The organism is Paraburkholderia sp. XV (assembly GCF_020177535.1).
In the GTDB taxonomy this organism is placed as follows: Bacteria; Pseudomonadota; Gammaproteobacteria; order Burkholderiales; family Burkholderiaceae; genus Paraburkholderia; species Paraburkholderia caribensis.
Genome location: NZ_JAGUUD010000060.1, coordinates 1 through 51,838 on the forward strand (window position 1 = coordinate 1; position 51,838 = coordinate 51,838).

Here is a 51,838-nt window from a genome sequence, read left to right on the forward strand (position 1 = left end):
CTTTGCGGCGGCAAAGAAAAGTAGGTGCCGCCCCGCACAGGGGCGACGCGTGAAGTGAGCTAACGCATCGCGGATGCCAGCGCAAAGCCCAACAACCCAAAACCCAACAACCCAAAACCCAACAACCCAAAACCCAACAACCCAAAACCGCACGTCTCACTCACGATGATGTCATGCATCATCAATCATCATTTTACTTGATCGATCGCCGCTCCTATCGTTGAGGAACACAGAAGAGCGTGTCGGGTAGCCCCCGAAATGCGCCCACTTCGAAACGAAATACAGGAGACATCGTGGTCCAAACGACTGCACTTCACAACGTCCGGTTGTCGCCGGCTTTCGTACGACTCGTCGCGCGGCGGCGCAGGCTCGTCGTATTGCTCACGCTCGGCACGTTGCTGCCTTACTACGCATTCGTGCTGACAGCAGGCTTCGCGCCGCAAGTGCTTGCGTTGAAGCTGTTCCCCGGCAGTGTCATGACGATCGGCTGGCCGTTGGGCGTCGCGCTGATCGTCGGCACGTGGATACTGACGGGCATCTATATTCACCGCGCAAACGGCGAGTTCGACGAGTTGACCGCTCAGGTCCTCGCGGGAGACGCGCAATGAAACGATGCGTCGAACTCATCGGCGGCGTGCTGGCCGCCTTCATCGCCTGCGACGCAATGGCCGCAGCGGAGGTGCTCGAAAAAGCACAGAAGCAGCCGCTCAACACGACGGCCATCGTCATGTTCCTCGCGTTCGTCGTCGCGACGCTCGGCATCACGTATTGGGCGGCGTCGAAGACCCGGTCGATGAAGGACTTCTACAACGCCGGCGGCGGCATTTCCGGTTTTCAGAACGGTCTCGCGCTGGCGGGCGACTATATGTCGGCGGCGGCGCTGCTCGGCGTGACGAGCATGATCTTCTTCAACGGCTACGACGGCATGCTCTACGCGGTGAGCTTCTTCGTCGCGTGGCCGTTGCTGATGTTCCTGTTTGCCGAGCGCATCAGAAATCTGGGGCAGGTCACGATCGCCGACATTGCATCGTTCAGACTCGACCAGCAAAGAATACGCACGCTGATGGCATTCGGCTCGCTGACGGTGGTGTGCTTCTATCTCGTCGTGCAGATGGTGGGCGCGGGCCAACTGATCCAGTTGCTGTTCGGGCTTCAATACAACTATGCCGTCGTCGTGGTCGGCGCGTTGATGGCGGTGTACGTGACCTTCGGCGGCATGGTTGCGACAACCTGGGTGCAGATCATCAAGGCCGTACTCATGCTGTTCGGCGCGACCCTGCTTGCGGTTCTCGCGTTGAGCAAGTTCGGTTTCTCGATCGACGACATGTTCGCGCAGGCGATCGCCACACATAAGAGCGGCGCCGGCATCATGCTGCCGAGCAAGCTCGTCGCCGATCCGTTTGCGATGCTGTCGCTGTCGGTGGGACTGGTGTTCGGCACGTCGGGCTTGCCGCATATCCTGATGCGCTTCTTCACGGTGCCGGATGCCAAGGCGGCGCGCAAGTCCGTGTTCGTCGCGACGGGCTTTATCGGGTACTTCTTTCTGATCGTCATGGTGCTCGGCACGGCCGCGATCGTGATCGTCGGCCGCAATCCGGCGTTCTACGAGGGCGGCGTGCCCGGCGGCAAGCTGATCGGCGGCGGCAACATGCCCGTCATGCATCTGGCGAAGGCAATGGGCGGCGATCTCGTGCTGGGCTTCCTGTCCGCCGTCGCCTTTGCAACCATCCTCGCTGTCGTGGCGGGACTCACGATGGCCGGCACATCGGCCATCTCGCACGATCTGTACGCGATGGTCATCAAGCGCAATCGCGCCGACCACGCGAAGGAAAAGCGTGTGTCGAGAATCGCGTCGATTGCGATCGCGGGCGTGGCCATCGTGCTCGGCATCGTGTTCAAGGATCAGAACGTCGCGTTCCTCGTGGCGCTGACCTTCAGCGTGGCCGCGTCGGTCAATTTTCCGATCCTCACGCTCGCGATCTACTGGAAAGGCCTGACGACACGCGGCGCGCTGATGGGCGGCATTGCAGGGCTCGTCAGCGCAGTGGGTCTGGTCGTGCTGTCGCCCGCTGTGTGGGTCAAGGTGCTCGGACACGCGACGCCCGTCTTCCCATACGACTACCCCGCGATCATTTCGATGTCGATCGCTTTCTTCTTCACCTGGATCGGATCGGTCACCGATCAGGGCGCGAGAGCGGCAAACGAACGCGAGCAATTCGACGAGCAGTTCGTCCGCGCCCAGACGGGCATCGGTTCGTCGCGCGCCGCCAGTCACTAGTGAACGCTGCAATCGATAGGGAACAAAAAATGTCGAACTCGCCTACGTCATCCACACACGATGCTCAAGTGCTCAGCACGCATGTACACGGCCGCTTTCAGTGGCGCGATACGGGCTTGGGCTTTTCGCCCGTCACGATCGCGCTGCACTGGATCGTCGCGGCGCTGGTGCTCGCGATCATCGGCATCGAGATTGCGCTTGTCGCGGCGCCGAATGCCGAGCTAGCGAGGGTTCTGAATCTGCTCGGCGCGATTCTGTTTCCGGTCTCGGTCTATCGGTTCTGGGCGCGCCTGACGTCGTGGCATCCGCTGCCGCTCGGCACGCCGAATCCGGTCGAGGTGATCGTGAGCCGGTCGGTTGCGACTGCGCTGGCGCTGGCGATGGTGCTGCTCCCCGTCGCCGCGTGGCTGGCTAAATCGGCGGCTGGCCAGCTGGTCGAATTGCCCGGCGGATGGATCATTCCATCGCCGATGCAGCCGAATCCGCAGGCCGCGCAGGTCTTCGAGGTGCTCTTCAGGATCGGCGCAACGCCGTTCGTGCTGGGCCTGGCGCTGCATATCTTCGGTGCCTGCAAGAATCATTTCGTGTTGAAGAACGATGCGTTGAAACGCATGCTTGGCAAACGCGTGGAGCTTTGAATCATGAGCACAACAGGTTTTGAGTTGGGTGGAAACGCCGTCACGAAGCTCTGTGGCGTCAGATATCCGATCTTCCTCGCCGGCATGGCCGCGATCTCCGGTCCGAAGCTCGTTGCCGCCGTCGCCAATGCGGGCGGGATGGGAACGGTGGGCGGTTTGCGTCTGCCGCCGCTCGCGCTGCGGCGATGGATCCGTGAAACGAAAGAACTGACTGACAAGCCGTTCGGCGTCAATCTCGTCCCTTCGTTCGGCGGCCCAGATGTATTCGAGGCGCAGTTTCAGGTCGTGTTGCAGGAAAAGCCCAAAATGCTGTCGCTGTTCTATGCGGAGAACTATCCGCATATGATCTCGCGCGCAAAGGACGCGGGAATGGTGGTGATGGTGCAGGTCGGTTCCGTGGAGCTCGCGCGCAAGGCTATCGCGCAGGGCGCCGATATCATCACTGCGCAGGGCAGCGAAAGCGGCGGGCATCTGAACCGCGGCACGATTGGATTGCTTTCGCTGCTGCCGTCGCTCATCGCTGCGGCGGGCGGGCGTCCTGTGCTCGCGGCAGGCGGGATCACGAATCGCGACGACGTCCGCACGGTGATGAACATGGGCGCGGGCGGCGTGCTCTGCGGCACGGCTTTCGTTGCGTGTGACGAGTCGAATGCTCATCCGCTTTACAAGCAGAAGATCGTCGATGCGACGGTCGATGACACCGAATACCGCACCGGCTATTCGTTCGGCTGGAAATACGGCACGCCGCACCGGGTCATTCCGAATCGCGACAAGTGGAACCTGTTGCGGCATATCGGCGGCGGCGCGCGGGCGATCGACAAACCGAGAATGGCGCAGAAGCTGTCGTTGTATGCGGGGCAGGGCGTCGGGAAGATCGACCGCGTGATGTCGGCGGCGGCGCGCGTGGAGGAGCTCGTGATGGGGCTCGCTGACGAGGGCGAGCGGGATGCGGCTGAACCGTTCGAGGGGGCCCGGTTGCGCTATGCGTAGGGTGCGGTGATTCGACGGCCGGGCATCGAGGCCGGCTGGTCGGCTCGTCGTGCGCGGGAAGCGATTCAGCGAGGTTCCTTGGCTAGCGGCTGCGAAATCGTGTCACTCCGGAACCCGTTCCCCCAAAAAAAAGCGCCGCGGGCATTCAGCCCGCGGCGCCATTGCGTGGTGCTACGACGAGAACGACACGCCGTAGCCCGACAGCACGCTTACATCTCCACGGTGTCGGCCACTTGCTTGAAGTCCTCGATCTGGTCGAAGTTCATGTACTGATAGATCTTGTCGCCATTGGCGTTGAGCACGCCCATGTCGGCCATGTACTCTTCCTTGGTCGGGATCTTGCCCAGACGCGAGCAGATCGCCGCCAGTTCCGCCGAGCCAAGGTACACGTTCGTGTTCTTGCCCAGGCGGTTCGGGAAGTTACGGGTCGAGGTCGACATGACCGTCGCGCCTTCACGCACTTGTGCCTGGTTGCCCATGCACAGCGAGCAGCCCGGCATTTCGGTACGCGCGCCAGCCGTGCCGAACACGCCGTAGTGGCCTTCTTCCGTCAGCTGCTTCTGGTCCATCTTGGTCGGCGGCGCGACCCACAGCTTGACGGGGATGTCGCGCTTGCCTTCCAGCAGCTTCGACGCGGCACGGAAGTGGCCGATGTTGGTCATGCACGAGCCGATGAACACTTCGTCGATCTTGGCGCCGGCCACGTCCGACAGCGTCTTCACGTCGTCCGGATCGTTCGGGCAGGCCACGATCGGCTCGTGGATGTCGGTCAGATCGATTTCGATGACGGCTGCATACTCAGCGTCGGCATCCGGCGACAGCAGTTGCGGGTCGGCCAGCCATTGCTCCATCGCCTTGATACGGCGCTGCAGGCTGCGCGGGTCCTGATAGCCTTCGGCGATCATCCACTTCAGCAGCGTGATGTTGCTGTTGAGGTATTCGATGATCGGTTCCTTGTTCAGACGCACCGAGCAACCGGCGGCCGAGCGCTCGGCGGAGGCATCCGACAATTCGAACGCTTGCTCGACCTTCAGATCGGGCAGGCCTTCGATTTCGAGAATGCGGCCCGAGAAGATGTTCTTCTTGCCTTGCTTGGCGACCGTCAGCATGCCTTGCTTGATGGCGTAGAGCGGAATGGCGTTGACGAGATCGCGCAAGGTCACGCCCGGCTGCATCTTGCCCTTGAAGCGGACCAGCACCGATTCCGGCATGTCCAGCGGCATCGTGCCCGTAGCGGCGGCGAACGCGACCAGGCCAGAACCGGCCGGGAAGCTGATGCCGATCGGGAAGCGGGTGTGCGAGTCGCCGCCCGTGCCGACCGTGTCGGGCAGCAGCATGCGGTTCAGCCACGAGTGGATCACGCCGTCGCCCGGGCGCAGCGCGATGCCGCCACGGTTGCTGATGAAGTTCGGCAGCGTCTGGTGGGTCTTCACGTCGACCGGCTTCGGATAAGCGGCCGTATGGCAGAACGACTGCATGACGAGATCAGCCGAGAAGCCCAGGCACGCCAGGTCCTTCAGCTCGTCGCGCGTCATCGGGCCGGTGGTGTCCTGCGAGCCGACCGAAGTCATGCGCGGTTCGCAGTACGCGCCCGGGCGAACGCCCTGGCCTTCCGGCAGGCCGCAGGCGCGGCCAACCATCTTCTGCGCCAGCGAAAAGCCCTTGCCGCTGTCGGCCGGCTGCTGCGGCAGGCGGAACAGCGTGGACGGAGCCAGACCCAGCGCTTCACGCGCCTTGGCGGTCAAACCGCGACCGATGATCAGCGGAATGCGGCCGCCGGCGCGCACTTCGTCGAACAGCACGTCTGACTTGACCTGAAACTCGGCGATCACTTCGCCGTTCTTCAGCGCCTTGCCTTCGTACGGGCGCAGTTCGACCACGTCGCCCATTTCCATCTTCGACACGTCGAGTTCGATGGGCAGCGCGCCGGCATCTTCCATCGTGTTGTAGAAGATCGGGGCGATCTTGCTGCCCAGGCACACGCCGCCGAAACGCTTGTTCGGGATGAAGGGGATGTCTTCGCCCGTGAACCACAGCACCGAGTTGGTGGCCGACTTGCGCGAGGAGCCTGTACCGACCACGTCGCCCACGTACGCGACCAGGTGGCCCTTTTCCTTCAGCGACTCGATGAACTTGACGGGACCACGCTTGCCGTCCTCTTCCGGCGTGATGCCGGGGCGGGCGTTCTTCAGCATTGCCAGCGCGTGCAGCGGGATGTCCGGGCGGGTGGTGGCGTCCGGGGCCGGCGACAGGTCGTCGGTGTTGGTTTCGCCCGTCACCTTGAACACGGTGATGGTCAGGCTTTGCGGCACTTCCGGACGGCTGGTGAACCATTCGGCGTCGGCCCAGCTTTGCATCACGGCGCGGGCGTTGGCGTTGCCCTTGTCCGCCAGTTCCTTGACGTCGTGGAACTGGTCGAACATCAGCAGGGTTTTCTTCAGCGCTTCAGCGGCGACGGTGCCGACTTCGGCGTCGGACAGCAGTTCGATCAGCGGCTGGATGTTGTAGCCGCCCAGCATCGTGCCGAGCAGCTCGGCGGCGCGCGCGCGCGAGATCAGCGCGCAGGCGGTCTCGCCTTTGGCCACGGCGGCCAGGAAGCCCGCCTTCACGCGCGCGGCTTCGTCCACGCCGGCGGGCACGCGGTTGGTGATCAGATCGAGCAGAGTCTGCTCTTCGCCAGCGGGCGGGTTGGTCAGCAGTTCCACCAGCTCGGCGGTCTGCTGAGCCGTCAGCGGCAGGGGAGGAATGCCGAGCGCGGCGCGCGCGGCTACATGAGCACGAAAGTTTTCAAGCATGGGAGACCTGCTGGTATTGCGTTTCAGGGGAGGACTTTTCAGGCACGTCGAAACTGCTTCGGGCACTGCTTTATTCGCGATTTTAATTGCAATACCCTATGCGGTCAAATGTCTTATGTCTTATATAAGAGTTGGAGGCGGAGACGGTGAGCGCGATTGCAGGGAACGGGGGCGCGAGAAAATCGCCTGGCGGCGAGATTACCTCTGACAGGCCGGTGAAATGCGCATCGCCCGACAGGCTCCGTGTGATCTCGATGGATGGCTTTTTTCGGCGCGGTGATTCAGCCGTCGCGTCGGACAGGTGAGGAATCGCGGGCCTGTTGGGTGATCGTTAGGTCCGGGCCTGTTTTTTGCTCACATAGTCACGTTCAGTCGTCCGCATCGCGTCGAATTCGCGCGATCCTGGTTGTTTTCGCAGATTGCCGGCATGGTCCGGCAGAAGGCGGTGTCGAATGTTGCGGTCAGGAAAAGACCATGGATGCGCGGGATGGCGCGGCGAAATGGCCCTGCGAATCCGTGACTTCGATTGGTCCAGGACGTCGCTCGGCCTCATCGACGATTGGTCATCGAGTCTGCGAGCGGCTGTTCAGTTAGTGCTCGCGTCTCCCGTACCGCTCGTGATGTTGTGGGGGCACGCTGGACATATGGTCTACAACGACGCCTATGCGGTTTTCGCGGGCGGCCGCCATCCGTTTCTGCTCGGGTCTCCCGTCGAGGAGGGCTGGCCAGAGATTGCCGATTTCAATCGCAACGTCGTCGACACTTGCCTCGCGGGCGGCACGTTGTCCTACAAGGACAAGGAACTCGTTCTGTTCCGCAACGGCGCCGCCGAAGACGTCTGGATGGATCTTTACTACAGCCCCGTGGTCGAGGATGACGGCGCGCCCGCTGGCGTCATCGCCGTCGTCATCGAGACATCCGAGCGCGTCATCGCCGAGCGGCGGCAACAGGAAGCTGAAGCTGCGCTGCTCAAGCTGACGCGCAACCTGGAGCAACGGGTGGCGGATGCGGTGACGGCCCGGGTGGAACTCGAAGAGCAACTTCGGCAGTCACAGAAAATGGAGGCGATCGGCGCACTGACAGGGGGTGTCGCGCACGATTTCAACAACGTCTTGCAAGCCATTTCGGGCAATCTGCAAGTGCTCGCGCTGCAGGAAAAGGGTAACGAAAATGTCCAGAAACGCGTCACCGCTGCGGCATCCGCCGTGGAGCGCGGCGGGAAACTGTCATCCCAACTGCTTGCTTTCGCTCGCCGCCAGCCCTTGTCGCCCACCGTCATCAATCCAGGCCGCATTTTCGATACGCTCGGCGACCTGCTCCAACGGGCTTTGGGCGAAAGCATTTCTGTTCAGATGTCGCTGTCGGCCCATCCATGGTTCATACAGGCCGACCGGAACCAGCTGGAAAATGCGGTGCTCAATCTGGCCATCAATGCGCGCGACGCGCTGGACGGAGAGGGCCAGATTAGCGTGATCGGAGAAAACGTGGTGTTGACCGCGAGCGACGTGACCGGTGCCGAGATCGCGGCAGGAGAGTATCTGCGCATTACGGTTCGGGACGAGGGGGTAGGAATGTCACCCGAGGTTCTCGAACGTGCGTGTGAGCCGTTCTTCACCACCAAAGGGGAGGGCCAGGGAACCGGCCTGGGTTTGAGCATGGTGTTCGGCTTTGTGCGGCAAAGCGGCGGCCATCTGACCATCCTCAGCGAAGTCGGTCGAGGCACGTCCGTACAGATGCATTTTCCTCGGAGTGCCGTGGCAGAGGGCACGCTATCGGAATTCAGCCTTGCCTCGCATGTCGGTGGCAACGAGATCATTCTGGTGGTGGAAGACGACGCCAGCGTTCGGGCGACCTCTGCGGAACTGCTGCGGGAACTGGGCTATGAAGTCGTCGAGGCCGTCAACGGGGACGCGGCATTGGCGCTGTTGCAAAGCGGCGTCAAGGTCGACCTGGTGCTGACGGATGTCGTGATGCCGGGCGCGGTGAAGAGCGCGGACCTCGCCGCCTGGGCGCGCAGCAGAACGCCGCCCGTTCCTGTGCTTTTTACCTCTGGCCATACGCGCGACATCATCTCGAAAAATAATATTCTCGCGCCCGACGTCAAGCTCCTGCGCAAGCCATATCTTCCCGAAACGCTGTCCCGGATGGTGCGCGCCGTGCTCGCGGAATCGACGCGGCCGGGCTAGCGTCGAACGGCGGTGCACGCTCGGGAAGCAGTCGATGCCCGCGTCCCGATACGGCTTAAGGCGATTCGTTCATGCAGGCATCCACACGCGTCCGTCGCTTCGAAGCGCCGTCATCCAGCTTGCCCGCGATGTACTTCGCGACGCGCCAGCCGAACACGATGGCCGGTCCCAACGTCGTGCCGGGCCCGGGATACGTGCCGCGAAATATCGAAGCCAGATCGTTGCCGCACGCGAAGAGTCCCGGTATCACGTTGCCGTTCACATCGAGCAGTTCGCCGTTCGCATTTCCGCTCAGACCCGCGCTGCACGCGAGGTCGGCTGGCCACACGGTCACGGCGTAGTACGGGCCTTTGCCCAACGCACGGATGCACGGATTGGGCTTCTGCGCGGCGTCGCCGTTGAAGCGGCTCATCGGGCTGGAGCCGCGGCCGAAGGCGGGGTCGCTGCCCGATGCGGCATCGCGATTGTAGGTTTCGACAGTGCGCGCGAGCCCTGTCGCATCCACGTGCAGCTTCGCCGCCAGTGCGGCCAGCGTGTCGCCTTTGACCAGATACCCGGCGCGCTCGAATTCGGCAATGCGCGCGCGGCTTCGCCCCGGCATCAGCAGGCCCAGACCATAGTCGCGGATAAAGTCTGCGTCGACGATCAGATGCGCCGGTACGCTCGGGCCATGGCCGTCGTCGCGCAGCATGCCCATCACGAAGTCGTGATAGGAGCCGGATTCGTTGACGAACCGCTCGCCCCGGCTATTCACGGCAATGAGTCCCGGCTTCGCGCGATCGAGGATGATATGCGGCCACACGCTATCGCCGCCGCCGGACGAACGGCGGATCGAGCAGGGCATCCAGAGGCCCGGGCTGTCGCCGCCGTTTTCGAGTCGCGCATCGACGGCGAGCGCGCTGCCCACGCCGTCGCCCGTGTGAGTGTCGGGAGCCAGCGACAGCCGTTCTGCGGCAGCCGGAAACAACTGTTTGCGCAGCGCCGGATGCCGCGCGACGCCGCCCGTGGCGAGCACGACACCGCGACGCGCGCCGATGCGCCGTTGTTCGCCGTCGCGCGAACCGATCACGGCGCCCGTCACGCGGCCTTGCTCGCGAACCAGTTCGACGAGCGGCGTTTCGAAGCGTATTGCCACGCCGCGCTTGCGCAAGCTGTAGAAGAGCCGGGCGGCGAGCGCGTTGCCCATGACGAGTTGCGTGCCGCGCGCAAAACGCATGCGGTCGACGACATAACGGCCGACCACTTCGACGGTGCGCCTGAAATTGCCGAACGATCCGAACGGACTGAGCAGCGCGCCGAGGTCGCTGCGATTGACCATCATCCCGCCCAGGCCCATGAATTCCTTGCGCGGCGGGCGCACGCGCGAGAAGTCCTTGTCCAGCACGCGGGCATCGAAAGGCAGGGGCGCGAGCGCGCGGCCGCCGAATGCCGCGCCGGGCCCCGTCACATAGTCGGGATGCGCGGCCGCCGCGACGAATTTGACGTCGCTGATGCGCTGCAATTCGTCGATGGCCAGCGGGCCGCTTTGCAGGAAGGCCTCGCGTGCTTCGTCGCCGCCGCGCTCGCCGACCACCGATTGCAAGAACCGGCGCGCGTCGTCGACGCTGTCGGGCACGCCCGCATCGACGCTCAATTGCGTGCCGGGCACCCACGTCGTGCCGCCCGACGTCGATGTGATGCCGCCGACGGCCTCCGTCTTTTCGCACAGGAGAACGTCGAGGCCCTCGTGATGCGCGATCAACGCAGCCGTCATGCCCGCCGCGCCCGCGCCGAACACGAGCACATCGACTTCTTCGTCCCATTGGATGCTGCTGCCTGAATTCATGTTCACTGTCTCCTCTGATGCCTTGCTGCCGTTTCCGTGCTTGCTGGATGGTGTTTGAAGCGGACGTCAGTAAGTCGCGCGTCCGCCGGACAGATCGAAGGCGGCGCCCGTCGAAAACGAGCATTCATCCGATGCCAGCCACGCGGCCAGGCTTGCGACTTCGTCGGCCGTGCCGGCGCGTTGCATCGGAATCTTCGCGAGACTTGCGGCGAGCGCGTCGGGGGTCATCTGCTGCAGCAAGGGTGTCTCGATCACGGCAGGCGCGATGCAGTTCACGCGCACCGGCGTCAGCGCCAGTTCCTTGCCCATCGACTTCGTGAACGCAATCACGCCCGCTTTGGCCGCCGAATACGCGGACATCGACGGATTGCCTTCCTTGCCCGCAATCGACGCGAGATTGACGATGCGGCCAAAGCCCGCGTCGAGCATGGGTTGGACGGCGGCGCGCGAGCACAGGAACACGCTGCGGAGATTGACGTCGATACAGCGCTGCCATGCGTCCAGCGCGCTGTCGGCGACGGTCGAGATCGGGCCCGTCGTGCCCGCGCCATTGATCAGCACATGCAGCGCGCCGAAGCGTTCGAGAGTGGTGTGGAGCGCGGCGGCGACGGAGGCTTCGTTTGTCACGTCCACATGCACGCCGATGGCTGCGCCGTTCGTGCCGCTGTTTTCGTCAGCGCACAGCGTGTCGGCGGCTTCGCGCGCCGCACGCGCATCGAGGTCCCACAGCGCGACGCGCATGCCGTCGCGTTGCAGCCGCGCCGCAATTGCCCGGCCGATCCCGCCCGCGCCGCCCGTGACGACGGCGACTCGCTGCGCCGCGCTCATGCCGCTCATGCTTTTGCGTCGAGCAGAAACTCGACCATGCGATCGCATACGCGCGCGAACATCTGCGTGCCTGTCACGGTCTTGCAGCCTCGCGCCCGTGCCGCTTCGATGAACGGCGTGAGCGGCGGCTTCGTGACGACGTCGCCGACAAACGTGGAGGCAGGCAGGCGCGACACGTCGATAGGCAGCGGATCGTCGGCGCGCATGCCCATCGGCGACGCGTTGACGACCACGTCGAACGATCCGGCTTCGACATCGGCCGCCGCCACGTGCACGGCGCCGCGTTGCATCGCGGCGAGCCGTGTGACGAGCGAAGCCGTGCGCGCCGTATCGTTGTCGCGCACGCCGAGGGCGGCGACGCCCGCGCTGACGAGCGCTTGACCGATGGCCGAGCCCGCGCCGCCCGCGCCGATCAGCAGCGCGCGTTTGCCGCGCAGATCGCAGCCCGCATCTTCGAGCGCGGCGACGAAGCCCGTGCCGTCGAACATACCGCCATGCCAGCCGCCATCGGCCGTGCGCCGCAGCGTGTTCACCGCGCCGAGAAACGCGGCCTCATCGGACAGACTCGAGCAGAAGCCGGCGGCGCTGAACTTGTGCGGCACGGTGATGATCACGCCATCGACATTGCGCATTGGCGAGACGCCGGCGAAGAATGCCGCGAGGTCGTCCGGCGCGACGTGCGCGGGGACCACCAGCGCGTCGCGTCCCGCTTCGCGCAATGCCGCCGTCACGCCTTTGGGCGAGCGCACCTGCGCAATGGGATCACCGACAATGAAATACACGCGCGTCGCGCCGCTGAGTCCCTCGTCGAGCGATACGGCGACGTTCGTTGCAGTCGTTTGGGTCATGCTGTTTTCACCTCCAGAGTAGAACGGGCATCGTCATGCACGATGCCGAGCAGTTTGGCCTGAGTCGCGCTGTCCTGCGCGAGCGCGTCAGCCGTGTTTTCGTACGCGACGCGGCCGTTGACGAGCACATACACGCGGTCGGCGATCGGCAACACCATATCGGCCTGATGTTCGACGATAACGACACTTGCACGCTCGCGCAGCTTGACGACGGCATCGAGCACTTCCTGCACGACGGCAGGCGCAAGACCTTCGAACGGCTCATCGAGCAGGATCGCTTTGGCGGGCGCCATCAACGCGCGCGCGATGGCCACCATCTGCCGTTCGCCGCCCGACAGATGTTCGGCGCGTACGTCCTTGCGGTTCGCGAGCCGCGGAAAAAGCGCGTAAATCTCGTCGACGCTCGCGCCGCCCTTGCGTGCGGCGAGCCGCAAGTTTTCGTAGACGGTCAGATTCGGAAACAGGCGGCGGCCTTCGGGGACCATCGCGAGACCGAGCCGGTTGATCTCGTGCATGGGCCGCGACGTGATGTCGTGTCCGTCGAACGTGATGGTACCGGCGCTGATCTGCGCGACACCCGTTGCCGCGCGCAGCGCGGTCGTCTTGCCGACGCCGTTGCGCCCGAGGACCGCGATCACTTCGCCTTCGTGCAGCGTGAGATCGATGCCGTCGAGAATCGTGTTGCCCGCGTAGCCCGCCTTCACGTTTTGCAATTGCAGAAGCACGCGCCGGTTGGCCGGGGTGTCGCGTATGTGCGCGACACGGTCGGCGAGACGCGCATCGACGGGACGCTGGCCCTTTGCGTGACCCATGTACGCTTCGATCACTTCAGGATGCGCCGCGACTTTGGCAGGCGAGCCGTCGGCGATCAGATGACCGCGATGCAGCACGCTGACGCGATCGGAGATGGTCAGCACGCGGTCGATGTCATGTTCGATCAGCAGCACCGCGTGATGATTCGCGAGTTCGCGAATGATGCGCGCGACGTTGGCGCGATCCGCTTCGGCAAGGCCCGCGAGCGGTTCGTCGAGCAGCAGCAGACGGGCTTGCGTCGCGAGCGACAACGCGATTTCGAGCAGACGCTGTTCCCCATGCGAGAGACTCTCGCACGACGCCGCCGCTCGCTCGACGAGGCCGACGGCTGCGAGCAGCGACCAGGCGCGCGCGTTCTGCGTGTCGAGCGTATGCGCGTCGCGCCACAAGCCGAGCCGTTCGCGCTGCGCGGCCTGCACGGCGACGCGCACGTTCTCGAACACGGTGAGGTTGCGAAACACGCTGAGAATCTGGAACGAGCGGCTCATGCCGAGCCGCACGCGGCGGAACATCGCCAGTCTCGTCACGTCCTTGCCGTCGAACGTGATCGTGCCCGACGATGGTGGCAGCACGCCCGTCAGCATGTTGAAGAAGGTCGTCTTGCCGGCGCCGTTCGGCCCGATGAAACTGTGCAGCTGATACGGAAAGACGTCGAGGTCGATCTTGTCGGCCGTCACCAGCGAGCCGAATTGCTTCGACAACCCGCGCACGCTGAGAATCGGCGCGTCCGGATTCATGTCGATGCGGCTCGCGCGGTACGGCGCGATCACTTCGGGACGGGCGGGAATGGTGTCGCGCACGAGCGTCCAGCGCGGCCGGCGCAGCAGGCGCTGCGCGAGACCCTGAATGCCTTCGGGGGAGAAGAACGCGAACGCAATGATGATCGGCGCGAACATCAGCCACCAGTGTTCGGTGAGGCTGCTCAGTTTGTCTTCGAGCAGGATGAACGCAATCGCGCCCCACAGCGGCCCGAGAAACTGGTGCACGCCGCCCAGCACTGTCATCAGCAGACTGTCGCCTGCGTGTTCCCAGCTAAGGTTGTTTGCATACGCGCCCTGCAGCATCAGGCACAGTAACCCGCCCGCGTAACCGATCACCGAGGCGGAGATCACAAACGCATACAGCTTCAGGCGGTAGGTGTCATAGCCGAGGCTCGCGGCGCGCTGCTCGTTGTCGCGCAGCGCCTGCAACGCGCGCCCGAATGGCGCGTGGACGAGGCGCCACAGGCCATATGCGACGGCGATCACCGTGACGCACGCGAACACATGAAAGCCCGTGGTGGTCGCGAAGGTCGGGCGCGGCACGTTTTGCAGGCCGTTCTCGCCGCCCGTCACGTCGGTCCATTTGAACGCGATTTCGAATGCGATCTGCGAGCAGGCGAGCGTGAGCAGCGAGAAATACAGCCCGCGCCGCTTGAGCACGATCGCGCCGATCAATGCGGCCATGACGGCCGTGACGGCCACGCTCGCGGCCAGCGCAACGAGTTCGTTGCCGATCAGACGTTGCAGCGAGATCGCAACCAGATACGTCGAGGTGCCGAAGAACACCGAGGCGCCGAACGGCACCAGACCCGCATAAGCGACCAGAAGATTCACGCCCATGCCGTAGAGCGTGTAGATGGCGATCTGTGTCGCGCGTTCCAGCGGCGTGCCGCTTGCGGTCAATGCGATCGAGACGATGAGGAGGCACGTGGTCAGCAACGCGACGGGGTGCCGGGTCAACAGTTTGACATTCATTCGAAGCGCTCCCAGCGTTCGCCGAACAGCCCGCGCGGACGCACGAGCAGAACGAGTGCCATCAGGACATACATCGCCACCGACGACCCTTCCGGAAAGAACTGCACGGCGAGCGCCGTCACCACGCCGACCAGCAGGCCCGCGACGACGGCGCCCGCAAACGAGCCCAGACCGCCGATCGTCACGATCACGAAGGCGGGCATGACGGCCGCCGTCGCCATGCTGGGCGTGACGGTCAGCAGCGGTGCGGCGAGCACGCCCGCCGCGCCCGCGAGCAACGCGCCGAGACCGAACGCGCCCGTCAGCACGCGCGGCAGATTGATGCCGAGCAGGCCGACCATCTCGGGGTCGCGGCTGCCCGCGCGCAAGATGCGCCCATAGGGCGTGAACTTCATGAACCACCACAACGCGAGCAGAATCGCGACCGTCGCGGCAAGCACGAACAGACGATACTTCGTGATCAGCAGCGGCCCGTAGACGAGAAAGCCGCTGAGCGCGGCAGGCGGACTGAACGGCAGGCCGCCCGCGCCCCACACGAGGCGGATCAGCGCCGTCAGCAGCAGCGACAGGGCGAACGTCACGATCAGTCCGAGCAGAGGCTCCTTGCCGTACAGCCGCCGGATGAAGATCACTTCGATCAGCACCCCCGCGAGCGCGACGAGGACGGGCGCGACGATCACGGCGGCCCAACCGAACTGCGTCGACAGGGCGATCGCGAAATACGCGCCGAGCGCGAACAGCGCGCCGTGCGCAAAGTTGACGATGCCCAGCAGCCCGCAGATGATCGACAGACCGATCGCGAGCAACACGTAGAGAAAGCCCAGCACCAACCCGTTGGCGATCTGGGACAACACCATTTCTGCCATGCCTGTACTCCAGCTGAATGCAGATAACCGCAGGACATTGCGGAACGGATCGGGCCGCTGCATGAGGCTCACGCAACGGCCCGCCGATGCCGCAGCAAAGTTCGCCGCGCGTTATCGCGCAGCCATCGTGCAACCGATTTCCTGCTTCGTGCCGTAAAGGCTGTCGAGCTCCGCGGGGTTCTGCGGCACGGCCGACACCTGGTTGAGCCAGTCCCACTTGTCGGTGATGTGGTCCTTCACCTTGAAGACCGTCCAGCGGCGCAGCATCTGGTGATCCCACGGGCGGAAATAGGCAGGCCCGCTGCTGTCGCCGAACTGCACGGTCTCCAGGCTCTGCACGATGTCCGGCCCGGACGTGCTCTTCGCCTGATTGACGCCGGCGAGCAGGGCGCGCGTCGTGAACCAGCCGATCCAAGCCTTGTCGGCAGGCGGCTTGCCGTACTTCGCCGTGTACTTCCTGATGAACGCGAGCTCTTCGGGCGAATGGCCGGGCGAACTGTAGTGCCAGGGCTTGCCGTAGTAGCCGGTTGCCGCATCGACGTTGATCGACCACAGGTCCGAATCGCCGATGATGGGACAGGCAACGGGAATCTTGTCCTTCATGCCCATTTCCGCGTACTGCTTGAGGAAGGTCGAGAGATCGCCGCCCGGCAGGCCGAGCAGCACGACATCGGGCTTCGACTGGCGGATCTTCAGAATGAACGAGCTGAAGTCGGTGGTGTTGAGCGGCGTCACATCCGCACCCGCGATCGTGCCGCCCGACTGCTTCAGCAACTCGGACATGGAACGCTGGATATCCTGCCCATACGCGTAGTTCGCGACGAGGAAGTGCCACTTCTTGCCGATCGCCAGCAGCGACGGCGCAAGCGCGCGGCACGTGACGGGCGTCGGACTGAGCACGCGAAACGTGTACGGATTGCAGCTGCTGCCCGTCAGCTCGCGCGCGGCGGCGTTCGGCGCGATATAGGGCGTCTTGGTACGGTTCGCGACGGAAGACATCGCCAGCGACGTGCCGCTATTCGTGCCGCCGATCACGGCGATGACCTTGTCCTGCTCGATCAGCTTCTGCATGTTCTGCTGCGCCGACTGCGGATTCGGCTCGTCGTACCACACCAGATCCACGCGGCGGCCGCGTGCCTGGTTGTTCGCATCGTCGAGCGCCATCTTCACGCCGTTCGCGATCACTTCGCCCTGCTCGGTCCACACGCCTTGCTTGGCCATCAGCAGCCCCAGCTTGAGCGGCTGCTCGCCTTGCGCGCGCACGATAGCGGGCGCGGCCAGCACGGCCGCGCCGCTCGCGAGCGTCTTGCCCGCGGCGGCGAGCCACGCGCGCCGCGTCATGCCCGCGCTGTCGGGCGCACTCTGCGCTTCGTGATTCATGGGTTGTGTGTGTTCGTCCTTCATGTCTCTCCGCTCCTCTCCGTATTCGTTCGCAAACTCTCGACGACCCGAACTTTTGGTGAACTGTAGTTCTAATTGGAATAGTATTCAACAATCAAAGCGAATTTCATTAAATCCGGGTATTCACCTGGACGCTGTTGTATGACCCTTGTGTTCAACCTGAGGAGATGACGGAAATGGCAAGGAGACGTTTGGCGGTGATCGGCGCGGGCGCGATCGGACGGATGCACGTGGAACGGGCGCGGCTGCACCCGCAGGCGGAAGTGGTCGCGATTGCGGACCCATCGCCTGCCGCGCGCGAATTCGCGCGTGAGGAAGGGCTGCGCTGGTTTGCCGACTACGCGCCGATGCTCGACGAGGTGCGCCCGGACGGCGCGATCGTCGCCACACCGAATGCGACGCATGTTGACGTGGGGCTCGCATGCATTGCGCGCGGCATTCCCGCGCTGATCGAAAAACCCGTTGCCGACGATGTGGAAGCGGCGCAACAACTGGGCCGCGCAGCCCGCGACGCGAATGTGCCGCTGCTGGTGGGGCACCATCGGAGGCACAATCCGATCCTGCGGCGCGCGAAGGAAATCGTTGTCTCCGGGCGGCTCGGCACGCCCGTCACCGCGAATGCGCTTGCGACGTTCTACAAGCCCGACGCGTATTTCGACGTCGAATGGCGGCGGCGCGCGGGCGGCGGGCCCGTGCTGATCAATCTGATCCACGACATCGACATCATGCGATTCCTGCTCGGCGATATCGTCGAGGTGCAGGCGCTGACGTCGAATGCGGTGCGCGGCTTCGAGGTGGAGGACACGGCTGCCGTGTTGCTGCGCTTCGCTAGCGGCGCGCTCGGCACACTCGCCGTGTCGGACTGCGCGTGCGCACCGTGGAACTGGGACCTTGCGGCGGGCGAAGCGGCGCACTATCCGCGTCAGCAGGTGAACACGCATTTTCTGATCGGCACCGATGCGTCGCTTACGCTGCCGCAACTCGACGTGTGGGAATACCGCGCGCGCAAAGGCTGGCACGAACCGTTGACCGTCGAGCGCAGCACGCCGCACAGCGCCGATCCGTATCACGAACAGTTGCGCCACTTCGCTGCCGTGATCGCGCGTGAGGAAGCGCCACTCTGTCCGGTCGACGACGCCGCGCGCACGCTGGCCGCGACGCTCGCGGTGCATCGGGCCGTGGCGGCGCGCACGCCCGTCGCGCCCGCGCTTTGAGGTCGGGTTGTCGTCAGTGATGTGCGGCGTGCGTGTGACGGTAGAACGCTACCGTCTGCCGCAGACCTGCTTCGAGCGAGGTCTGCGGCAGGTCCGGCAACAGGCGCGCCAGCGCGGGATCGCGCGGAAAAGCGGTCGCGATGGGCAGCGCGGTGCCGGCGGCATCGATGCGCGCGCCCGGCACGATCGAGGCAATGCTGTCGATCACCGTCTGCACGGAAGCGATCTGTCCCGCGAGCGTGAACGCATGGGCGCCTTCCACGTCACGCAACAGGGCCGCCTCGTAAGCGGCAGCGACATCGTCCGCGTACACGAAGCCTGTCGATCCCGTGAACGGCATCGTGTACCGCTCGCCGCGCGCGGCCGCCCGGCACGCGAGGCTCGGCCCGGCGCTCGATCCCGTCTCGCGTCCCGCACCATAGACCACCAGCGGGCGAAAGCCGACGCTCGCGATCCCATGATCGTTCCAGTACGCGCGCGCCGAGCCTTCGCAGGCGAGCTTGAACGCGCCGTAGTGCGTTTGCGGATGCGGCGTCGCGCCGTCGTCGGGGCCGAACACGCCCGCGCTGCTTGCATAGAGCACGCGTTGCAGACCCGCCGCGCGCGCCGCGTCGAAGACATTCAGCGTGCCGATCAGATTGATCTGCGCGCCGCGCACCGGGTTGGCCGCGCAATCGGGCGTGAGGATGCCCGCGAGATGAATCACGGCGTCGCAGCCATCCAGCGCACGCGCGACGTCGGCGGCTTGCGCGATATCGCCCGTTCGCCACGGGACCGCGGCCGCCAGTTCCGGCGACAGCGCATGCAGCAATTGCGGCTTCGCCTGCAGATCGAACGCCACACATTCGATGCCGCGCGCAAGCAGCCGCCGCATGATCCACGCACCCAGAAAGCCGCTGCCACCCGTTACCAGCACGCGCATGTCCCTTCTCCTCATCGTCACAAAAACTTTGCACGATCGCAATTTGTGGAATAGTATTCCACAAAGAAAGTTAGTTCCATAGTTTCTGGAAAAGCAGAGCCGAAGATGAAGCGTGAAGCGATACTCGAATGCGATGTGCTGGTGCTGGGCTCCGGTGCGGGCGGGCTGTCGGCTGCCGTGACGGCGGCGGCGCAGGGCTTGCGCGTGATGGTTGCGGAGAAGGAAGACGTGTTCGGCGGCACGACTGCGTGGTCGGGCGGCTGGATGTGGATTCCGCGCAATCCGCTGGCGACGCGCGCGGGCATCCGCGAGGACATCGACGCGCCGCGCACTTACCTGAAGAGCGAACTCGGCGCGCAGTTCGATGCGGACAAGGCGGATGCGCTGCTGGCGCGCGGACCCGAAATGGTCGAATTCTTCGAGCAGCATACGGCGATGCGCTTCATCGACGGCAATCGCGTTCCCGATTTCCACACGACGCCCGGCGCGGCGACGGGTGGCCGCTCGGTATGCGCCATGCCGTTCGACGGCAGGGAACTAGGCCCGTTGATCCACAAGCTGCGCGAGCCGCTGTCGGTGATGACGATCAAGGGCATGGCGCTCGCGTCGGGGCAGGATCTCGCACACTTCTATCGCGCGACGCGTTCCGTGAAGTCCGCGCTCTACGTCACGCGGCGGCTCGCGGCGTTCGCGTGGCAGAAGCTGCGCCATGGTCGCTCGATGCATCTGGTCAACGGCAACGCGCTGGTAGCGCGCCTGTTGAAGTCGGCGGCGGATCGCAACGTGGATCTGCGCACGCGCGCGAGAGCAATTGGCCTGTTGCGCGACGACGCGCGCGTCACGGGCGCGCGCGTCGAGATCGGCGGCGTGGTGCACGAGGTGCGTGCGGCGCGCGGCGTGGTGCTCGCATGCGGCGGCTTTCCGCATGATGTCGCGCGACGTGCCAGCACGTTCGCGTACACGCCTTCGGGCAAGGAACATTGGTCGGCGGCGCCGCGCTCGAATACGGGTGACGGTATTCGTCTTGGCGAATCGATTGGCGCGCGCTTCGACGATACGCTCGATGCGCCCGCCGCCTGGGCGCCCGTTTCGCTCGTGCCGCAACGCGGCGGCGATGTGGCGTTCGCACATCTGATCGAACGCGCGAAGCCGGGTGTGATCGCCGTCACGCGCGCGGGACAGCGTTTTGTCAACGAGGCGTCGTCCTATCACGATTTCATGTCCGCGTTGCTCGGGACGACGCCGCGCGGTGCGGAGGTGTGTGCCTGGCTGATCTGCGATCACCGTTTCCAGCGCCGCTATGGGCTCGGTTTTTCGAAGCCCTTTCCGTTTGCCGTTTCGAGCTACGTGCGTTCGGGTTATCTGAAGCGAGGCGCGACGCTGGCTGAACTCGCCGCCGCGTGCGGCATCGATGCGCAGGGTCTGGAGACCACGGTTGCCGCCTACAACTCGTACGCGAAAGACGGCTTCGATCCGCAGTTTCACAAAGGCTCCACGCCGTACAACCGCGTACAGGGCGACCCGGCGCATGAGCCGAACCCCTGCATCGCGCCGATCGAAGACGGGCCGTTCTACGCCGTCAAGCTGCTGCCGGGCAGCCTCGGCACGTTCGCGGGCCTCGCCACCGATGCGAACGCCCGCGTGCTCGATCGCCACGGCGACGCGATTGCCGGCCTCTACGCGGTCGGCAACGACAGCGCGAGCATGATGGGCGGCTGCTATCCGAGCGGCGGCATCACACTCGGCCCGGCGATGACATTCGGCTATCTCGCGGGAATTTCTCTTGCCGGTGCGGCCCAAGTCCCGACGCGCGCCGGCTCTTCCAGTTCACATCAAGGAACCACGCAATGACACTCTATGACACAGTCACGCTCACGGTAAAAATCGGCACCAACGCGCAGGTGTTCGAAAGCATCAAGGCGAGCGGCAATCAGCCCGGCTCGACCTTGCTCGGCTGCTGGTATTCGGACATCGGCGCGCTCGGCAAGGTGATGGTGCTGCGCGGCTTCGAGTCGGAGGCGGCGCTCGTGAACGAGCGCAAGCGTCTGCTGCTCGAAGGCAATCCGTTCGGCTGCGGCGAGTTCGTCGAGGACGTGAAGGTGGAGAGCTACGCGCTCTTTCCGTTCCTGCCGCCCATCGAACCGGCCGTGCATGGCGGCATCTACGAGATGCGCGTCTACGGCACGAAGCTCGCGAGCCTGCAGCATACGATCGACGCATGGGAAAAGGCCGTGCCGGAGCGCACGAAACGTTCCCCGCTGATCGGCGCGATGTATTCGCTGGACGGCACCGTGCCGCGCTTTCTGAACATCTGGCCGTATGCGGGCGTCGACGAACGCTCGCGCATTCGTGCCGAAGCCGTCAAGGACGGCATCTGGCCGCCGAAGGGCGGACCCGCGCATCTGACGACGATGGAGTCGACGGTTTACGTGCCCGCGCCGTTTTCGCCGCTGCGCTGAACGGTGTACGCAACGCACGAAACGAACTGGATAAAAGGAGACATGATGACCCAGGCTCATGCGCGCGCGCTGTCGCTGTCGGCGCTGACTGTGCTGGAACTGACGCCGCCGCAAATGGTGCAATGCGCGGTCGATGCAGGCTACGACTTCGTCGGCCTGCGTCTGCTGCCTGCCACCGATCACGAAGTGCGGCATGAAATCGTCGGCGATACGCAGCTCAAGCGCGAGACGCTCGCGGTGTTGAAGGACACGGGCATGCGTGTGCTCGATGTCGAGATCGTGCGGCTAAAGCCGGATACGGACGTGGCGTCGTACAAGCCGATGCTCGACACAGCCGCCGAACTCGGCGCGCGCTATGTGCTCGTGGCCGGCAACGATCCCGACGATGCGCGCATGGCCGACCGGCTCGGCAAGCTGTGCGATATCGCGGCGCCGCTCGGCCTCACGCCTTCGCTCGAGCCGATGCCATGGACCGACGTGAAGAACATCGCGCAGGGCGCGCGCATCGTCGAAGCGAGCGGCAGGCGCAACACGGGCCTCATCATCGACCCGATTCACTTCGACCGCGCGGCGGATTCGCTCGATGCACTGCGCGCACTGCCGCGCGATTACTTCGGCTACGTGCAGTTCTGCGACGCACCCGCCGAACGTCCCGCCGATCTCGATACCTTGCTGTTCCAGGCGCGTTGTGAACGGATGATTCCGGGCGAGGGCGGTCTCGATCTCGTCGGCATCCTGCGCGCGTTGCCCGGGCACTTGCCGGTGAGCGTCGAAGTACCGACGCAGCGTTGGGCGCAGACCACCTGTGCCCTCGATCGTGCGCGCCGCCTGCATGAGGCGGCGTGGGCGGTGATCGAACAGGCGTGCGCGAGCGCGACGTGAGCGCTGGACGCTGACCGCCGACGGCCCCCAGCGAAGGACATGCGAAACCGCTTGAATTCCACTGTGGAATCATGTTCTCATTTGCACGATACAGTTTAAATGAGAGTGCACTATGGCAGGCAATCTGGAGCGGGCGCTGGCGGTGCTCGAACTGCTGGCGAAGAATGGCGGGCGCATGCCGCTCGCGGCCATCGCCGACACGCTGAACATTCCGCGCAGCGGCACGCACCGTCTGCTGTCGATGCTGATCGACGAAGGTTTTGTGCGTCAGGACGAAGATCACGGCGAGTACATGCTGGCGCTGAAGCTGGTGTCGCTGGGGCTGATCTATCTGTCGACGAGTGGCGTGTCCGATATTTCGCAGCCGGTGCTCGACCGGCTCGCGGAAAGCTCGGGTGAGCTGGCGCGCCTCGGCGTGGTCGAGGACGACCACATTACGTTTGTGGGCAAGGCGCAGGGCGCGAAGTCGGGGTTGCGTTACGACCCGGACATGGGCAGCCAGCCGCCGCTGCATTGCACGGCGAGCGGGCAGGCGTGGCTATCCACATTGTCTGACGAACGTGCCATCGAGCTGGTGTCGAAGCAGGGCGGCCTTGGGCCGAAATCGCTCAATGCGCCGCGTGCGCCGAAGACCATTCAGCAATTCCTCAAGGATCTGAACGGCGCGCGGCAACGCGGCTATGGCGTCGCGATCGAGACGTACGAGGCGGGCATGACATCGATTGCCGCACCCGTGCGCAATCCCGTCACGGGCGAGGTGGTGGGTATCGTGAGTCTTGCTGGGCCGACGAGCCGGTTGCCGGAGTCGCGCTTGAAGGAACTCGCGCCGTCGCTGTTGAGCGCCGCGGCGGACATGGGGGCCGCGACGCTCAGTTCGCCGCTGTTCAAGCGCGCACCGGCCGAGGCGGCGCCCGCGCAATCGGCATCCGCACCGAAGAAGCGTGCGCGGGCGGGGGCGAAGGCGTAGGCGGCTGTGGCACACGCGGTAGCACTTCGATCCGTGTGCGACACATTCGCGACATGGTCTGTCGCCGCTATCTGGCGTGATGGCTACCGATCCGATGTCCGGCACCCGGCAACGGATTGCGAAGGCCCGCCAGGGTCGGGTCTAATCCGGGGACTCGTGCGTCAGAGGCTGAACGCATGACGCACGTCCCGGTTTTAGTGGTCTCCTCGCGTACTGCAAGACTATCCCGTCAGTTGACCTGCAACTGGCCGCCGCGGCCAAGACCGCCTTTGACGTCCTGTGCCTTGTAACTGCGCAGCGCCACGACCATCTTGTTGTACGCGTCGATGAACGCGGCGACGGTGGCCTTGCCTTCCGGCGTCTTCGAAAAGCCGCTCAGGCTGCCGCCTGCCGTGCCGCCGAATCCCGCCAGTGCTGCGCCGTAGTTGGTCGCGGTGGAATTGCCTTCCGCCGCCGAAATCTGCACCGCCGACCGCACGTCGAATAGCGTGAGTGTCACCACCGACGCCTTCGATTGCATGCCGCCCGCAATCTTCGCAATGGCGGCGTTGCCCACGAGGCCGCCGAGCACGCCGCTGACCCCGCCGATCGCCGAGTCGTTGATGACGATCTGCGGTTCCATGTAGTAGTCGGCGGCAACGCGTTGGCCCTTCTGCTGTTTGGAGCCTGCGCGGTATTCGCCGGAATTGCGCTGCAGCGATGTGATCCGGCTCAGGCGCGCATCCGTCTTCTGATTGCCGATCGACGTGATGACGAAACAGTTCGATTGCTGGACGGCCAGACGCAGCAGCGGTTCGATCGTCGTGACCTGAGTGGCGCTGCCGAATGGGCCGAACCAGTCGGCGTTGCGGCCGTCGTCGACGGCGATCGTGCCGAGCGGCGCCGTGCAGCGCTCCAGCGTTTCCTCCGCGCCGGCGCTGACTGCGCCGCCTGCCGCGCCCGACACGCCCGCGCTCTGTCCCCCGGTGGACACCATGCCGCCGCAAGCGCCGAGCGCCCCGATCATGACGATCGAGAGCATGCTCTTAACCGCCGGATGTTTTGTAATGAGAGTCATGTTGTAGTGTGCGTAATGGATGGTTCGACATGAGGATGCTTCGACTTCGACCGTCGATTCAACCCGGATAAAAGCCCTTTAATAGCCGTACCACGCGCGCTCGCGCCAATACCCGTGATACGCGTAGCCCGCGCTCCAATAGCCGTAGTAAACCGGCCGCCATTCGGTTTGCCACCGGTAATAGTCTTCATCGGATTGCTTTGCGGCTCTTGCTTGCGCGAGCAACTGCTTCGATTCCTGATCGCCGCGGCCCGCTGCCATCAGCAGCCATTTTTCTGCTTCGCGCGGGTCCGGTCCCATCTCTTCGAGACCAAACAGATAGAAACTGCCCAACGCCTTCTGCGCTTGCAGGTCGCCGCCTTCTGCCGCCTTTCTCATCCACACCAGCGCCTGATAACTGTCCTGGCGCACACCGTCGCCGCGGAAGTAGCGCAGGCCAAGGTCGTAGGCGGCGCGCGGGTCGTGTTCGGCCGTCTGCTTCAGGGCTTGGATACGCTCGTCCTGACGGGCGTTTTTAGCGTTGCTTGAGGCGTCGAATGTCTGCTGGTTCTTCGGTCGATCCGAGCATCCCTGGTCGTCGCAAATGCGCACGACGTTGCTTGAATTCGAAGTTTGGGCGCAGGCTGACAAAGCCAGGATTGCACAGAGTGCGAACTGGCGAGACTTCATTTTTCGAACCCCGATTCTCGTTGGAATGGACGTCGGAATAGCGCCGCGCGACACGCGATCCATTCGGCTCGGCGTGCCCGGAATACGCAGTTGCAGTGAGGAGTCGAAGCTCTCGACGTGCGTGCTATTCCTGACCGGTCAGGCAGGAAAAATGTTAGCAGCGTTGTGCGGTGTGATCTGGCCTGTGCGTCTCAATTGCTTGACTGTGCGTCTCAAGAACCGCTATTTGTCGAGCTTGTCGAGCACTTCCCGCAACGAACCGGGTCGTGATGGAACATGGCGCCGTGTTGGTGCAGCCTGCCGATCGCGCTGCATGCCGAGGTCGCGGGCTTCCGTCGGCGAACAGCCGAATGCCTGGCGGAAACTGCGGCTGAAGTGCGACTCGCTCTTGAAGCCATATTGAAACGCAAGCGTGGAAATGCGCTGATCGCGCGCTTTGCCGCTTTCGAGTATGTCTCGGATGGCAGCGAGGCGCCGCTGCTGGATGTAGAAGGCGACGCCCGATTCACGCGAAAACAGCCGGTAGAGCTGCGCGCGCGAAACGCCCACTTCCTTGCAGATGCGCAGGGGATCGAGGTCGGGGGACGTGAGGTGCGCATCGATGAAGCGGCGCACGCGCGTCATCATCGCCCGGTCGATTTCTCCTTCGGCCTCGGCGAGCGCTTCGACGGACGGCGCCAGCGTGGCCGAGATCATGGCCAGCGTGGCCTGCTCGACGTGCGGCATATCGGCCGGCGACAGATGCGGCAGTTGACGGCGCAGCGAATACAGATGATCGGCGAGCAGCGAGCTCATTGGCCCATGCAGAACCGTGCCGTGCAGTCTCGCGGACTTGACGCGCTCGGGAAGCAGGTCGCGCGGCACGGTCAGAATGATCGTGTCGCCCGCGACAATCTCCGAATCGAGCTCGGACGCGAGATCGAGCAAATAGATGGTCGAGGGTTGCGCGTGGATCGGCTGCCGCCCCGCATATCCCGTCAATGAATGCGTAATGCCGAGGCACAGATAGAAATGATCGAGTCCGTCGCTGCGGAGCATTTTTGTCGATCGTTTGACGCCATAGGCAACGGGGTCACCCTGCCCCGACCACGTGCCGCAGCCCATCAATAGCGAGCCGACATAACCGGTCGTCAACCGGTAGTTAAAGCGCGCCGACGCGGACGGGTCGATATCGACATCGAATATCGCATTGACCTCGTCTCGCCATACTTCAAATCGTTGATTGCCTGGATAAGTGCCGGTATCGAAATGATATAGATACGGATTCACTATTTAGCTCCCGCGGCCGCTTGATATACATGGAAGTGCTTTATCTGGCCGCGCCATTCTACGGTGATTCTCCGTTCTCTTCAGGCACGCTGAAAAATCGAATTGAAATCTTTAAATCACCGGGCAATTGCTGTGTGGGAAATTGTTAAATACAGTCAATTGGAAGCGAATCAAAATTGGAAAAATGTTCTGATTGAAGCCTGTTAAATCGCGATTCGGAATAATTTCCCCATGCTGCGATCGGGGCGGCGATGAGTTTTCTCGGTGTTCTCCTGATCGCGGAAGTCGCAATGGGTATCGTCGGTGTCAATATGACAAGCGGCGACAGCGTGACCGTGCGCGAGGTGCGCGGCTATCTTCTCGAACTCACCACATCGGACGGAAAGGCGTGGTGACCTGAATGGCACACGTCGGACATACCCACGGCTCGGTCGCGGACATGATTTTCTCCGTTGGACCGCGTGTGCATAGAGCGCTGCGTTATCGAAACAGTTTCCGCCTTTCGAGACACCCGCGCGGAAGGCCGGCATGCGGTGCGCACATGCACGGTAAGGCACCGGCAGCCCAATGGGACGTCCGCCCGTTCCAGCGGCCTATAATCTCTCATACACACGTGCTTTGGCCATTCGGCGGGTGGCCGCACGAGCGGCGCAATTGCCGCCTTCCACGCTGAAAAAGCCGAATAGCGCAGAACGGGAACGTAAGCACGTTCAGACGCGTGAGCGGAAGTAACGCCCGATTCCAGTCGTTACGACGCGGCCGCTCGCGACAACTTTGCTGCAGAGAAACCCAATGAAGAAAGGAAAGACGAAACTTACGCGCCATGATGCCGAGCGCCTTTTCGAAGGACTGCCTGCCGGGAGCGTGAAGACATCGAGCCGGCCTGAGAACCCATTCGAAGCAGGGGCTTTCGACGTGGTCGAGCGCGTGGACGAGGAGTCCAAACTGTGGAAAGACAACCTCATTTCACTTCCGATGGCGATTGAATTGCCCGCCGGCTACGAGTCGATATCGCGCATGCGTGAATCGATGGTGAAGGCGTGGCGCGTGAAGTGGGTGAGGGAAGGCAAAAACGAGGTCGTCACCGAGTTTCCCGAAGGATGGGCCGCCGTTCGCCCGAAAAGCGGCCCCATCGAGTTGCGCGATCCGTCCGGCGTGGTCCGCGCCTTGTACGGGTGGGCGGAGGATGCCGAGCTCAGGATTCTGCCGCGCTATCAGCTCGAGTCACAGGCCAACAGTTCGAGCGGACTGGGCAGCTTGCTGGTGCGTGATCGCATGAACGGACAAATTCTTGAGAGGTCGTCGACCTGGTCGGCCCAGACGGGTACCAACCATCCGGATTGGACCAGGCTGTCGGTATGGCTCAAGGCACACTATCCGGAGCATCACGACCCGCTTCGATATTGGGAAGATTGCGAGCGCAACCTCCGGGGCTAAGCGGGTTTATGGCGCACGCTTCTCGCGTCTGCTGCGGTTGCATGAACAGAATCCACTGCAATGGTAAACATTGACCACGATACCGCTTCGATATTTGGAGTGATCGGTTCAGTTGTATCGCTGCTGGCGGCCATTCCCTATGCACTCGCGATTCTCAGGCGCGCTGTTCGTCCGCATCTTTTCACGTGGTTAATCTGGTCGATTGTCACGACCATCGCTGCTGCGGGTCAATTTGTTGCGGGTGCAGGGCCTTCTGCGTGGTGCACGGCGGCGATCGCCGTCACATGTATTCTGATTCTCGTGGCGAGCATCTATCGAGGCGAGAGAAGTTGGACAAAAGCCGACTGGATGTTTCTTGGGGCAGCGTTGCTAGCCATACCGCTTTGGATACTGACTGAAGACCCGACCCGCTCGGTCTGCCTGGTGACCGTGATCGAACTTGCGGGCCTCGGTCCGACGGTCCGAAAGACGGTTCGTGATCCCCGGGGCGAAAGCCTCGTCTATTTCGTCTTGTGCGTCGTCAAATATGCTCTTGCATTACTCGCCTTGAGACAATGGACGGTGGCAGTCGCTTTTTATCCCGTTGCCAATATCATGGCGTCAGCCGGCATCTGCCTGGTGATGGCCGTTCAGCGTTATCGCCTGCGCGCTGGGAGCGCCTTCCACTAATCGAACCGGGACATGGCGCGCCGGTAAGATCCGCTAGCCACGAACGTAAGGAGAGAACTCAATGCCGAGCCTTGAGCGAGCGCGACCGGCCATGTTTATCGACTTTGTCTGGCGCATGGTGCTTCGCCTCGGCTATCGATTCGCCCGCGTCTGGTGGCAGATTCGACGGCCTCGTCATGAGGGCGCGCTAGTCGCCATTTACGTCGGGCAGGCACTGTTGCTTGTGAAGTCATCGTACCGCGCCGAATGGAATTTTCCCGGCGGCAGTATCGAGCCCGGTGAGGCGCCTGATGCGGCTGCGCGGCGCGAACTGGAGGAGGAGATTGGCCTGTCGTCGCACGCATTACGCCCTGCGGGCTGCATCTGCGGCAGTTGGGAGGGACGGAGAGACCAGGTGCATTTCTTCGAACTGCACCTCGATCGCATGCCCGAACTGCGGCTCGATAATCGCGAGATCGTCGCGGCACGTCTGGCATCGCCGGAGGAATTGCGCGGTATCGCGCTGACGGGGGCGGTGGTTGCGTATCTCGGCAGAAATCCAGGCAGTTAGTACACTGGCCTGACGGGATGCTTGGGGTCCTTCATGGCCTCATGGACTTGCAGGCCCACGCGCTCGTTTGGCCTGCTCTCTTCAGCGACTCAATCGGAAAAGGGAATGTCATGGCAAAGAATGAAGTTGTCTGGGGCATTATGGGCACCGCGAAGATCAACGACAAGGTTGTCGTGCCCATGCACAACGCGCCGAAGTGCCGGGTGAAGGGCATCGCGTCGCGCTCTCAGGAGAAGGCCCGGGAAGCCGCGGCCCGATATGGTTTGAGCGTCGCATACGACAGTTACGAAGCGCTGCTTGCTGACCCGGAAATCGACGCGGTCTATATTCCGCTGCCCAATCACATTCACGTGGAATGGACGATCAAATCCGTCGAGGCGGGCAAGCACGTTCTGTGTGAGAAGCCGATCGGGCTCGACGCCCAGCAGGTTGAACGGCTCATCGCGGCGCGCGACCGGAGCGGCCGATGCATCCAGGAAGCCTTCATGGTGCGCACGCATCCGCAATGGCTGAAGGTGCGTAGCTTGATCGACGACGGCGCGATTGGCGAACTGCGGGCGGTGACGGGCGGCTTCACCTATAACAACACGAACCCTGACAATATCCGCAACCAGAGCGGACTGGGCGGCGGCGGTCTGCTCGATATCGGTTGTTATCCCATCACGACGTCACGCTTCGTTACCCGGGCTGAGCCAGGCCGCGTGGTTGCGCTGATCGAGCAGGACCCCGTATTCGACGTGGACCGGCTAGGCTCCGTGCTGATGGACTTCGACGGTGTGCAGGCGAGTTTCTTTTACTCGACTCAGACGCACCCGTATCAGCGGATGCAATTTCACGGTACGAAGGGGCGAATCGAGGTCGAGATTCCATTCAATGCACCGAACGATCGGCCGACGCGTCTGTTAGTGAGTGAGAACACGAGCGCCGGTGCCGGGACTGATCGCTGGGTGGAGATTCCGGCGTGCGATCAATATGGTGTCGCTGCCGCCGCGTTCGCGGAGGCGATACTGAGTGGAACCCCCCAGGCTATCCCACTTGAAGATGCGCGCGCCAATATGCGTGTGATCGACGCTGTGTTCCGCTCGGCGCGATCGGGTGCGTGGGAGACCATTGCGCAAAGCTGAGGTGAAGCCAGTATGAGCACCAAGCACTCGCGCGCTTCACAACACTCATTTCGATGGCGCATTCGGGCCGGTTCATGCCTATTGAATCAGGCGTGGCGTATCAGTACCGCAAGAAAAGCAGCGGCACGGTGATTGCTCAATTCATGGTCGAGCAGGCGGCGATCGTCTGCGTCGATATTCCAGTTCAATCAAGGAGGAACGGATCATGAACAAGGCAACCAGCGCACTCATCGCGGCCGTCGCGGCGCTCGCGCTGTCGGGCGGCGCGTATGCACAGACAGCGGGTGGCGCGGCAGGTGGCGGTTCGTCGAGCCATGGCAGCACGTCCAGCCCGGCAACGAACCAGATGAACGACTCGACGAGCGGTTACGGCACGCCAGGCGCAGCCAACTCGGACAGCGGTATGAGTGCCGGCTCGCCGAACACAGGCATGCAGCAGGGCCCGAACAACAGTTCGACACCGGCCCCGAAGACTAACAATACGCTTGCAACCCCGACCACGAAGTCGCCGGCCAGCAATTAGGGATCAGATCCCGATGCAGTGAGCGTAGGCGTATCAGCGCGTCACGACCGTGCAGGGCGCGAGAGTAACCGCGCGATGGCCGCCTTAAGTTTCGCGGCGTGCAGGCGACGGTTACTACGAGCGGCCTGCGCGGTTCCGGTATGAAGCGGGATGGGCTCAACGATTTTCTCGCGGTGATGAGTCGCTAAGACCTCTCCGCGCCTAGCGCATCACGCACCGCTTTCACCACACTGTCCCAGTCACCGAGCGCTGGTTGCCTGAACAACCGGACGCCCGGATACCAAGGACTATCCGTGCGATCGAGCAGCCATCGCCAGCACGTATCGAAGCGGTTCATGATCCACACCGGCTTGCCTATCGCCCCTGCGAGGTGAGCAACGGCGGTATCGACCGTAATGACGAGATCGAGGTTCGCTACTAACGCAGCCGTGTCTGCGAAGTCATCGAGTTCATCGGTGTAGTCGATGATCCGTTCGCTCAACGTCTGGTGCTCACGCAACTGTTGTGCGGCGGGACCCTTCTGCAGGCTGTAAAAGCGCACATGCGGCACATCGAGGATGGGGCTTAGCATTTCGAGCGTCACCGAGCGCCGCGCATCGGTCTTCCTCAGCTCGGCGACATGCGGACGATTTCCGCCCGCCCATACCAGCCCGACCTTCAGCGCAGGCGCGCCGTCGCCAGCCAGCCGCTGCGCCCAGCGCTGCGCATTCGCGTTGTCCGCACTGACATAGGGCGCCCCGGACGGGATATTTGCCAGGTTCGTGCCAAACGCGAGCGGCAAACTGAGCAGCGGCGCATGGCAATCGAAGGCCGGCAACGGCTGGCCCTGCTCGACCAGTTCAGCGACGCCGCGAAGCGTCGCGAGCAGTCGCATCAGTTCCTTCGGCACTTCGAGGACGACTCTTGCGCCCATCGCAGCGACGAGCGGCGCATAGCGGCAGAACTGCAGCGTGTCGCCCAGCCCTTGCTCGGCGTGCAGCAGAATGGTTTTGCCTTCGAGCGGAAATTCGCCCAGCCATAGCGGCTGTGTAAAGCTCCGCTGAGACGCCTTGATGCGATGGCGCCGCCAGCGCCATTCGTACTCGCGCCAGCCCTGTTCGAGCCGACCCATCTGCAGCAGACACAACGCGTAGTTCCAATGCGCCTCTGCCCAATCGGCGTCCAGCGCGAGCGCGCGCTCGTAGCACTGCAGCGCGTCGTCGTGCAGCTTCATGTCCACCAGCGTGAGGCCGAGATTGTTCCAGGCATCGACGAATGCGGGAGCGAGTTCGAGCGCCCGCTGATAGCTCGCTTGCGCGTCCTGCGGACGGTTCATGTCGCTCAACGCGTTCGCGCGATTGCTCCATGCGTCGGCATAACGGGCCTGCAGCGCGATAGCCTGATCGCAGTTCGCGAGCGCGTCGGCGGGGCGGTCGAGGTCGCGCAACACGCAGGCGCGGTTGTTCCATGCCTGTGCAAGTTCGGGCTGCAAGGCGAGCGCCTTGTCGAAGCTCGCCAGTGCTTCCGCCGGCCGGTCGAGTCCGGCAAGCGCGTTGCCGCGATTGTTCAGTGCATCGGGGAAGTCCGGTTGCAGCGCCAGCGCGCGGTTCGCGCTAGCCAGCGCCTCGCTGAAGCGGCGCTGCGCGTTATACGCGTACGCGAGATTCGAGTGCAACGGTGCCTGCTTTCCGTTGATCGACACAGCTTTCTGCAACAAGCCGACGCCTTCGTCGATGCGCCCGGCCTGTAACGACAGCGCGCCGAGCAGCTGGATCGCGTCAAAGTGCATCGGACGTAGCGCGAGAATCTCGCGATAGATCTCCTCGGCCTCGGGCTGCGCTCCGTTTTGCTGCATGGCCACGGCTTCGCGCAGCATCGCGTCGATGCGGCGTTGCTGATTTACGGTTTTGCTCATACGCGGCAGGGTCGGATTCCGGTTGACCAGATGCCGTGCATTATCGCTGATGAGCCTGGACGCTTCGGGTTCGCTGGCCGGCCCCGGACGCAGTCGCCGGGCATCGCGTCCGCTGCCGGCGGCTTACCCGGTGATCGATCCTGCGCCTAGTTGCCGAAGAAGATGCTGCAATAGCTGATGGGCCCGGTACAGTTGTCGCCCGACGCACTGCCGCCGCGATGCCAGAAGCCTCCCGCCTTCTTCTGCGACCCGGCCTGGTCTTTTCCAGCCGCGCTGCCGCCGTAGCCGGATTCGGAGGCGCTGTTCGGCTGCGATTGAACGGGAGGACTGCTTTCCTCAGCCTGAGACAATGCGGGGACGGCAAGGGCCGTTGCGATAACCAGGGTGCGAACAAACAATTTCATCATGCTCTCCAGAGACGACCTGCCGCAGACGCGTGTCCACGGCGCTTAAGAAACGGATAAACGGGGAAGGTGGCGCGCGTCGTCTGCGCTGCTTCAATGACGCACATCCTGTTGCGCGTACGACGACTCCCATCCGCCGCCGAGCACCTTGCATAAGGTGATGAGGTTGGCGGCGGCGTCGGCCTTGCTTTGTTCGAGATTGCTCTGCGCGTCGAGCAACTGCCGCTGCACATTGAGCACGTCGAGAAAATCGACGGCCCCGGCCTTGTAGCGCTGCCGCGCAATCGAGAGCGCCCGCAGATTCAGGCTCACGACTTCTTCCAGTCGATCATGCCTTCGCTGTTCAGCGTCGTAGACGATCAGCGCATCATCCACCTCGCGCCAGGCCTGAAGCACGGTATGTTTGTAGACGATCGCCGCTTCCTGCTGTTGGGCCTCGCGCAACTGCAGGGTTCCCTTGAGGCGTCCGCCTTCGAAAATCGGAAGCGTGATCGACGGTCCGACGACGAACTGACCCGATGCCCAATCCGCGAGATTCGACAGCTGAAGACTTTGGAATCCCGCACTGCCATTAAGCGAAATGCGCGGATAAAAGTCCGCCTTCGCCATGCCGATCGCTGCCGTCGCCGCGTGCAACTGAGCCTCGGCCTTTCTGATGTCGGGCCGGCGCTGTACGAGTTCTGACGGAAATCCAATCGGCACCTGATTCGGAAGCCCGGGAACGTCGCGTGTCCCGGCGAGCATCTGACGCAGCGCGCCCGGCTGCTCGCCCAGCAACACGCCGATCGCATTGATCGTCGTTTCGCTGCGCGATTCGAGCGTGGGAATCAGGCTTTCGATCGTCGCGACCTGTGCGGAAGCGTTGGCTACGTCGAGATCGGTCGTCACGCCTTCGCGTACGCGCGTTTGCGTGAGCCGGGTGGCGTCACGTGCAATCTCCAGATTCTGATGCGCGATCTGAAGCAGAGCCTGCGTGTCGCGCAGTTGAATGTAGTCGCGCGCGAGCTCGGCACGCGCGGACAGCAACACCGCGTTGCGCTCTTCGTACGAGGCATCCGTCAATGCCGACGCGGCTTCCACGCTGCGTCGAACACGGCCCCAGATGTCGACTTCCCATGACGCGTCGAAACCGAACTGATACAGGTTATAAGCGGGCGAACCCTTGCTTCCCGGCAGCGGCGCGACGCCAAGCGGAGCGCTGCCCGAAGCCGATTGCGGCTGGCTGTCCGTCGGCGAAACGCCGAGCAACGAAAGAATGCCATTCTCGCTGCCGCGCTCGCGGTTGTACGAAGCGGCGCCCGTGAGCGTCGGATATTCCGCCGCGCCCGCCACGCGCTGCTCGGCGCGGCTTTGCCGCAGACGGGCAGAGGCCGCCGCTACGTCGAGGTTCGCATCGGCCAGTTTCTGTTCGAGCGCGTTCAGCGTGGGATCATTGAACAGCAGCCACCAATCCGGATTGAACTCGGATTCGGTCGCCTTGCTCGGCGCCTGTGCGGTCTGCGTGCGATTGAAGACGTCGGGTGTGGCCGACGTCGGACGTTCGAAGTTGGGGCCCACCAGACAGCCGCTCAGTGCAAAGCAAAGCAAACCTGCCAACGCGGGCGTACGAATGGAAAACGCGCGCGCGTTCATTTGTTGTCCGCTCCCGCGATCGTCGCGTTGCCATGTTTGCTCACCGCGACTTCTGCTTCGACAGACAGCCCCACGCTCAATGCAGATGCCGCCTGCTGGCCCGCATCGATCGTTATCTTGACGGGCACGCGCTGCACGACCTTGGTGAAGTTGCCCGTGGCGTTGTCGGGCGCGATCGGCGCAAAGCTCACGCCGGTAGCAGGCGCCAGACTGTCGATATGCCCTTGGATGACAACGCCAGGAAAGCTGTCGACCTTGATACGCACACGCTCGCCGGGCCGCATGTCGGTGATCTGGTTCTCCTGGAAGTTCGCGACCACATAGGCGTCGGAGAGCGGCACGATCGCGAGCAGCGGCGCACCGGGCGTGACGAACGCGCCGACCCGCACGGAACGCCTGCCCACCTTGCCATCGACGGGCGCATGAATCTCCGTGTAAGAGAGGTTGAGCCTGGCTTGCTCCAGCGCGGCCTCGGCGTGGGCCAGCGCACCGGCGGCCTTGTCGCGCTGCGTGCGCAGCACATCGAGATTCTGTTCGGTCGCGGCCAGCGCAGCGCGATCATGCGCCTGTTGCGCGAGTTGCTCGGCAAGCGCGCTCGCGGCGTGCTGATGTTCCTGCATCGTGCCCGCGCCGGACTCCGACAGGTTCTGGTAGCGCGCCGCATTGGCGCGTGCGAAATCGATCGACGCTTCGTCGGAGCGCAGCGTGGCGCGCGCCTGTTCGACGAGTGAAGGGTGACGCGCGATCTCGGCGTCGTAGTTCGCGACGGATGCCCTGGCGGCCGCCACGTCGGCCCGCGCAGTCAGCAACGCCGCCTGGAAGTCGCGATCGTCGATACGCACCATCAATTGCCCGGCCTTCAACTGCTGGTTGTCCTCGACGAGTACCTCGGAAACCTGTCCGGCAATACGCGGCGCCACCAGCGTGAAATCGGCGGCCACGTAGGCGTCGTTGGTGGATTCGTAATCCGGATTGGCAAGCAGCTTCGTACAACCCCAGGCAGCAACGCCCAGCACGACCACGACCGCGGCGATGCGCGCCAGTTTGGGGGGAATTCGGGTGAGGAATGACATATGAATCAATGGTTAGCGATTGGATGGCGGTGTCGTGCTCCACGGCGGATAGATACGCACCGGCAGCACTGGGACGAGAAGGAGAACGGCAACGGCGATCACCGCCATCACGCGATAAAGGTCGGCGGAGGTGAGCACCACCGCCTGCTCGTGAATCCGATGCGCGAGTTCGCCGAGACCATGTGCGGCGTTGACGCTCTGACTCGCGATCAATGCGTTGTTGCCCAGATGGTCGACCAGCATGCTCGAATGAAAATGCTCACGGGCCGTGCCCAGACCGTCGATCAGCGCCGTAGCCGCCACGCCGGTGAATGCCTTGAGCGAGTTGAACATGGCGGAAGCGAACGGCCCTTCCGTCGGCGGCAAGCCCGTTGTCACACCCATCAGAATGGCGACGATCACCATCGGCTGCGCCACGATCTGCAACGACTGGAGCCAGTAAAAGTTCTCGCGAACCCACTCGGAAGTCATGAAGCTTCCGAGAAAGCACGTAGTGGCGACCAGCGACAGTCCGAACGCCATGACCCAACGCGAATCGATCCGGCGCGTGTTCAGCAGGGCGGCTGTCAGCGGAAGCGTAATCAGCAGTGGAATGGCAACCAGCAACGCCAGCGGCGCGGTTTGAAGCGGCCGGTACGTGTGCACCTTCGCAAGGAACTGGGCGGGAATCACAGCGACACCGACCAGCAACATCACGGCGCCCACCAGCGTCGACAAACCATGCGAGAAGTTTCGGCGGTACAGCAACTGCAGCTTGAAGAACGGAACCGGCTGATACCACTCGTTGACGAGAAACGCGATGAAAAGCAGCGTTCCGCCGAACAGCATCGCGCAGATAAACGTCGAATTCAGCCAGTCGAGTCGATCGCCCTGTAGCAGTCCAATGACTAGCATGGCAACAGCCGGACCGCCTGTGATCAATCCGATCCAGTTGAACGTCCGGAACCTTTCGAGCTTGACAGCATCTTGCGGCAGGCCGTACTGGATCGCGACACAGCTCAACAGTCCGAACGGCACGCTTTGCCAGAACGCCATCTTCCAGCTGACATACTCCGTCCACAACGCGGCGAGTGGCGTGCCGATCGTCGGCCCGAAGGTTGCTGTGAGCGCATATCCTGCGAGCCCATACAGCTTGATTCTGGGCGGAAGATAGCGCAACGCCACGATGATCAGCATGGGCGGCAGACAGCCGCCGGCGACGCCCTGGAGCACACGCAGCACATAAAACGTGGACAGGTTGGGCGAAAGCGGACAGAGCAAGGCAAACAGCATCGAGGCCGCCACCGCACCTATCGTGAACCGCTTCAAGGTGAAGGTGATACCGAACCACGGTGCAAAGATCATCGTGGACACGTTGGCGGCTTCGAACAGAACGGTCAGCCAGCTGCCGTCGTCATGTCCGATGGAGAGCGCGCCACGCACGTCCGTCATGGCAAGTGCCGTGACCTGTTCGTTGACGATGGCCAGCAGCGACGCGAGCAGCATCCCACTCAGACCAATGGCCAGGCGCAACGACATCTCCGCTTGCGCGGGTGCCGGAGGCGCGGACGTCGGCGCTTGCGCGGCAGGCAACGGGGCGGGAGACGACGCAACAACCGGGCAGGCCGTTTCAGTCGTCGAGGGATTGACACTCGTCATAGGGGGGCGCTCGGCAAATAGTCCTCAACAACGCATCGCATCTGGATTGACCCTCAGACGATGGACGCTGACGGAGACCTCAGGCGTTCCAGGAAAAGACCTTGGCAATGATCTCCTGATCATTTACGTGGTTAATTCACCCGGAATTGCAGCGGCGTTTTTACCGTGCGATGACCTGATCAATTCTAGGAGTTGAACAGGTTTTCTTAAAGCTGCCGCGTGTAACGTTTTAGGCCAATTGATTTTGAAATCTGGCCATGCGCGTTTTGCTGGGATTTTTGGCGATCAGATGGAAATTGACTTTTTCCATACGATCAATGAGCGCCTATTGTCATAAGGTTGGCCGCAATCTCCGCTGTCCGGCCAGGATCGAGGGCTGGAGCCGAGGTCGCTGCATTTGCAGTAATCCATAAAATAGATTCCGCATGAATCATTCTGAATCTGAAACACATAGTTGTTTTACGTGCATCGACGCAAATCCAGGCGCCCGATAGAATCAAATCAAGTCGAATGAATCCGGCGGCCTGCAATTGATTAACGGTTATTGATTGGTGAGCGAAAATGAAATTCTCAGTTAAAGAAGCAATTCAGTCTGACGATATCTCCAGAATCCAGCGTGCAATGAAGAGCGTCGACGCGGATGCGCAAGTCGACGTCAATGTCGCTGCGAATACGGTCAGCGTGGATTCGTGGCTGATGCCTGAAGAGTTCTTCGTTGCCTTCAACGACGAGGACTACAACGTGGCCATCCTCGAAGCATAGCGGCCGGCATGGCCGGTGCGGTTTGCAACCGGCCATGGCAATCACGCGTCATCACTACGGGTCGACTTGAGCAGGACGACGAAACCTGCAACCACGATGACGGCGGCAATGGCCACGTACGAGGCTATCTCTTCATGACCGGAGAGTAATCCTTTGAATGCGGCAAGCGGGCCGCCCACTGCGACAAACACACCGATCTTCAACAGAGTCGATCTAAGCTTCAGCCGGAACATACCCGCTCCCAAGGTCACGCGACCTGGTCGATTGTCGGAGATGTACTCGGGTTCTTGAAGCGCGCACGCAGCATGTTATGGGCCATTCAGTGCGCGAATTGAGCCAGGCCGGGCGTGACGCGGAAAACCGGACATACAATCGCGTCGAGAACTGAAGTCGGGAATTACGATGGACAAATTTCGTGAGATGGAGGTGTTCGTCGCCATCGTTGATCGAGGCAGTTTTACCGGCGCGTCAGAGAAGCTCGGCATGTCGGCTCCCACGGTGTCGAGGGCGCTGAATTCGCTGGAAACACGAGTCGGCGCGCAGCTGATTGCGCGGACCACACGGTCGATCCGTCCCACAGACGCGGGCATGTTCTACCTCGAAGCATGCCGCAGAGTACTCGATACCATCGCGGATGCGGAATCGAATATCGCCGCAGAGCAAAGCAAGCCTGCGGGCACACTGACTGTCTCCGCGCCCGTCCTGTTTGGCCAGCGCTTCATTGCCCCGCTCATCAACGCCTACGCGAACATCTATCCGGACGTCAGCGTGAATGTCGTCTATGTCGACCGAACGACGCGGCTGATCGAAGAAGGAGTCGATATCGCAATCCGCATCGGTCATCTTGGCGATTCTTCGGTGTTCGCCGTGCCATTGGGTTCCGTGAGCCGCCGCACCTATGCGGCCCCGGCTTATCTCGACGCGCTCGGGGAGCCCGTTCATCCCAGACAACTGAGTGACCATCACTGCGTGTCCTTCACGGGCGTGACGCATCCGCTTGAATGGCTGTATTACGAAAACGGTTCGAGGTTGCCCGTTCGCGTTCGCCCGCGAATGATCGTCGATCTGGCGCCTGCGGCTGTCATGGCGGCCGTCGATCGCGTGGGCATCACGCAATTGCTTTCGTACCAGGCAGCGCCGGAAGTGCTGAGCGGAAGTCTGCAACGAATCCTGGCGGCGTTCGAGCCGGAGTCGATTCCGGTGAATCTGCTGCACGTCGAGCGAAAAGGCACAAGCATGAAGATTCGCTCGTTCGTCGAATTCGTGACTGAAACGCTACGCAGAAACGTGCACCTTCAGTTTGTCGATGCGTCGAAGACAGTGAGGGTGGGAAGTGCGGTCGCTGATCTGGCCGAACCGTAAAACGTAGGTTATCCGGTGCGAGTGGATTCAAAGTGCGCCTGCACCGGGTCGACCGCGAGACGAAGCTCACGATACGCGCAAACCAGTGCATCCAGACTGAACGCGCGGTTCAGGCCGCTGGGATTGGGCAATACCCAGACGCGTGCGCCGCCGAATGTGACTGACTGAAGTCCCCAATCGACGTCGCGTTTGCCGATCAATTCGGAAACCGCCATCTTGCCAAGGAAGGCGATATAGCGCGGCGCGTACTGCGTGATCTTTCGCTCGAATTCAGGCGCGGCCGCCTTGATTTCCGATCGGGACAACTGTTCCGCACGCGCTGTCGGGCGCGATACTGCCGTCGTCAGGCCGCACCCGTCGCGCAGCAGTGAACGGTCGTCTTCAGGGCGTAGCTGTTCGCGCGTAAAGCCCGCCAGATGAAGCACTCGCCAGAACCGATTTCCCCGCCCCTCGAAGTGATGACCCGCGGATGCCGCGGCTAGCCCCGGATTGATCCCGCAAAACACCACCGATAAGCCGGTATCGAGAATGTCCGGAAGACCTTGAAGCGAGTCGGGGTGAGTCATGAAGATTGCGTGCCTTTCGATGACGATTGGTTAGACGGCACGTGCGGGACGCGTGCCTGGAACATAACCCGATTTACGCGGTTCACTCGGCGAGCGCATCGAGTTCCAACGTGTGTTCGCCCACTTCTCCTCGAAAGCGCTGCCGATACTGTTTCGGCGTCACATTGAGCCGTCGGGCGAACGTCGTACGCATGTGCGTGGCGCTGTGGAAGCCGCATTTGAACGCAACGGTCTTGAGTGGCGCATCCGTTTCCTCGAGCAGCTTTCTCGCCGTATCGACGCGGACCTGCTCGACGAATGCCGAAGGCGTCACCTTTGCATACTTGGCGAACAGGCGCGAGAACGTGCGTCGGCTGACGGAAACCGCGCTTGCGAGTTGCTCGATTGAGAGCACGTCCGTAATGTGGTCCATCACGTAACGCTGCACCTTGCCGATGATGGGATCGTCGTCTTTGCGCACACCGACGTAAGGGCTGTATTGCGACTGCCCGCCTTCACGCTGGATATAAACGACCAGCCGCTTCGCGACGCGCACGGCCAGTTCATGCCCCCAGTCTTCCGCCACCAGCGACAGGCACAGATCAATGCCCGCAGTGACGCCCGCTGAAGTGAACAGGCGGCCGTCGCGAATGAAAATCCGGTCGGGCTGCACGCACGTTTGAGGAAAATCGTCGGCGAGGCGTCCGGCATCGGCCCAATGGGTCGTCACTTCGCGGCGATCGAGCAGCCCCGCATGCGCGAGCAGGAAAGCGCCATTGCAAACGGAGCCATACCGGGTCGCGCCGTTCGCCTGACGCCTCAACCAGTCGAGAAACGGCACGGGCGGACGCAAGTCGGGCAATTGCGGTCCGCCCGCTATCAACAGCAGGTCGCATTGCGTGTCGAAATCCGCATAACCGAAGGGCACGGCGAGTTGCATCCCATTGGATGCCGTGACCATGCCCGCTTCCAATCCTACGAACGAGATCTGATACCGCTGATGCTCGGGAAGAAACGTGTTGGCTTCGGCGAACACATCCAGTGGGCCTGCGACATCCAGGGCTTGCACACCATCAAATATGACAACCGCGACTTTCATTTCGTGACCTTCATTGACTGTAAGCACGCCCATGGGTAGTTCATGTTGGACGCTTCACTACAACGCATCACGCAATGCGATGAAGCCTGGTAACGCGCAGTTGATCAGCTTATCGTAAGAATTCGCCGGAACTGTGTCGTGATCAGAAAATCTCAAATGTATTTTTTCCGGAATGCCAGGTTTGCAGGTTGCTTTGCTATCGGTGTCAGTAACTGCAGAATCAGGTTTCCTTAATTTCATGCTGTCGTTTGCCTGATGGTGCGCCAGAAAGCGGCTGAAGGCGATGGCCGAAAACGGCCTCAGTTTGGCCCGTGAATGCGCTTGTTGGGCAATCGCACAAACGCAATGCTTGTCACAATGAAGGCGAAACCTCCTCGCAATTCTTCCGGTTGCACATCACAAACGTGCTGGACGGGTTGGCTCTGCACGGAGAACCCGTCAGGTCGATCGTCCGCAAGCTGGTGCTGAACATACGCTGTTCTCGAGTTGGAAGGGAGATTGGCCTTTGAATCGGGCCGCTGAAACGATCAGCGCCCTTTCCATTCGAGACAACCATGACCCGCAACCCAAACGTCGCTTCACAAGTTCTCCAGAGATCAGAAAACGCCGGCGAGCCGATGTCGGGCGCCGACATCATCCTGCGCGTACTCAGCGAACAGGGCGTCGATACCGTGTTCGGCTACAGCGGCGGCGCGATCCTGCCGACATACGACGCGGTCTTTCGCTTCAACGAACTACACGAGAAGACTCCCGAGCGTCAGATCAAGCTCGTCGTTCCTGCCAATGAACAGGCGGCAGGATTCATGGCGGCGGGTTATGCGCGCGCCAGCGGAAAAGTCGGCGTATTCATGGTCACCTCGGGTCCGGGGGCGACCAACGCCGTGACGCCCATCGCCGATTGCAATGGTGATTCCGTTCCTGTCGTGCTCATATGCGGACAGGTGCCGCGTGCCGTGATCGGCACCGATGCCTTTCAGGAAGCGCCCGTATTCAACATCATGTCGGCGTGTGCGAAACAGGTCTTTCTGGTTACCGATCCGACGAAACTGGAGCAGACGCTGCGGACGGCATTCGACATTGCGCGCACTGGTCGGCCTGGTCCCGTCGTCGTCGATGTGCCCAAGGACATCCAGAACTGGGTGGGGACGTACCACGGGCATGGGACGCTGCAGTTTCGAGGCTACTCCGACCGTCTTCGAATGGTGGCGAAGGGCGCCGATCTCGGCGAGGACAAGCGCGATGAATTCTTCGAACTGCTCGCGCAAAGCAAGCGGCCGCTTTTGTATGTCGGCGGCGGTGTGATCGCTGCGGGCGCGACGGCGGAATTGCGCCAGTTTGCCGAACGCTACAAAGTCCCTGTTGTGACGACGCTGATGGGACTCGGCGCGATACCCGTGAAGCACGCGTTGTCGCTGGGCATGCTCGGAATGCACGGTTCGGCCTGTGCCAATTACGCGGTCGAAGATTGCGATTATCTGATTGCGGTCGGTGCCCGGTTCGATGACCGGGTCGCGGGTGGCCGGCCCGAAGCATTTGCGCCCCGCGCACGGTACGTCGCGCATATCGACATCGACGAGGCGGAGATCGGCAAGGTCAAGCGAGCACATTGGACTCATGTCGGCGATGCAAGAGACGCGCTTCTGTCGCTGATGGGTGACGGTCGCGATGTGCAAGCGCCTTCTGAGTGGCTCGAACATGTGCAGGACCTCAAGCGGGCCTACGGCATGAACTACGACAGGCACAATCCGGCGATTCAGCCGCAGTACGTCATCGAGCGGCTCAGTGAAATGACGGGCGGGCGCGCAATCATCAGCACAGGTGTCGGCCAGCATCAGATGTGGGCTGCGCAGTTCTTCGACTTCGTCGGGCCGCGAAACTTCCTGACCTCCGGCAGCATGGGGACGATGGGTTTCGGGCTGCCAGCGGCGATCGGCGCTCAATTCGCGCAACCGGATGCGCTGGTGATCGACATCGACGGCGACGGCAGTATCCGCATGAACGTGGGCGAACTCGAAACGGCAAGCACGTATGGTGTTCCCGTCAAGGTCCTGCTGCTCAACAATCTCGGCGACGGCATGATCCGGCAGTGGCAGCATCTGTATTACGAAGGCCGCTTGTGCGTCAGCGACAAGACGCTTCACCGCAAGGACTTCGTGATGGCGGCACAGGCCGATGGGTTTGGTTTTGCTGCTCGCGTCGATGCGATCAGCGAACTGGACGTGAAGCTCAGGGCGTTTCTGGATTTCGATGGGCCTGCTTTCCTCGAAGTCATGATCGACCAGAACGCCGATGTCTATCCGATGGTGGGTCCGGGCCAGAGCTATTCGAATATGATCACCGGGCCGTTCATCCCCTCGCGAAATCGTCAGAAGACGGGTGGCGAAGGCGCCGGGCGTCAGCAGGTTGCGGATATGTTCTAGCTACCACTGAAACGACAGGTTCGTGGGTTCGAGCCATCGTCGGCCTGCGAACGTTCGACGCGACTCGAATCGTAGTTGGGCATGATGAGGGCACCCTCGAGATCGACGTGTGGCGTTCCTTGCATTCGGGCCGCCGTTGTCGGTCGCAATGGAAACGGCACGGGAAAGGCATCGCACGGGATATGTCAGCAATGAGCACGAGCGGACCGACGATTGACTTCGATGCAGCCATCCGGGCGCTGGCGCATCCTTTCCGTCGAAAAGTATTGCAGTGGCTGGTCAATCCGGACGAATACTTTACGGAAGCTGAGTATTGCGCGTTTCGATGTGTGTCGGCGGGCATGCTTCACGCTCGAAGCGGTTTGTCGCAGTCGACGGTGTCAGGCCATCTGTCCCAGCTGGAGCGGGCGGGCTTGATCAAAACGCAAAAGGTGGGACAGTGGGTCTTCTTCTCGCGTAACGAAGACACCATCCGTGCATTGGCCGAATGGCTTTGTGCCGATATTGCGCGGATCAGCGAACGGGTCTAGACCGGCAAATTTCTGCCAGCTGCATCTCGTTTCCTCAATACAAAAGTACTGACCAGAAACGGAACGAAGATGTCTCAGAACCGCTGCGTCTGCCGCCTCGCCAAAGCACGGTAGACGATACAGTGAGCGGCCGCTTTCGGTGCCTCTCAAAAGCACGATTGTGATTTTTCCATTGCGTGTCTGAGGCGTGGGCAAGAACGAGCAACGATCGACTGCGTGCCGGATTTCAAAGGCGACAGCAGTCGACGCACACAAAAAAGGAATTGAAGATCATGAGACGTTCGCCCAAAGCAGCGTGACGCTCTACGGCATCATCGACACGGGCTTCGGCTATCAATCCAGCCAGACGACGTTGGTTTCGACCTCGGGTGGTCACTCGGCCGTCAAGATGATCATGCCACCTTCAAGTCGGCCAACGTGAGCGATCAATCGACAGCGGCACAAACTGCCTTAACTCCCGCAGGCCGCGCGATGATCGCGGCAGTCAGCAATACCGCCGCCAGCTCGCACAGCGCCGCCACCCACCCGAGGCTTCCCACACTCGCGTGAGCCAGCGTGAGCGCACCGAGCGCGGCGCCTATCGAGAAACCGATATACATGAACGACGCGTTGAGCGACAACACAATCGACGCAACCTTCACACCGGCAATATCGATCAGCCGTGCCTGCTGTGCCGGATAAAACGCCCAGTGCGCGACGCCCCACAGCGCGATAGCCGCGATCACCGGCACGAGTGCCGCGCCCGGCGAGAAAAAGCGCGCGCTGATCGACAGTATGGCGAAGGCGAGGCCTGATAGCGCGATCGTGGGAACGATCACGGCCAGAGGTCCAAAGCGGTCATTGGCTGCACCGCCCGACACGACGCCAATGGCAGCGGCGAGCCCCCACATGAACATCACCATGCCGACCTGTGCGCCCGCCAATCCTGTGATTTCAGCGAGAAACGGCGAGAGATAGGTATAGACGGTGTAAGCGCCCGTGGCCCAGAGCGTAGTCGTGAGCAGCGTCGCGAGCACGACGGGTTTGCGCGCAATCGCGATGCGCTCGCGCAGTGTCGCAACGGGAATGCCCGCGCCGATATCGCGCGGCAGGCCGATGCACAACCCCGCCACCGCGAGTGCCGCCAGTCCCGCGACCCCCGCGAACGTCATACGCCAGCCGAGCGCATGGCCAATGACAGCACCAAGGGGAACGCCGAGCGCGATCGCAATCGTAATGCCGCCGTTCACCACCGCGATTGCGCGGCCGCGCCTTTCGGGCGGCACGATAACGCTCGCCAGCGCATTCGCGCCCGGCACATAGAGACCGGCCGACAGCGCCAGCAAGACCCGGGCGCCCATCAATGCCCAGAAGGACGGTGCAGCGAAGGCGAGCAGGTTGGAAAGCGCGAACGCGATCATGCTCGCGAGCAGCAACGTCCGCCGGTTCATGCCGCCGCTCAATGCTGTCAAGACTGGGGAGCTAAGGCCGTAGGCGAGCGCGAATACGGTCACCAGCTGTCCTGCCGTTTCGATCGTCACCGACAGGTCGGTCGCGAGCCCGGGAAGAAGCGGCGAAATCATGAAGCCTTCCGTGCCGATCGCGAAGGCGCCGAGCGCCAGCCAGTACACGGGGGCAGGAAGGGATGAAGTTGTGTTAGTGGGTGTCATGTGAGGCCAGAAATCCAGAGTCAAGCGTTGCCTGATTCTGGATCGGCCCGTAGCGGACATCAATGGACTGGCGTTCCGGACATATCGGACATGAATGTCCGCAATAACCAGCGAAAGGCCCCCGTTGCCGGTTCGTCACGCCGCATGAACAGAAGCCAGCGCCGAAGCCAGCATGTTTCCGACTGGCGCGGTTCTGGCATCGACATCGATGTCGATCGAAAACTGCTGATGCGCGAGATCGATCATCGCCGTCAGTGCTGGCGTGACGATCGTGTCCTTGTTGCGGATGAACACGGTCTTCACATGCGCGAACTGCGACGGCAGCGCGTGGCAATGCACGGCATGCCGCGCGCCATGAGTCTCCACCACCGATCGCGGCAACAACGTCATCCCCATTCCCGCTGCGACGCACGACATGATTCCATCCAGCGTGCCCAGCTCCATCACCTGGCCCGGAATGATACCGGCCTGATAGAACCAGTTTTCGAGTGTCGAACGATAGAAGCAGCCCGTCCGGAATGCGAGCACCGTTTGCCCGGACATCTGCTTCGCAAGCGCAGCAAGCGATTCGAACTCGATACCGCTCACGAGCACCAGTTCTTCCTCAAAGACTTCTTCCTGATGCAGCGACGAACTCTGATGAAAGCCGCCGACGAATGCGCCATCCAGCCGGTGACATTCGACCGCCTTGATCAGCTCGTTCGTGGTGCCCGTCATCAGCGACAGTTGAACCTGCGGAAACTGCTCGTGATACTTCGCCAGCACTTTCGGCAGGCGGATCGCGGCCGTCGTTTCCATCGACCCGAGGCGTAGCAGTCCGCGCGGCGACGCATTGTCCAGCAGCGCGTTGCGGCTTTCGTCCGTCAACTGAAGGATGCGTTGCGCGTAGCCCAGAAAAATCTGTCCCGCCGACGTGAGCACTACGCCGTTCTTCTGCCGGATGAACAACTGCTGGTTCAATTCCGCTTCGAGCTCCTTGATGCGCATCGTCACGTTCGACTGGACGTTGTGGATCTTTTCAGCCGCTGCCGTGAAGCTGCCGCAATCGGCCACCGCGCAAAACATTCTCAGATGCCTCAGTTCCATCGTGCGCCTCGCCGGATCACCTCGGATGATGAAGATTCAGGCTAGCACATCGAGCCTGATGATTGACTTGCGTACCCGGACACAAACGCGCGCATCGTTGACGCGCAGGAAAAGCCGCGGATTTCGGATCGACAGGTTTTCGCTGCGCCCACGGAATTTTGTGCGCCGCAAGCGCGTCGAGCACGGGCGCGCGAAACGCTGCACAATTGCCTCGCGGAGGGAGAATCCGATCGGCCTGATTCTTCACTGCCGCGTGTTACGCGAACGTGGCCGGGATAGAAGCGCGCAGGAAACGTCATGATCTGGCTCGCCGACGCAGTGCTCGTGCTGCATGCGCTGATCGTCCTGTTTATTGTCGGCGGCTTGATTGCGATCTGGTCAGGGGCAGCGTTGAAGCACGTCTGGGTGCGCAATCGCGCATTCCGCGTGCTGCATCTCGTTGCGATCGGCGTCGTCGCGATTCTTGCTGCACTCGGCGTACCGTGCCCGCTTACCGTGATCGAAGACCATTTGCGCACGGGCGGCGCGGTCGAGCAAGGTTTCGTCCAGCGATGGGTGAGCCACTGGCTCTACTACGATGTCCCCGCCTGGATGTTCGCGGTTGCGTACGTGGCGTTTCTGCTGATCGTAGCGATCACATGGCGGTGCATTCCGCCGCGCCGTTGAGAGCGGCCGCGCCGCACGCGATCATTCCCGCTGCGCTTCACCCGCCATCTGCGGCCGCACCTGAATCATCACCGACACGCAACCGAGCGCAAGTCCGACCGCACACACACCGGGCCATTGCCATACGCTCCACGCCCAGATGCCCAACGACGACCCGAGCGCGCCGCCCGCGAAGCGGATCGTCATGTAGAGCGTGTTGATGCGGCTCATCGCATCGCTCTTGATGCTCATATTGCGCGCCATGTTCGCGACATGTCCGCTCTGCAAACCCAGATCGAGAACGATCACACCGGCGACGAGGCCCGCAATCGTGTTGCCCGTCGCCGCGAGAATCGCAAACGCCACGACGAAGATGGCGCCGCTCGCCAGCACGACGTGACGCGGGTTGCGCGTGTCGATCAGCTTGCCCGCTCCCGTCGATGCAGACGCGCCAACCACGCCGACCAGGCCGAATAGGCCCGCGACCTCGCTGCCGTAATGCGGGTCCATGGCGTGCAGATGAAACGCAAGCGTGGCCCAGAACGCGCTGAACGCGGCGAACTGAAGCGCCGCGATCGCCGAGGTCTGGCGAACCAGCGGCTCTTCGCGGATGAGCGTCCACAGCGAACCCATCAGCCGCCGATACGTGCCCGTGTACGTGGGCTGCGCGTTCGGCAGCATGCGCGACAGCACGGCCGCCGTGACGAGCATCGCCGCCGCCGCGACCCAGTAGACGGCTCGCCAGCCGAAATGCTGCGCGATCGATCCGGAAATCGTGCGCGACACGAGGATGCCGCACAGCAAGCCGAACATCACGATGCCGACCGCCTGGCCGCGTTGCTGTGGCCCGGCGAGTTGTGCCGCGAACGGCGTGAGCAACTGCGGCGCGACACTGACGAGGCCCGTCACGAAGCTGGCCGCGATGAGCCAGTTCAACGTCGGCGACAGCGCGATCGCGGCGAGCGCCGCGCTGGCGATGCACAACAGCGTGCGCAGCATCGAACGGCGTTCGAGCTTGTCGCCTAGCGGCACGAACAGCAGCAGGCCGAGTGCATAACCCGTTTGTGCGGCGACGGATACCGTTCCCGCCTGCCTTTCGGTGGTGTGGAACGCCAGCGCGAATTCGGCCAGCAACGGCTGGTTGTAGTAGTTATTCGCGACCACGACACCCGCCGCGCCCGCCATGAGCCAGAAGATCGAACGTTTCATCGGTGTGTTCCCGCGGCTTCGCCGCCCGTCGATCAGGCGGATTTATCGTCTCATTCACAACGAATGTAGACTATTCCGAAAAGTGCCGGTATCCATCCAAAACGGCAAGCAGCCTTGCCAAATCCGGAAGAGTCGATTTATGGACCGCTTTGAAGCAATGAGCGTCTACGTGCGGGTCGTGGATGCGGGCAGCCTGTCGGCCGCCGCGCGCGCGATTCCGATGTCGTTGACCTCGGTCAGCAGGCACATTTCGGCGCTCGAAGCGCAGTTCGGCGCGCAATTGCTTCGGCGCACCACGCGCAACCTCGCGATGACTGACGAAGGGCGCATTCTCTACGACCGCGCGAAGGCGATTCTCGGCGAAGTGGACGAGCTTGGCAGCGCGTTGTCGGCGGGACGCGGGAAGTTGTCTGGACGGCTGCGGATCGCCGCGCCGAATCTGCTTGGCCGGCTGGTCGTCGCGCCGCTGTTGCCGGGCTTTCTCGCGGGGCACTCCGAAGTGGCCGTCGATCTGATGCTCGTCGACCGCGCCGTCAATCTGGTGGAAGAGGGCTTGCATGTCGCCGTGCGCGTCGGCCGGCTGCCGGATTCGAGCCTCGTTGCGCGCAAGCTCGATGACATCCAGATGGTGGTATGCGCAGCGCCTTCGTATCTCGCGCAGCGTAGCACGCCCCGCAAGCCCGACGATTTGCGCAAGCACGATTGCCTCGTTTTTTCGGATGCGCCCGGACCGGTCGAATGGCGCTTCCAGTCGGGCGCGACGCGCATGCGCATCGGCGTGACGGGCCGCTTGTGGATGAATAGCCTCGACGCGCTGGTGTCGGCGGCGATCGAGGGCGCGGGCATCGTGCGCGCGCCCGCGTGGCAGGTCGCGGCGCATATCGGGCGAGGCCGCTTGCAGCCCGTGCTCGACAAGTTCGCGCCGCCCGCCACGCCCGTGCATGTGGTGTTCGAGCGCGCGAAGCTGTCGTCGCCGAAGATCAGGACATTCGTCGACTATCTGGTCAAGGAATGGGGCCGCGCGTGAATTGAGCCGGCGTGCGCCTGGCGCGTTCAGACGGTCATGGCGAGTTCCGCACGCATCGTGCGCAACGTCTCGTGGGCGTGCGCGAGTTGGGCGACGAGGGCCGCCGATGCCGCCGTGATCGGCATGCGCACTTCATCCGGGATACGGCCTTCGATCGACAGCATGGCCTTGATGGCCGACGGATTGGGCGCGGAGAACAGCAGCTTGAGAACAGGCTTGAGCCGCTCGAAGATCCGGCGTGCCGCCGTGGCGTCGCCCGCTTGCATCAGCGACTGAACCTCGATCAGCAGATCCGCGCAGACATGCGCGCTGGCGAGGATGCCGCCGTGCCCACCCGACGCGAGGCAATCGACGAAAGCCTCGTCGGTGCCGCACAGCATATTGAGGGGCAGTTTGCCCAGCGCGCCCAAGTGCTGCGCCGCGCATGCCTTGATCGCGACGATGTTCTCGTGTTCCGCGAGCCGCGCCACGGTAGCGGGTTCGATCGACACGCCCGTGCGATGCGGCACGTCGTAGAGCACGATGGGCCGGTCGGTTTCGCGCGCGATCTGTTCGAAATGCCACGCGATGCCCGCCTGATCGGGGCAGACATAGGCGGGCGGCGAGACGAGAAAGCCCGCCACGTCCCATCGCTCGAAGCGCCTGATTTCGCGCACGAACTCGCGCGTGTCGAAACCGCCAATGCCGACGAGCACGGGCAAGCGGCCATCGACGACGTCGCTGATGGCCTGCAGGACGGTCACACGCTCGATGTCGGAAAGCAGCGCTGCCTCGCCGGTCGTGCCGAGCGCGACGATGCCTGCGATGCCAGTGCGCGCGTAATGGTCGGTCAGCGTCTGCAGCGCTTCGACATCGACTTCACCGGAACGAAACGGCGTGACGAGCGGAATCCAGATTCCCGAGTACATGTGTTTGCTCCTTCACCTGGCGATGCGTGTGATGGAGCCGATGGTGGCTTCGGACATCGTTGCGATCAGCGTGTGAAGCGTGAAATCCAGATCTTCGGGAGCGATGTTGAAATGGACCCAGACCTTGTCGCGCAACATCTGTGTGTGCGAGATGTAGACGCCGAGCGGCGAGTGGAGGAGCGATGCGAGGTGGTGGCGAAACGCATCCGGCGAGGTGCCGGTGACGAAGATTTCGAGTTGTACGCGCTGGGCGCGCAGAGGAACGACGTTGGAGGGACGTTGCGTCGACGGGATATCCGGGACGAAGTCTTGCGGCGCGCGAAGTTGTGCGGAGCCCATGTTTATGGTTGCCACGACGGGCAGTTGTCGAGATGGGGCTAGCGTACTGCGAAGCGCGTAAACGCCGCGTAAAAAGCGCGTGTGTTTGCGCAAATACGAGGGATCGACATGGCGGGTTTATTGCGCGGGTCGTTGTCTTTACACCGTATTTAGAAGGGGCCCGATAGGATCTTCGGGATTGGCGTTGCAGCGCCGCTGCTTGACGTCATGTCCTGGAGTCGACCATGTTTGAAACTCGAAAAGAATATTCTCGTGAAGAGATTCATCAGGTGACGGGTGGCAGCAAGCACGCGTTTTTGCCCGTCAAGGGCGGCAAGGTTGTTGCTGCGCGATTGCGGCCTGGTCTTAATCCGCATGCGCCGGAGGTGATTCTTTGTGACGGTAGCGCTTCTTCGCGCGCGGCGGGGCGTACGCTTGCGCGGCAGATCGAGGCTGTTCCTGTTTTTGTGCGGACGTCGTCCGATCGGTTTCGGTATGTGGGCGAGTATGTTAAGAATAGTAGTTTTGCGCTTGCGCAGATTTCGCGGGTTATCAGGATGAGGAGGAAGTAGGGGTTTTTTGCCGTCCGGCGGGTTGGTTGTTTTGGCCTCTTCGCTGGCATCCGCGATGCGTTAGCTCGCTTCATGCGTCGCCCCTGTGCGGGGCGGCACCTACTTTTCTTTGCCGCCGC

At 62.7% G+C, this 51,838-nt stretch carries 49 protein-coding genes and 1 pseudogene; 26 read left to right on the forward strand and 24 right to left on the reverse strand.

From position 1 onward, the window contains the following. Positions 1–293 precede the first annotated feature (293 nt). Genes KFO72_RS24855 through KFO72_RS24870 form a run of 4 tightly spaced genes read left to right on the forward strand, consistent with a single transcriptional unit; the run spans position 294 to position 3,906 of the window. A complete protein-coding gene (locus tag KFO72_RS24855) occupies positions 294–608 on the forward strand; it encodes a DUF485 domain-containing protein (protein ID WP_054931466.1) in 315 nt (104 codons plus the stop codon). Continuing rightward, positions 605–2,278 (forward strand): cation acetate symporter, encoded by a 1,674-nt coding sequence (locus KFO72_RS24860; protein WP_176054512.1) that lies wholly within the window; start codon positions 605–607, stop codon positions 2,276–2,278. The genes KFO72_RS24855 and KFO72_RS24860 overlap by 4 nt, the downstream gene beginning before the upstream one ends. Positions 2,279–2,307: 29 nt before the next feature. After that, positions 2,308–2,916, forward strand: a complete 609-nt coding sequence (locus KFO72_RS24865; RefSeq protein ID WP_225033259.1) for a cytochrome b — start codon at positions 2,308–2,310, stop codon at positions 2,914–2,916. Between the two features lie 3 nt (positions 2,917–2,919). Then, the gene (locus tag KFO72_RS24870) at positions 2,920–3,906 is read left to right on the forward strand and encodes an NAD(P)H-dependent flavin oxidoreductase (protein ID WP_225033260.1); all 987 of its coding nucleotides are present in this window, start codon (positions 2,920–2,922) and stop codon (positions 3,904–3,906) included. Between the two features lie 209 nt (positions 3,907–4,115). Here the strand turns inward: KFO72_RS24870 and acnB are convergent, their stop codons facing one another. Continuing rightward, positions 4,116–6,701, reverse strand: coding sequence for a bifunctional aconitate hydratase 2/2-methylisocitrate dehydratase (gene acnB, locus KFO72_RS24875; RefSeq protein WP_225033261.1), 2,586 nt, complete (start codon positions 6,699–6,701; stop codon positions 4,116–4,118). Between the two features lie 500 nt (positions 6,702–7,201). Here acnB and KFO72_RS24880 point away from each other — a divergent pair, with 500 nt between their 5' ends. Next, positions 7,202–8,887 (forward strand): ATP-binding protein, encoded by a 1,686-nt coding sequence (locus tag KFO72_RS24880; RefSeq protein ID WP_054931470.1) that lies wholly within the window; start codon positions 7,202–7,204, stop codon positions 8,885–8,887. Between the two features lie 55 nt (positions 8,888–8,942). On the opposite strand, the gene KFO72_RS24885 is transcribed toward KFO72_RS24880, so the two are convergent. The 6 genes from KFO72_RS24885 to KFO72_RS24910 all read right to left on the reverse strand — a co-directional run bounded on the left by KFO72_RS24885 (position 8,943) and on the right by KFO72_RS24910 (position 17,207). Further along, positions 8,943–10,712 (reverse strand): FAD-binding protein, encoded by a 1,770-nt coding sequence (locus KFO72_RS24885; protein WP_225033262.1) that lies wholly within the window; start codon positions 10,710–10,712, stop codon positions 8,943–8,945. Between the two features lie 66 nt (positions 10,713–10,778). After that, the gene (locus KFO72_RS24890) at positions 10,779–11,540 is read right to left on the reverse strand and encodes an SDR family oxidoreductase (RefSeq protein WP_225033282.1); all 762 of its coding nucleotides are present in this window, start codon (positions 11,538–11,540) and stop codon (positions 10,779–10,781) included. Positions 11,541–11,545: 5 nt separating this feature from the next. Beyond that, entirely contained in the window at positions 11,546–12,388 is an 843-nt protein-coding gene (locus KFO72_RS24895; RefSeq protein WP_225033263.1) for a shikimate dehydrogenase family protein, read from the reverse strand. Next, on the reverse strand, positions 12,385–14,937 hold the full coding sequence (locus KFO72_RS24900; RefSeq protein ID WP_225033264.1) for a branched-chain amino acid ABC transporter ATP-binding protein/permease: 2,553 nt from the start codon (positions 14,935–14,937) through the stop codon (positions 12,385–12,387). The genes KFO72_RS24895 and KFO72_RS24900 overlap by 4 nt, the downstream gene beginning before the upstream one ends. Further along, positions 14,934–15,803, reverse strand: a complete 870-nt coding sequence (locus tag KFO72_RS24905; protein WP_035992123.1) for a branched-chain amino acid ABC transporter permease — start codon at positions 15,801–15,803, stop codon at positions 14,934–14,936. The genes KFO72_RS24900 and KFO72_RS24905 overlap by 4 nt, the downstream gene beginning before the upstream one ends. Before the next feature lie 111 nt (positions 15,804–15,914). Then, on the reverse strand, positions 15,915–17,207 hold the full coding sequence (locus tag KFO72_RS24910) for an ABC transporter substrate-binding protein (protein WP_060609734.1): 1,293 nt from the start codon (positions 17,205–17,207) through the stop codon (positions 15,915–15,917). 173 nt (positions 17,208–17,380) lie between these two features. Here KFO72_RS24910 and KFO72_RS24915 point away from each other — a divergent pair, with 173 nt between their 5' ends. Next, positions 17,381–18,418 (forward strand): Gfo/Idh/MocA family oxidoreductase, encoded by a 1,038-nt coding sequence (locus KFO72_RS24915; RefSeq protein WP_225033265.1) that lies wholly within the window; start codon positions 17,381–17,383, stop codon positions 18,416–18,418. Between the two features lie 13 nt (positions 18,419–18,431). On the opposite strand, the gene KFO72_RS24920 is transcribed toward KFO72_RS24915, so the two are convergent. After that, a complete protein-coding gene (locus KFO72_RS24920; protein ID WP_225033266.1) occupies positions 18,432–19,340 on the reverse strand; it encodes an NAD-dependent epimerase/dehydratase family protein in 909 nt (302 codons plus the stop codon). A 105-nt stretch (positions 19,341–19,445) separates the two neighbouring features. Here KFO72_RS24920 and KFO72_RS24925 point away from each other — a divergent pair, with 105 nt between their 5' ends. The 4 genes from KFO72_RS24925 to KFO72_RS24940 all read left to right on the forward strand — a co-directional run bounded on the left by KFO72_RS24925 (position 19,446) and on the right by KFO72_RS24940 (position 23,648). Then, positions 19,446–21,191, forward strand: a complete 1,746-nt coding sequence (locus KFO72_RS24925) for an FAD-dependent oxidoreductase (protein ID WP_225033267.1) — start codon at positions 19,446–19,448, stop codon at positions 21,189–21,191. After that, positions 21,188–21,799, forward strand: a complete 612-nt coding sequence (locus KFO72_RS24930) for an NIPSNAP family protein (protein ID WP_176054503.1) — start codon at positions 21,188–21,190, stop codon at positions 21,797–21,799. Before KFO72_RS24925 ends, KFO72_RS24930 begins: the two co-directional genes overlap by 4 nt. Positions 21,800–21,844: 45 nt before the next feature. Continuing rightward, positions 21,845–22,681, forward strand: coding sequence for a sugar phosphate isomerase/epimerase family protein (locus KFO72_RS24935; RefSeq protein ID WP_225033283.1), 837 nt, complete (start codon positions 21,845–21,847; stop codon positions 22,679–22,681). Between the two features lie 112 nt (positions 22,682–22,793). Next, positions 22,794–23,648: an IclR family transcriptional regulator gene (locus tag KFO72_RS24940; protein ID WP_054931477.1), complete on the forward strand. Its 855-nt coding sequence runs from the start codon at positions 22,794–22,796 to the stop codon at positions 23,646–23,648. A gap of 229 nt (positions 23,649–23,877) precedes the next feature. Here the strand turns inward: KFO72_RS24940 and KFO72_RS24945 are convergent, their stop codons facing one another. The 3 genes from KFO72_RS24945 to KFO72_RS42335 form a co-directional block, all read right to left on the reverse strand. Next, positions 23,878–24,669 carry a hypothetical protein gene (locus KFO72_RS24945; RefSeq protein WP_098021710.1) on the reverse strand — a complete coding sequence of 264 codons (792 nt, stop codon included), beginning with the start codon at positions 24,667–24,669 and terminating at the stop codon, positions 23,878–23,880. Positions 24,670–24,783: 114 nt separating this feature from the next. Then, positions 24,784–25,374, reverse strand: a complete 591-nt coding sequence (locus KFO72_RS24950) for a tetratricopeptide repeat protein (RefSeq protein ID WP_054931479.1) — start codon at positions 25,372–25,374, stop codon at positions 24,784–24,786. 222 nt (positions 25,375–25,596) lie between these two features. After that, positions 25,597–26,643: a helix-turn-helix domain-containing protein gene (locus tag KFO72_RS42335; protein ID WP_107202663.1), complete on the reverse strand. Its 1,047-nt coding sequence runs from the start codon at positions 26,641–26,643 to the stop codon at positions 25,597–25,599. Between the two features lie 251 nt (positions 26,644–26,894). Here KFO72_RS42335 and KFO72_RS24960 point away from each other — a divergent pair, with 251 nt between their 5' ends. The 7 genes from KFO72_RS24960 (at position 26,895) to KFO72_RS24985 (ending at position 30,946) form a co-directional block, all read left to right on the forward strand. Next, entirely contained in the window at positions 26,895–27,038 is a 144-nt protein-coding gene (locus KFO72_RS24960; RefSeq protein ID WP_225033268.1) for a hypothetical protein, read from the forward strand. Between the two features lie 397 nt (positions 27,039–27,435). Then, positions 27,436–28,080, forward strand: coding sequence for a hypothetical protein (locus KFO72_RS24965; protein ID WP_054931481.1), 645 nt, complete (start codon positions 27,436–27,438; stop codon positions 28,078–28,080). 60 nt (positions 28,081–28,140) lie between these two features. Continuing rightward, positions 28,141–28,749 carry a hypothetical protein gene (locus KFO72_RS24970; protein WP_225033269.1) on the forward strand — a complete coding sequence of 203 codons (609 nt, stop codon included), beginning with the start codon at positions 28,141–28,143 and terminating at the stop codon, positions 28,747–28,749. Between the two features lie 61 nt (positions 28,750–28,810). Next, positions 28,811–29,299, forward strand: coding sequence for an NUDIX domain-containing protein (locus KFO72_RS24975; RefSeq protein ID WP_225033270.1), 489 nt, complete (start codon positions 28,811–28,813; stop codon positions 29,297–29,299). Between the two features lie 110 nt (positions 29,300–29,409). Further along, positions 29,410–30,423: a Gfo/Idh/MocA family protein gene (locus KFO72_RS24980; protein ID WP_225033284.1), complete on the forward strand. Its 1,014-nt coding sequence runs from the start codon at positions 29,410–29,412 to the stop codon at positions 30,421–30,423. Positions 30,424–30,497: 74 nt separating this feature from the next. After that, entirely contained in the window at positions 30,498–30,632 is a 135-nt protein-coding gene (locus tag KFO72_RS42140) for a hypothetical protein (RefSeq protein WP_257722149.1), read from the forward strand. Further along, positions 30,629–30,946, forward strand: coding sequence for a hypothetical protein (locus KFO72_RS24985; RefSeq protein WP_054931485.1), 318 nt, complete (start codon positions 30,629–30,631; stop codon positions 30,944–30,946). Before KFO72_RS42140 ends, KFO72_RS24985 begins: the two co-directional genes overlap by 4 nt. 184 nt (positions 30,947–31,130) lie before the next feature. Here the strand turns inward: KFO72_RS24985 and KFO72_RS24990 are convergent, their stop codons facing one another. The 5 genes from KFO72_RS24990 to KFO72_RS25010 all read right to left on the reverse strand — a co-directional run bounded on the left by KFO72_RS24990 (position 31,131) and on the right by KFO72_RS25010 (position 37,587). Next, complete coding sequence (locus KFO72_RS24990) at positions 31,131–32,840, reverse strand: tetratricopeptide repeat protein (RefSeq protein WP_225033271.1); 1,710 nt, start codon at positions 32,838–32,840, stop codon at positions 31,131–31,133. A 146-nt stretch (positions 32,841–32,986) separates the two neighbouring features. Further along, positions 32,987–33,247: a hypothetical protein gene (locus KFO72_RS24995; RefSeq protein WP_054931487.1), complete on the reverse strand. Its 261-nt coding sequence runs from the start codon at positions 33,245–33,247 to the stop codon at positions 32,987–32,989. 90 nt (positions 33,248–33,337) lie between these two features. Continuing rightward, positions 33,338–34,876 carry an efflux transporter outer membrane subunit gene (locus KFO72_RS25000; RefSeq protein WP_054931488.1) on the reverse strand — a complete coding sequence of 513 codons (1,539 nt, stop codon included), beginning with the start codon at positions 34,874–34,876 and terminating at the stop codon, positions 33,338–33,340. Continuing rightward, positions 34,873–35,949: an HlyD family secretion protein gene (locus KFO72_RS25005; protein ID WP_225033272.1), complete on the reverse strand. Its 1,077-nt coding sequence runs from the start codon at positions 35,947–35,949 to the stop codon at positions 34,873–34,875. The genes KFO72_RS25000 and KFO72_RS25005 overlap by 4 nt, the downstream gene beginning before the upstream one ends. A 12-nt stretch (positions 35,950–35,961) precedes the next feature. Beyond that, positions 35,962–37,587, reverse strand: a complete 1,626-nt coding sequence (locus KFO72_RS25010) for an MFS transporter (protein WP_225033273.1) — start codon at positions 37,585–37,587, stop codon at positions 35,962–35,964. 621 nt (positions 37,588–38,208) lie between these two features. On the opposite strand from KFO72_RS25010, the gene KFO72_RS25015 reads away from it, so the two are divergent. Continuing rightward, positions 38,209–38,349: a hypothetical protein gene (locus tag KFO72_RS25015; RefSeq protein WP_310042536.1), complete on the forward strand. Its 141-nt coding sequence runs from the start codon at positions 38,209–38,211 to the stop codon at positions 38,347–38,349. Positions 38,350–38,390: 41 nt separating this feature from the next. Here the strand turns inward: KFO72_RS25015 and KFO72_RS25020 are convergent, their stop codons facing one another. Continuing rightward, positions 38,391–38,582 (reverse strand): DUF2964 family protein, encoded by a 192-nt coding sequence (locus tag KFO72_RS25020; RefSeq protein ID WP_060609762.1) that lies wholly within the window; start codon positions 38,580–38,582, stop codon positions 38,391–38,393. Between the two features lie 169 nt (positions 38,583–38,751). Between KFO72_RS25020 and KFO72_RS25025 the strand changes: the two genes are divergently transcribed. Then, positions 38,752–39,711, forward strand: coding sequence for a LysR family transcriptional regulator (locus KFO72_RS25025; RefSeq protein ID WP_225033274.1), 960 nt, complete (start codon positions 38,752–38,754; stop codon positions 39,709–39,711). Positions 39,712–39,719: 8 nt separating this feature from the next. Here KFO72_RS25025 and mug read toward each other — a convergent pair whose 3' ends face one another. Next, on the reverse strand, positions 39,720–40,277 hold the full coding sequence (mug, locus tag KFO72_RS25030; RefSeq protein WP_054931493.1) for a G/U mismatch-specific DNA glycosylase: 558 nt from the start codon (positions 40,275–40,277) through the stop codon (positions 39,720–39,722). Positions 40,278–40,359: 82 nt separating this feature from the next. Then, on the reverse strand, positions 40,360–41,355 hold the full coding sequence (locus KFO72_RS25035) for a GlxA family transcriptional regulator (protein ID WP_054931511.1): 996 nt from the start codon (positions 41,353–41,355) through the stop codon (positions 40,360–40,362). A 554-nt stretch (positions 41,356–41,909) separates the two neighbouring features. Here KFO72_RS25035 and ilvB point away from each other — a divergent pair. The 3 genes and pseudogenes from ilvB to KFO72_RS25050 form a co-directional block, all read left to right on the forward strand. Further along, positions 41,910–43,775, forward strand: coding sequence for a biosynthetic-type acetolactate synthase large subunit (gene ilvB / locus KFO72_RS25040; RefSeq protein ID WP_225033275.1), 1,866 nt, complete (start codon positions 41,910–41,912; stop codon positions 43,773–43,775). A gap of 191 nt (positions 43,776–43,966) precedes the next feature. Continuing rightward, positions 43,967–44,305 carry an ArsR/SmtB family transcription factor gene (locus tag KFO72_RS25045; protein WP_225033276.1) on the forward strand — a complete coding sequence of 113 codons (339 nt, stop codon included), beginning with the start codon at positions 43,967–43,969 and terminating at the stop codon, positions 44,303–44,305. A gap of 223 nt (positions 44,306–44,528) precedes the next feature. After that, a pseudogene (locus tag KFO72_RS25050) lies at positions 44,529–44,699 on the forward strand (porin); the annotation flags it as partial. 31 nt (positions 44,700–44,730) lie between these two features. Here KFO72_RS25050 and KFO72_RS25055 read toward each other — a convergent pair. Then, positions 44,731–45,954 (reverse strand): MFS transporter, encoded by a 1,224-nt coding sequence (locus tag KFO72_RS25055; protein ID WP_225033277.1) that lies wholly within the window; start codon positions 45,952–45,954, stop codon positions 44,731–44,733. A 135-nt stretch (positions 45,955–46,089) separates the two neighbouring features. Then, on the reverse strand, positions 46,090–47,040 hold the full coding sequence (locus KFO72_RS25060; RefSeq protein ID WP_054931500.1) for a LysR family transcriptional regulator: 951 nt from the start codon (positions 47,038–47,040) through the stop codon (positions 46,090–46,092). Here KFO72_RS25060 and KFO72_RS25065 point away from each other — a divergent pair. Then, positions 46,934–47,341, forward strand: coding sequence for a hypothetical protein (locus KFO72_RS25065; protein ID WP_225033285.1), 408 nt, complete (start codon positions 46,934–46,936; stop codon positions 47,339–47,341). The two genes, KFO72_RS25060 and KFO72_RS25065, sit on opposite strands and share 107 nt — an antisense overlap. Then, positions 47,338–47,706: a DUF2784 domain-containing protein gene (locus KFO72_RS25070; RefSeq protein ID WP_054931502.1), complete on the forward strand. Its 369-nt coding sequence runs from the start codon at positions 47,338–47,340 to the stop codon at positions 47,704–47,706. Before KFO72_RS25065 ends, KFO72_RS25070 begins: the two co-directional genes overlap by 4 nt. Before the next feature lie 21 nt (positions 47,707–47,727). Here the strand turns inward: KFO72_RS25070 and KFO72_RS25075 are convergent, their stop codons facing one another. Next, on the reverse strand, positions 47,728–48,894 hold the full coding sequence (locus KFO72_RS25075; RefSeq protein WP_054931503.1) for an MFS transporter: 1,167 nt from the start codon (positions 48,892–48,894) through the stop codon (positions 47,728–47,730). A gap of 139 nt (positions 48,895–49,033) precedes the next feature. Here KFO72_RS25075 and KFO72_RS25080 point away from each other — a divergent pair, with 139 nt between their 5' ends. Then, the gene (locus KFO72_RS25080; RefSeq protein WP_225033278.1) at positions 49,034–49,921 is read left to right on the forward strand and encodes a LysR family transcriptional regulator; all 888 of its coding nucleotides are present in this window, start codon (positions 49,034–49,036) and stop codon (positions 49,919–49,921) included. A 26-nt stretch (positions 49,922–49,947) separates the two neighbouring features. On the opposite strand, the gene dapA is transcribed toward KFO72_RS25080, so the two are convergent. Both dapA and KFO72_RS25090 read right to left on the reverse strand, forming a co-directional pair. Continuing rightward, the gene (gene dapA, locus KFO72_RS25085) at positions 49,948–50,829 is read right to left on the reverse strand and encodes a 4-hydroxy-tetrahydrodipicolinate synthase (RefSeq protein ID WP_225033279.1); all 882 of its coding nucleotides are present in this window, start codon (positions 50,827–50,829) and stop codon (positions 49,948–49,950) included. Between the two features lie 12 nt (positions 50,830–50,841). Continuing rightward, a complete protein-coding gene (locus KFO72_RS25090; protein WP_225033280.1) occupies positions 50,842–51,168 on the reverse strand; it encodes a hypothetical protein in 327 nt (108 codons plus the stop codon). A gap of 224 nt (positions 51,169–51,392) precedes the next feature. Between KFO72_RS25090 and KFO72_RS25095 the strand changes: the two genes are divergently transcribed. Next, entirely contained in the window at positions 51,393–51,719 is a 327-nt protein-coding gene (locus tag KFO72_RS25095) for a hypothetical protein (RefSeq protein ID WP_225033281.1), read from the forward strand. Positions 51,720–51,838: the final 119 nt, after the last annotated feature.

Coding starts and splice junctions, on each gene's coding strand:
- KFO72_RS24860 (WP_176054512.1), top strand. CDS start 605: ATGAAACGATGCGTCGAACTCATCGGCGGCGTGCTGGCCGCCTTCATC.
- KFO72_RS24865 (WP_225033259.1), top strand. CDS start 2,308: ATGTCGAACTCGCCTACGTCATCCACACACGATGCTCAAGTGCTCAGC.
- KFO72_RS24870 (WP_225033260.1), top strand. CDS start 2,920: ATGAGCACAACAGGTTTTGAGTTGGGTGGAAACGCCGTCACGAAGCTC.
- acnB (WP_225033261.1), bottom strand. CDS start 6,701: ATGCTTGAAAACTTTCGTGCTCATGTAGCCGCGCGCGCCGCGCTCGGC.
- KFO72_RS24880 (WP_054931470.1), top strand. CDS start 7,202: ATGGCCCTGCGAATCCGTGACTTCGATTGGTCCAGGACGTCGCTCGGC.
- KFO72_RS24885 (WP_225033262.1), bottom strand. CDS start 10,712: ATGAATTCAGGCAGCAGCATCCAATGGGACGAAGAAGTCGATGTGCTC.
- KFO72_RS24890 (WP_225033282.1), bottom strand. CDS start 11,540: ATGAGCGCGGCGCAGCGAGTCGCCGTCGTCACGGGCGGCGCGGGCGGG.
- KFO72_RS24895 (WP_225033263.1), bottom strand. CDS start 12,388: ATGACCCAAACGACTGCAACGAACGTCGCCGTATCGCTCGACGAGGGA.
- KFO72_RS24900 (WP_225033264.1), bottom strand. CDS start 14,937: ATGAATGTCAAACTGTTGACCCGGCACCCCGTCGCGTTGCTGACCACG.
- KFO72_RS24905 (WP_035992123.1), bottom strand. CDS start 15,803: ATGGCAGAAATGGTGTTGTCCCAGATCGCCAACGGGTTGGTGCTGGGC.
- KFO72_RS24910 (WP_060609734.1), bottom strand. CDS start 17,207: ATGAAGGACGAACACACACAACCCATGAATCACGAAGCGCAGAGTGCG.
- KFO72_RS24915 (WP_225033265.1), top strand. CDS start 17,381: ATGGCAAGGAGACGTTTGGCGGTGATCGGCGCGGGCGCGATCGGACGG.
- KFO72_RS24920 (WP_225033266.1), bottom strand. CDS start 19,340: ATGCGCGTGCTGGTAACGGGTGGCAGCGGCTTTCTGGGTGCGTGGATC.
- KFO72_RS24925 (WP_225033267.1), top strand. CDS start 19,446: ATGAAGCGTGAAGCGATACTCGAATGCGATGTGCTGGTGCTGGGCTCC.
- KFO72_RS24930 (WP_176054503.1), top strand. CDS start 21,188: ATGACACTCTATGACACAGTCACGCTCACGGTAAAAATCGGCACCAAC.
- KFO72_RS24935 (WP_225033283.1), top strand. CDS start 21,845: ATGACCCAGGCTCATGCGCGCGCGCTGTCGCTGTCGGCGCTGACTGTG.
- KFO72_RS24940 (WP_054931477.1), top strand. CDS start 22,794: ATGGCAGGCAATCTGGAGCGGGCGCTGGCGGTGCTCGAACTGCTGGCG.
- KFO72_RS24945 (WP_098021710.1), bottom strand. CDS start 24,669: ATGCTCTCGATCGTCATGATCGGGGCGCTCGGCGCTTGCGGCGGCATG.
- KFO72_RS24950 (WP_054931479.1), bottom strand. CDS start 25,374: ATGAAGTCTCGCCAGTTCGCACTCTGTGCAATCCTGGCTTTGTCAGCC.
- KFO72_RS24960 (WP_225033268.1), top strand. CDS start 26,895: ATGAGTTTTCTCGGTGTTCTCCTGATCGCGGAAGTCGCAATGGGTATC.
- KFO72_RS24965 (WP_054931481.1), top strand. CDS start 27,436: ATGAAGAAAGGAAAGACGAAACTTACGCGCCATGATGCCGAGCGCCTT.
- KFO72_RS24970 (WP_225033269.1), top strand. CDS start 28,141: ATGGTAAACATTGACCACGATACCGCTTCGATATTTGGAGTGATCGGT.
- KFO72_RS24975 (WP_225033270.1), top strand. CDS start 28,811: ATGCCGAGCCTTGAGCGAGCGCGACCGGCCATGTTTATCGACTTTGTC.
- KFO72_RS24980 (WP_225033284.1), top strand. CDS start 29,410: ATGGCAAAGAATGAAGTTGTCTGGGGCATTATGGGCACCGCGAAGATC.
- KFO72_RS42140 (WP_257722149.1), top strand. CDS start 30,498: ATGCCTATTGAATCAGGCGTGGCGTATCAGTACCGCAAGAAAAGCAGC.
- KFO72_RS24985 (WP_054931485.1), top strand. CDS start 30,629: ATGAACAAGGCAACCAGCGCACTCATCGCGGCCGTCGCGGCGCTCGCG.
- KFO72_RS24990 (WP_225033271.1), bottom strand. CDS start 32,840: ATGAGCAAAACCGTAAATCAGCAACGCCGCATCGACGCGATGCTGCGC.
- KFO72_RS24995 (WP_054931487.1), bottom strand. CDS start 33,247: ATGATGAAATTGTTTGTTCGCACCCTGGTTATCGCAACGGCCCTTGCC.
- KFO72_RS25000 (WP_054931488.1), bottom strand. CDS start 34,876: ATGAACGCGCGCGCGTTTTCCATTCGTACGCCCGCGTTGGCAGGTTTG.
- KFO72_RS25005 (WP_225033272.1), bottom strand. CDS start 35,949: ATGTCATTCCTCACCCGAATTCCCCCCAAACTGGCGCGCATCGCCGCG.
- KFO72_RS25010 (WP_225033273.1), bottom strand. CDS start 37,587: ATGACGAGTGTCAATCCCTCGACGACTGAAACGGCCTGCCCGGTTGTT.
- KFO72_RS25015 (WP_310042536.1), top strand. CDS start 38,209: ATGAAGAGCGTCGACGCGGATGCGCAAGTCGACGTCAATGTCGCTGCG.
- KFO72_RS25020 (WP_060609762.1), bottom strand. CDS start 38,582: ATGTTCCGGCTGAAGCTTAGATCGACTCTGTTGAAGATCGGTGTGTTT.
- KFO72_RS25025 (WP_225033274.1), top strand. CDS start 38,752: ATGGACAAATTTCGTGAGATGGAGGTGTTCGTCGCCATCGTTGATCGA.
- mug (WP_054931493.1), bottom strand. CDS start 40,277: ATGACTCACCCCGACTCGCTTCAAGGTCTTCCGGACATTCTCGATACC.
- KFO72_RS25035 (WP_054931511.1), bottom strand. CDS start 41,355: ATGAAAGTCGCGGTTGTCATATTTGATGGTGTGCAAGCCCTGGATGTC.
- ilvB (WP_225033275.1), top strand. CDS start 41,910: ATGACCCGCAACCCAAACGTCGCTTCACAAGTTCTCCAGAGATCAGAA.
- KFO72_RS25045 (WP_225033276.1), top strand. CDS start 43,967: ATGAGCACGAGCGGACCGACGATTGACTTCGATGCAGCCATCCGGGCG.
- KFO72_RS25055 (WP_225033277.1), bottom strand. CDS start 45,954: ATGACACCCACTAACACAACTTCATCCCTTCCTGCCCCCGTGTACTGG.
- KFO72_RS25065 (WP_225033285.1), top strand. CDS start 46,934: ATGCGCATCGTCACGTTCGACTGGACGTTGTGGATCTTTTCAGCCGCT.
- KFO72_RS25060 (WP_054931500.1), bottom strand. CDS start 47,040: ATGGAACTGAGGCATCTGAGAATGTTTTGCGCGGTGGCCGATTGCGGC.
- KFO72_RS25070 (WP_054931502.1), top strand. CDS start 47,338: ATGATCTGGCTCGCCGACGCAGTGCTCGTGCTGCATGCGCTGATCGTC.
- KFO72_RS25075 (WP_054931503.1), bottom strand. CDS start 48,894: ATGAAACGTTCGATCTTCTGGCTCATGGCGGGCGCGGCGGGTGTCGTG.
- KFO72_RS25080 (WP_225033278.1), top strand. CDS start 49,034: ATGGACCGCTTTGAAGCAATGAGCGTCTACGTGCGGGTCGTGGATGCG.
- dapA (WP_225033279.1), bottom strand. CDS start 50,829: ATGTACTCGGGAATCTGGATTCCGCTCGTCACGCCGTTTCGTTCCGGT.
- KFO72_RS25090 (WP_225033280.1), bottom strand. CDS start 51,168: ATGGGCTCCGCACAACTTCGCGCGCCGCAAGACTTCGTCCCGGATATC.
- KFO72_RS25095 (WP_225033281.1), top strand. CDS start 51,393: ATGTTTGAAACTCGAAAAGAATATTCTCGTGAAGAGATTCATCAGGTG.